Here is a 54,751-nt window from a genome sequence, read left to right on the forward strand (position 1 = left end):
GACGTCGGCATGGCCCCGGCCGTGCACTCGTACCTCTCCGACGTGCTCGTGCACCGCCCCGACGAGCAGGCCGTGCTCGGCGTCGAGGTCCCCACCGCCGGCTGACCGTCCGGGCACCGAGCCGTCCGGGCACCGAGCGGCCCCCGCCGGGCGGTCACTCCACCCAGGAGCCGCCGCGCATCACCCGGACCACGTTCAGGCCGTCGTCGAGCACCACCAGGTCGGCCCGGAGCCCGACCTGGAGCGCACCCAGCCGGTCGCCGAGTCCGATCGCGCGGGCCGGCGTGGTGGCCGCCATCCGCACGGCGTCCGCGATCGGGATGCCGGCCGCCACCGCGTGCCGCAGCGCCTCGTCCATGGTCAGGGTGCTGCCGGCGATCGCGCCGTCGCGGGCCAGCCGGGCCACCCCGCCCGCCACCGTGACGGCCTGGCCGCCCAGCTCGTAGTCGCCGTCGGGCATGCCGGCGGCGGCCATGGCGTCGGTGATCAGGGCGGCCCGCTCCGGGCCCGCCGTCGAGGTGGCGAAGGTCAGCATCCCGTCGTGCAGGTGGACGCCGTCGGCGACCAGCTCGCAGACCACGTTCGGGGCGTCGAGCAGGGCCACCACCGGGCCGGGCTCGCGGTGGTGCACCGGCCGCATCCCGTTGAACAGGTGGGTGCCGACGCTCGCGCCCGCCGCGACGGCGGCGCGGGTCTCGTCGTACGTGGCGTCGGTGTGGCCGACCGCGGCGACCACCCGGTGCGCGACGAGCAGCTTGACCGCCTCCAGCGCGCCGTCCCGCTCGGGGGCGAGGGTGACCATCCGGACGGCGCCGTCGCCCAGCTCGATCAGCTCGGCCAGCTCGTCGGTGGACGGGTCGCGGAGGAACTCGGGGTTCTGCGCGCCGCAGCGGGCCGAGGAGAGGTACGGCCCCTCGAAGTGGATGCCGGCCAGCACCCCCTCGGCGACCAGCGGCGCGAAGGCCGCGGTGGCCGCGCGCATCAGCTCGAACGGCGAGCTGACCAGGCTGGCCAGCAGGGTCGTCGTGCCGTGCCGCAGGTGGAAGTCGGCGGCCTGCCGGGCCTGCTCGGCGTCGCCGGTGGTGAAGGTGTGCCCGCCGCCGCCGTGCGTGTGCATGTCGACGAAGCCAGGCACGATCCAGTGCCCGTCGCGCACGGACGGGTACTCGGCCACCGCCGTGATCCGGCCCCCGTCCAGCTCCACACAGCCCTGCCGGATCACGCCGGTCGGGGTCACCACCTTGCCGTTCACCCGCGTGGCCATCACTTCTCCAGACTGTCGAGGGCGAGCAGGGCGGCGCCGAGGCAGCCGGCCTCGTCGCCGAGGGCCGCCGCGACCAGGCGCGGCTCCCGGTGGAACGTCATCCGCTCGTGCAGCGCGGCCCGCAGCGGTTCGAGCAGCAGCGCGCCGGCCTGCGCCAGGCCGCCGCCGAGCACGACGGTCTCCACGTCGAAGAGAGCCTGGCCGGTGGCGAGGCCGTCGGCGAGCGCCTCGACGGCCTCCCGCCAGACGTCCGCCGCCAGCGGCTCGCCGGCCGCCGCCCGCTCGGCCACGTCGGCGGCGGTCGCCGGGACGCCGGCCAGGGCCGTGTAGCGCCGGCCGATCGCGGCCGCCGACGCCACCGCCTCCAGGCAGCCGGGACGGCCGCAGCCGCAGGTCGGCCCGCCGGCGCGTACCTGGACGTGGCCGATCTCCCCGGCGGCGCCGTGCGCGCCGGTGACGGCCGTGCCGTCGACCACGTGCGCCGCGGCGATCCCGGTGCCGATCGCGACGAAGAGGACGTGCGCGGAGTCGCGGCCGGCGCCGAGCCGCGCCTCGGCCAGGCCACCGGCGCGCACGTCGTGGCCGAGCGCCGTCGGCAGTCCGAGTCGAGCGCGTGCCAGGTCCCGCAGCGGTACGTCCCGGAAGCCCACGTTCGCGGACCAGACCGCGACCCCGCGCGCCTCGTCGATCACGCCGGGCACGGCGACGCCGAGCGCGACCGGGGTGAGCCCGTCGGCGCGGGCCTTGCCGGCCAGCCCCTCGGCGACCGCCAGGATGGTGTCGACCACGGCGTCCGGGCCGCGCCCGGCATCGGTGGGGTGCCGCTCGGCGTGCAGCACGGCGCCGTCCGGCCGGACCAGGGCGCACTTCATCCCGGTGCCGCCGACGTCCAGCGCGACGACGACGTCGCCTGCGCTCATGCGAGAACCACGGACCGGCTCAGGTGCCGGGGCGCGTCGGGGTCGAGGCCCCGGCTGGTGGCGAGCGCGACGGCGAAGCGCTGCGCCAGGATCAGGTCGGCCATCGGGTCGACCGGCGTACGGCCGGCGGACCAGCTGCCGAGCACCGTGCGGCAGCCGTGGGTGCGGCTGTGCACGAACGCGGCGCCGGTCGCCGCCACGTCCTCGGGCAGCCCGTCGGGCAGCTCGCCGAACGCCCAGACCAGCCGGCCGGGAGCGGCGATCGAGATCGGGCCGTGCCGGTAGTCCATGGCCGGGTACGCCTCGGCCCAGAAGGTGGCCGCCTCGCGGCACTTCAGCGCCGCCTCCTGGGCCAGCCCGACCGTCCACCCCCGACCGAGGAAGGTGGCCTGCTCGATCCGGGTCGGCTCGATCGGCAGCGGGGCGCGCACCGCCACCTCCGCGTCGGCGGCGAGCGCGGTGATGTTGTCGCCGAGGTGGGCGCGGAGCAGGGCCAGCGCGGTGGTCGCGAAGCGGGTCTGCACCACGGAGCGCTCGTCGGCGAACGGCATCGGCACCGCCGCGTCGGCCAACGAGGCGGCGGGGGAGGCGGGGTCGCCGACCAGGACGGTCGTCGGCACCCGCCCGCGCAGCGCGGCGAGCAGCTCGGTGACCTCGGTGGTGGTGCCGGAGCGGGTGATCGCGACGAGCCGGTCGTAGCGCCGCCCGGTGGGGAACTCGGAGGCCTGGAAGGCGTCGGTCTCGCCCTGGCCGGCCTGCTCGCGGCGGGCGGCGTACGCCATCGCCATGAACCACGAGGTGCCGCAGCCCACGACGGCGACCCGCTCGCCCTGGCGGGGGAGGTGGTCGGCCGCGGTGGCGGCGACCCGCGCCGCCTCCCGCCAGCAGTCGGGCTGGCTCGCGATCTCCGCGTCGACGTACGACATGAGAACTCCTACGCAGGGGAGCGGTGCGCAATACGGCTCGTTAAAGCCGTCTTTCGCGCGTTATTCTGCGCGAACTCGGCTGGCCGTGGCAACCAGCCCCGTCATCGCGCAGGACATGGTTTTGCGCCCTCGTAGTTTCGCGCACTACTGTGCACGCAATCAATCACCGACCGCGCAGTAACTGGAGGCCTGGGGTGGACCGGTACGCCAGATGGAACGCCCTGCTCGAAATGCTGACCGACAGCGGCCGGGTCAGCGTCGAGGAGGCCGCGGAGCGGCTGGACGTCTCCCAGGCCACCATCCGGCGTGACTTCGATCAGCTCGCCCAGCAGCAGATGATCACCCGGACCCGGGGTGGCGCGGTCGCCAACGGCGTCTCGTACGACCTGCCGCTGCGCTACAAGACCGCCAAGCACTCGGCCGAGAAGCAGCGGATCGGCGCGGCCGCGGCGGCGCTGGTCTCGCCGGGCACCGTGGTGGGCCTCAACGGCGGCACCACCAGCACCGAGGTCGCGCGGGCCCTCGCCGTGCGGCCCGACCTGAACACCAGCGCCGACGGCGCCCAGCTCACCGTGGTCACCAACGCGCTGAACATCGCGAACGAGCTGCTCGTCCGCTCCCGGATGAAGGTCGTGGTGGCCGGCGGCGTGGTCCGCCCCAAGTCGTTCGAGCTGGTCGGCCCGCTGGGCGGGGCGCTGCTGCGCGAGGTCACCCTCGACGTCGCCCTGCTCGGCGTGGACGCGATCGACCCCCAGCTCGGCGCCGCCGCCCACCACGAGGGTGAGGCGGCGATGAACAACCTGATGGTGGCCCGGGCCAAGCGGGTGGTGATCATCGCGGACTCGTCCAAGCTGGGCGGTCACGCCTTCGCCCGGATCTGCCCGGTGGACCGGGTGGAGACGCTGGTCACCGACTCCGGCGCCAACCCGGACGTGGTCGCGGCGTTCCGCGCCGCCGGCGTCACCGTCATCTGCGCCTGAGGGGGTCGGGAAGGGGTGCCTTCCTGACCCCTGTGCACGGAAAGGCCCCTCCTCTTCACCCGATCGGCGTGGCGATGCATACCGGGTATTGCGCACCGCTGCATACCGCGTATGGTGTCGCGTGTCATACGCCCATCGGGGGAGGTGCAGCTTGCCAGCTGTCCTGGAGATCGAAGGTCTCCGCAAGACGTACAAGAGTCGTCGGCGCGGCACCCGCAACGCGCTCGACGGCTTCGACATGCGGGTCGAGGTGGGGCAGGTGCACGGCTTCCTCGGTCCCAACGGGTCGGGCAAGACCACCACGCTGCGTACGCTGCTCGGCCTGATCCGGCCCGACGGCGGCCGGATGGCCATCCTCGGCCACGAGGTGCCCGAGGCGCTGCCCGCCGTCGCGGGCCGGGTCGGCGCGATCGTGGAGAGCCCGCAGTTCTTCCCGCACTTCTCCGCGCGGGACACGCTGTCCCTGCTGGCCGGCGCGGGCGACGTGCCGCCGCAACGGATCGACGAGGTGCTGGAGCTGGTCGGGCTGCGTGACCGCGCCGGCGAGCGGGTCAAGACGTACTCGCTGGGCATGAAGCAGCGGCTCGCCGTCGCCTCGGCCCTGCTGAAGAACCCGAAGCTGTTGATCCTCGACGAGCCGGCCAACGGGCTGGACCCGGGCGGCATCCGGGAGATGCGCACGCTGATGCGCACCCTCGCCGAGTCGGGGATGACCGTGGTGCTGTCCAGCCACATCCTCGGCGAGATCCAGCTGATCTGCGACTCGGTCACCATCATCTCGCTGGGCCGGCGGGTGGCCTTCGGCCCGGTCGAGGAGGTGCTCGCCCAGCACTCGTCCGGCGCCGTCCGGGTGCGGCTGGAGGCGGTCACCGACCTGCCGATCGCCGCCGAGGCGCTGGCCCGCGCCGGGATCCGGGTCGACGGTCAGCCCGACCACCTGATGCTCGCCGGCGTCGACAAGCCGGCCACCGTGACCCGGCTTCTCGCCGAGCAGGGCCTCTACGTCAGCGAGCTCGCACCGGTCGCCGCCGACCTGGAGAGCGTCTTCCTCGACCTGACCGCCACCGCGCCGGTACCCGGCCAGCACCGGCAGGTCGACCAGTCCACGAAGGTCGGCGGGGCGGGGCAACCCGGCGCCGCCGGAGGAGGGTGGGGCGCGTGAGCCTCTACCGTACGGAGCTGCGCCGGCTGGCCAAGCGGCGCTTCACCCGCTGGATGAGCCTGCTGGGCCTGCTGGTGCTCGTGGCCGTGGTGGTCGGGGTCTTCCTCACCAACGAGAAGATCGACGCCGCGGCGCTGGCGAAGGCCGAGCGCGCCGCCGAGCAGCAGTGGCAGCAGGACGTGGTCCGCAACGAGCAGTACCGCGCCGAGTGCGAGCAGGCGAAGGCCGCCGGGACGAGTCAGGCCGGCGGCTTCCCGGATGACTGCGCGATGATCCAGCCGCCGCCCCGGGAGGCGGTCGAGTCGCGGTGGTTCCTGCCCTCCACCTTCGACTTCCGGGAGAACTTCGGCTTCACGCTGCTGCCGCTCGCGGCGATCCTGGCGCTGGTCGGGTTCGTGGTCGGCGCCTCCTTCGTCGGGGCGGAGTGGAACACCGGCGGCATGATGAACCTGCTGCTGTGGCGGCCGAAGCGGCTGACCGTACTGCTGACCAAGCTGGCGGCGCTGCTCACCGGGCTGCTCGCCCTGGCGGTGCCGACCACGGCGCTCTGGTTCGGCAGCTTCTGGCTGGTCGCCACCTTCCGCGGCAGCACGGAGAAGATGACCTCCGGTGTCTGGCAGTCCTTCGCCCTCACCGGGCTGCGTGGGGTGGTGCTCGCCCTGATCACCGCGACGATCGGCTTCGCGCTCGCCTCGCTGGGACGGCACACCGCCATGGCGCTGGGCGGGGCGATCGGCCTGATGGTCGTCGGGCAGTTCGGCCTCGGCATCCTGCTGCAGATGGCCGGGGTGCAGTTCGCCGAGGCGTGGCTGCTGCCCACCTACGCGGCGGCGTGGATGCAGAAGAAGGTGACGCTGGAGGACTGGAACGCCTGCCAGGCCACCTACTTCGGCGAGTGCAAGCCGGAGACCCTGGACATCACCTGGCAGCACTCCTCGGTTCTCCTGGCGGTCGGGTTGACGGTGATCCTCGGCGCGGCGCTCTGGGCGATGCGCCGGAGGGACATCTCCTGATCCCGGCGGTGCGACCGGCGGCTCTCCCCGGCCCCCGGTCGCACCGCCCCGCGCGGGCCGTGACAAGGCGGGCGTCCGGCGACCCCCGCCGCGCCTCCCGACGGGCCATCGATCGACCTGGTGACGATCGGCCCGCCGCCGCTGGCGGTGAACGGTCGACGGTGAGCAGTCCGATCGCGGTGACGGGGAACGTGCGGTGGCCGGCGGACACGGGGCGAACCGGCCCGGTCACGTTGCGGCACTGTCGTCCGATGCGAACCGGGTCGGCCCTGGTTAGGCTGGGGTCCCCCCGGTCGGCGTCGTGGTGTGCCGCCGGCCTGCCCCATGAGGAGCGCCATGCAGCCCGCCGACGCCGCCCCGGCCGCCACCGAGCCGTCCACGGCGGACCGGGCGGACGCGACCGGCGAGGCGCGCGACGCGGGCACCCTCGTCCCCCAGCCCCGGTCGGGCTCCGACCCCGGAGTTCCGGCCGTGCCGCAGCCCCGCACGGCGGCCGGGCCGGGCGCGGGTGCCGCCGGGACGCCGCCCGGCGAGACCGAGGCCCCGGCGGACGACCGGCCGGCCGGCGGGCTCACGGAGCGGGAGCGGGGCATCCTCGCCTTCGAGCAGCAGTGGTGGCGGCACGCCGGCGCCAAGGAACAGGCCATCCGGGACACCTTCGGCCTCTCCGCCACCCGCTACTACCAGTTGCTGAACGCGCTGCTGGACAACCCGGCCGCGCTGGCCGCCGAGCCGGTGCTGGTCGGCCGGCTGCGCCGGCTGCGCTCCTCCCGGGCCCGCAACCGCCGCCGCTGACCCCTGTCCCGCCGCCTGGCCGGTTCCGTCCGGGTCGGGCGTCCGGTCCGGTTTCCCCTCCTGCCCGGACCGGCGGGACGGAATGCCGACGAGCCACGCGGGTAGGCGGCTGACGAACCCGCCGCGTCCCGCGGCTGGTTCACGTTCCGGGTCGTGACCCTGCGGCCCGGGGCCGACGGAGGGAGCGGGCGATGACGGGAATCAACCCGAGCCGGCCACCGGACGGTGCGACCGGCACCGGGCAGCAGGCCCGGCAGCAGGCATCCCGGGTCGGACACCACGCGGCCCAAGCCGGCGGGCAGGTCGCGCACGCCGCCGCGGAACAGGGCGGACAGGTCGTCTCAGAGGCCCGGCGGCAGGCGCGGAACCTGACCGGTGAGGCCGGTACGCAGTTGCGCGACCAGGCCCAGACGCAGCAGCGGCGGGCCGCCGACGGGCTGCGCGGCATCGGGCGTGAACTCGGCTCGATGGCGGAGCGGAGCGAGGACTCCGGGATGGCCGCCCAGATGGTCCGCCGCGCGGCGGACGCCGCCCAGCAGGCGGCCGGCTGGCTCGACGAACGCGAGCCCGGGGCGGTGGTCGACGAGGTGCGGTCGTACGCGCGCCGGCACCCGGGGACCTTCCTGGCCGGCGCGGCCGTGGCCGGGGTGCTCGTCGGGCGGCTCACCCGGAACCTCACCGCCTCCGGCGACGGGGCGCGGGGCGCCGGCCAGCCGTCGACGCCGATGCCGGGCGCCGAGCCCGGGACCGGCGGGCCGCAGCCGTACGAGCGGGCGGTCGAGGCGCCGTACACGGCCGAGGAGGCGTACCCGCGTACCGAGGCGTACCCGCGCGAGGAGGCGTACACCGGGATGGCCCGGGTGCGTAACGCCTCGCCACCCGGCCGGCCGGGGCCGGACATCCCGGGCGGGGTGGCGCCGTGAGCGCCCCGGAGAAGGAGCGGACCCAGGCGTCGGTCGGCGACCTGCTCGGCGACGTGACCCGGGACGTCTCCACGCTGGTCCGCAAGGAGATCGAACTGGCCAAGGCCGAGCTGCGCGAGGAGGCGACCCGGGCGGGCAAGGCCGCCGGGATGTTCGGCGGCGCCGCACTGGCCGGCTTCCTGACGGTGCTGTTCGTGTCGTACGCGCTGTGGTGGGGACTGTCGAACCTGATGGACCAGGGGTGGGCCGCGCTCATCGTGGCCGTCATCTGGGCCGCGGTCGCCGGCGGCCTGCTCGCCAACGCGCGGACGAAGATGGCGCAGCTCCGCGCGGTGCTGCCCAGGACGAGACAGACCGCACGGGAGATGCCGAACGCGGTGCGAGGCCGGTGAACCAGCCGGGAGGGAGCAGATCATGTCCAACGATCCGGACCGGATCCGGTGGGAGATCGAGAACACCCGGAACGAACTGAGCAGCGACGTCGACGCGCTGGCCGACAAGGTCAACCCGCGACGGGTCGCCGGTGATCGCGTCGGGCAGGCCCGTGGCGCGCTCACCCGGGCCAGGGAGAAGGTGATGGGCGTGCAGTCGGACGGACACGGCGCCGGTCAGCGCATGTCGCACGCGACCGAGTCGGCGCGGGCGTTCGGGGAGCAGTCCCGCGAGCAGATGTCGCACGCGGCCATATCGGTGCGGGACGACGCCCGTTCGCTGGGGCAGCAGTCCCGCCAGCAGGCGCAGGGCAACCCCCTCGCCGCCGGCCTGATCGCCTTCGGCGCCGGACTGCTGGTCTCGTCGCTGATTCCGCCCAGCCGGCCCGAACGGCAGTTGGCCGGGCAGGCCAGGGGCAAGGTGACGGAGCACTCCGGGCAGCTGCGCCAGCAGGCGAGCCAGGTCGGCCACCAGATGCGCGACAACCTGCGCGACAACATGCGCGGGCCGGCGCAGCGGGCGGCGCAGTCGGTGGGCTCCACGGCCGTCGGGGGCGTGTCGGCCGTACGGGAGCAGGGTCGGTCGGCCGCCCACCAGGTGCAGGGGCAGGCACATGCGGCCGCCGACGACCTCCGTCGCCGCTGAGGCGACCCGGGTGGTCGGGGCGGCGCGGACGATGCGGGTAAGCTCCGCGTCCGCGCCGCCACCCGGCCGGCCGGTCAACGAGGACCTGGTCTTCCGGTTCGGGCCGCTGGTCGGCGTGCTGGACGGCGCCACCGTGCCGGAGGGCTTCGACACCGGCTGCGTGCACGGGCCGGCCTGGTACGTCCGGCACCTCGCGGCCCGGCTCGGGCTGGCCGAGGCGATCCGCCCGACGGCGACGCTGATGAGCAACCTGGCGGCGGCGATCCTGGCCGTCCGGTCCGACCACGGCGACGAGTGCGACCTGGGCCATCCGGGCACCCCGTCGAGCACGGTCTGCCTGCTGCGCGACGGCGGCGACCACCTCGACTACCTGGTGCTCTGCGACAGCCCGCTGGTGCTGGAGGCCGGCGGCCGGGTGAGCGTGGTCACCGACGACCGGCTGGACGCCGCGATGGCGGAGGTGCGGGCCACGGCGGCGGCGGTGCCGGCCGGCCCGGCCGACCGGGCCACCCGGCTCCGGCAGGCGGTCGCCGTGCAGCGGGAGCGGATGAACCGGACCCACGGCTACTGGGTGGCAGCCGCCGACCCGGACGCGGCGTTCCACGCGGTGACCGGGACGCTGCCGCTGCGCGGGCCGGGTGCCGTACGCCGGGCGGCGCTGCTCAGCGACGGCGCGTCGGCCGTGGTGGAGCAGTTCGGTCTCCTCGACTGGGCGGGACTGCTGGACGTGGTGAGCGCCGACGGCCCGGGCGCGCTGGTGGACCGGGTACGCGCGGCGGAGCGCGACCACCCGGACCGGCTGCGCCGGCACAAGCCGGCCGACGACGCCTCCGTGGTGCTCTGCGAGTTCGACACCGACGCCCCGTGACCCGCGCGGACGGGCGGCCGGGGCGCCCGTGGGCGCCCGCCGACAGCGGAGCGTGAGGCGGAACACGATGCGGTCCGACCGGCCGGTACCTTCCGCCGGACCGCCAGTCGGAGTTCGATGGGGTGGACTTGGGCCGGTGGGGCCGGCAGACTGCGGCACGTGGCGGGAACGGTCCGGTTGGAGCCGGTGGACGAGCGGAACCTGGAGCCGTTGCTCTCCGTAGCGGCTGCCGAGGCGGAGCCCGGCGACGTGATGCCGCCGGTGGAGGCACCGGCGGGCTGGTCGCACGCCCGCCGGGAGGCGTTCCGCGAGTTCCACCGGGCGAGCTTCGCCGGCCTGAGCGGCCCCACCGGGACCCAGATGTACGCGATTTTCGCCGGCGGCGAGGTGGTCGGCATGATCCGGATGAGCTGCCGCGACGAGCCGGGCGCCGTCGAGACCGGGATGTGGCTCGGCCGGTCCGCCCGGGGCCAGGGCATCGGGCCGGCCGCTCTGCGTGAGCTGCTGAACGAGGCGGCGGCGGCCGGAATGCGGCTCGTGGTCGCGGAGACCACCGTCGACAATCACGGGGCGTTGTCGGTGCTCTCCAAGTGCGGGGCGAAATTGCGCGAGAGTGACGGCAAAGTGCACGCCGAGATATGCCTCGATTCGACGCCGCCCGCTTTGTGACGACCATTCGTCAGGTCTTTCCTTTCTGAGGTTCTCGCTGCTCGTAGCGGTCCGGCTGCCCGATTTGCGCGGTTGGCGAGGGCCGTGCCGTGGGCTCCGGAAATGGTTCCGTGAAAAGGCGGAAATGTTTCGCCGATAGGCCATCGGGTACTGCCCGCCGGGTCCGATTGAACGGGACACCTGATTGCGGTCCGGCACGTGCTGATCCCCGGCGGCCATTTTCGACCGCTGCCGTCAGGTGTCTGCCGCTCCGGGGAGCGAAGGAGAACTGATGAACAGCGGAGCACGAATCGGGCTCGCGGTGGGCTTCGGCTATCTGCTCGGCCGCCGGCGCAAGTTGCGTACCGCCCTCACCCTGGCCGCCGCGGTCGCGGCCGGCCGCGCCAGCCGGGAGCCGGGCGGGCTGCTGAAGGCGGGCGGAAACCTGCTGCAGTCGTACCCCCAGCTGACCAACTTCGGCCGCCTCGGCGGCCCGCTCGCCGCCGCCTCCAAGGCGGCCGCGACCGCCGCGGCCGGCAGCGGCATCGACGCGCTCAGCGGCAAGCTGCGTGGCTCGGCCGACGCGCTGCGCCGCAAGGGCGGCGCCGCCGCGCCCGACGACGACCGGCCGGACCGGGACACCGACGCCGACCAGCGGGGGCGGTGACCATGGCGGGCACGACAAATCCCGGCGGCCTCGGCGACAAGGTCCGGGGCCAGCTCGCCGGCGAGGCGCGGAACCTGGCGAGCGCCATCGGCGAACGTGCCGTGCAGGTGGTGACGGAGCGGATCACCGGCGCGACCGGACGCCTCAGCGAGTACGCGAAGCAGGGCGGCGGTCCTGGCCTGATCGCCGCCGCGACGGGTGCGCAGAAGCTCGCCGAGGGCGGGTCGCCGGTGAAGGCGTTGGTCCATGCCGGGCTGGCCGGCGGTAAGGAGAAGGTGATGTCGGCTCTCGGCCGGAGCGGCAAGGGCGGCAAGGGCGGCGGGAAGAAACTCAAGGTCACCAACATCGTGGAGACGATCGAGGTCGGTGTGCCCGTACGGGTCGCGTACGACCAGTGGACCCAGTTCGGCGACTTCCCGAGCTTCATGAAGAAGGTCGAGAACGTCGACACCGAGGCGGACGAGAAGCTGACCTGGAAGGCGCAGGTCTTCTGGTCACACCGCACCTGGGAGTCGACCATCGTCCGGCAGATCCCCGACAAGCTGATCCACTGGCGCTCGAAGGGCGAGAAGGGCTCGGTCGACGGCACGGTCAGCTTCCACGAGCTGTCGCCCGACCTGACCCGGATCCTGGTCGTGCTGGAGTACCACCCGCAGGGGCTCTTCGAGCACACCGGCAACCTGTGGCGCGCGCAGGGCCGCCGCGTCCGGCTGGAGCTGAAGCACTTCGTCCGGCACGTGATGACGCAGACCGTCCTCGACCCGGACTCGGTGCAGGGCTGGCGGGGCGAGATCGAGGACGGGCAGGTGGTCACGGACCACGAGACCGCCCTGCGCGAGGAGCAGGAGGAACGCGACCGGCGGGAGCAGCCCGAGCGGGAGGAACGCGGGCGGCGGCGACCGGAGCGCGAGCGAGGCCGGCGCGAGCCCGAACCGGAGCCGGAGGAGGAGGCCGAGGAGGCCGCGGAGGAGCCGCGCGCGGAGCGCCGGCCCGTCGAGCGTGGCCGTCGTCGGCCGCCGCTGCGGCGCCGCCCGGCCGAGGAGGAGTACGAGGACGAGTACGACGAGGGCGACTACGACGAGTACGAGGAGGAGCCCGAGGCGGAGCAGCCGCCGCCGCGTCGCCGCGCCCCGGAGCGGGCCCGCCGCCCGCAGCCGCCCGAGGAGGCCCGGCCCCGCGAGGAGCCCCGGCCGCGACGCGCCCCGGAGGCGCCCCGCCGGCCCGTGGTCCGCCGTCGACGGGAGGAGCGGGAGTGACGATCGCAACGAGTGAGGATCAGGCCGGCGGCGCGCTGGAGCGCGGCGGAGCGGGTTCCAGCCTGGCCGACGTCGTCGAGACGGTGCTGGACAAGGGCGTGGTGATCGACGCGCAGGTGTCGGTCGCCGTGGTCGGCATCCAGTTGCTGGAGATCAACGCCCGGATCGTCATCGCCAGTGTGGAGACGTACCTGCGCTTCGCCGAGGCGGTCGACCGGTTCGACATCACGCCGAAGGGCCAGAAGGGGCTGCCCGACCTGGTCGAGGGTGCTTCCGGGGCGGTCGGCGCCCGCAAGGCGGCGTCCGGGATCGGCAGGACCGTCGGCGCGATCGGCGGTGCGGTCCGGGACGCCGTCGGCGAACTCGGCTCCGACGACCGGGACCGGGACCGCGAACGCGACCTCGACCTCGACCGACCCCGGCGGCGCCGGGACGAGGAGCGTTGAGATGGCCGAGGAGACCGGACTGTTCATCTACGGCATCGTGCCCTCCGACGTGGAGCCGACCCCGGACGCCCCCGGGATCGGCGACCCGCCCGGGGAGGTGGCCGCGATCCGGCACGGCGAGCTGGCCGCGCTGGTCAGCGAGGTGAGCCCTGACCGAGCCGATCGGCCGGCCGGCGGACCTGACCGCGTACCAGGAACTCGTGGACGGCACGGCGGCCGTGGCCCCGGTGCTGCCGGTGCGTTTCGGCACGGTCGTCACCGGCCCCGACGCGGTGGCCGACCTGCTGGAGGCGCACCACGAACGGTTCGCCGCGGCGCTCGACGAGTTCGAGGGGCGGATCCAGTACGTCGTGCACGGCCGCTACCACGAGCCGGAGCTGATCGCGGAGATCCTGGCGGACAACCCGGCCGCGGCCGAGCTGGCCGACCAGGTGCGCGGGCAACCGGAGGCGGCCACCCGGCCGCAGCGGATCCGGCTCGGCGAGATCATCAGCCAGGCGGTGGAGCTGCGCCGCGAGGCGGAGAACCGGCAGCTCGTCGACGCTCTCGGCCCGCTCGTCGTGGCGAGCGCGCCGCGACCGCCGAGCAACGAGTTGGACGCGGCGAACGCCGCCTTCCTGGTCGAGCGGGACCGGGAGGACGAGTTCGTCGCGGCCGTCGAGGAGTACGCCGAGCAGCGCCGGGAGCTGCTCCGCACGCGCCTGCTCGGCCCGCTCGCCCCGTACGACTTCGTCAGCGCCCACCAGTTGGTGGAGTGACCGGTGGACATTCTCTGGACACTGCTGACCCTGCCGTACGCGCCGGTGCGGGGGGTGACCGCCGTGGTCAAGGTGATCGCCCGGGAGGCGGAGTCGCGGCAGCGCAACCCGGTCGACGTCCGGCGCGAGCTGGAGGCGCTGGACGCGGCGGAAGCCGCCGGGGAGATCAGCGCCGCGGAGCGGGACCGGGGGCAGCAGCAGGTGCTGGAGCGGCTGACCGGCGGCGCCCGCCGGCCCGCTCCGCCCCGGGCCGTCGCCCGGCGGGGGGCCGGCGGGCCCCGCCGGGCGGCCGGTGCGGAACGGGCGCGGCGGGTGCCGCGCGACGGCGGCGAGGGAGGTGAGCGACATGGCGGACCGGATCCGCGGCGGCGGCCGGGCGCGTAGGAACGAGCCGGACGACCGGTACGACGACGACCGGTACGACGACGAGGAGGAGTACCTCGAACCGATCTCGGCCGCCGAGGCCGCCCGCGAGGGGATGCGGCAGATCGTCGAGCTGACCGGCCGGGACCCGGTGGGGACCACCTCGCTGAAGTCGGTGCGGGACGGCTGGCTGGTCGGGGTGGAGGTGATCGAGGACCGCCGGATCCCCGCCTCCACCGACCTGCTCGGCCTCTACGAGGTGGAGCTGGACCTGGAGGGCGGCCTGCTCGGCTACCGGCGGGTGCGGCGCTACCAGCGCGGGAAGGGCGAGGTGGGCTGAGATGACCATGCAACCGCCACCGGTGGTGCAGAACTCCGGCCAGGTCCTGCCGGCCGGGCACGAGCCGGCCAACCTCGGCGACATCCTGGAACGGGTGCTCGACCGGGGCATCGTGATCGCCGGCGACATCCGGGTCAGCCTGCTCGACATCGAGCTGCTGACCCTCAAGCTCCGACTGGTCATCGCCTCCGTCGACACGGCACGGCAGATCGGCATCGACTGGTGGGAACACGACCCGTGGCTCAGCTCGCGGGCGAGGCCGCCGGTCGAGCCCGGCCCGCGGGACCCGGAGCAGGTGGAGGCGGAGCGCCGCCCCCGGGTCGCCCGGCGGGCCGCCCGGAGGGAGGAGTGGGATGAGATCGACGGCTGACCTCGCGTCCGCCGGCCCGACGGCGCACCTGGACGCCGGGGTGTGGCTGCACGGCGTGACGCGGGAGGTGGACCCGGCCCTGCTCGCCGTGACCGCCGGGATGGACGGCGCGCCGGTACGCGTGGTGCCGGCCGCCGGGCTGGTCGCCGTGGTCAGCACCGCGCCGCTGACCGAGTACGGCGAGGAGGCGCTGCGCCGCAACCTGGAGGACCTGGCCTGGCTGGAGCGCGCCGCCCGGGCGCACCACGCGGTGGTGGCCGCGCTGTCCCGGGCCGGCGCGGTGGTGCCCGCCCGGCTGGCCACCGTGCACCACGACGACGCCCGGGTGGCGGGCCAGCTCGCCGCCCGCCGGACCGAGCTGACCGCCCTGCTCGACCGGCTCGCCGGCCGGGACGAGTGGGGCGTCAAGGGCTACGTCGTGCCCGGCGCCACGCCCCGGGCGGCGGAGGAGCCCGGGGGGTCGGGCGGGGCCGGGGCGGCGTACCTGCGGCGGCGCCGGGCCCAGCTCACCGCCCGGGAGGAGGGGCAGCGGATCGCCGCCGACGCCGCCGCCGCCGTGCACGCGGCCCTCGCCGGGCACGCGGTGGCCGCCCGGCGGCACCCGCCGCAGGACCGCCGGCTCTCCGGCGCGCCCACCGCCATGGTGCTCAACGGGGCGTACCTCGTCGGGCAGGAGACGCTCGCCGCTTTCAGCCGGCTGGTCGACACGCTCGCCGGGCGGCACCCGGAGATCCGGTTGGAGCTGACCGGCCCGTGGCCGCCGTACTCCTTCGCCGACGAGCGACCGCCCGAGCCGGCGCTCACCGTGCGGGAGCCGGCGTGCTGACCGCCCGCCGCGCCGGCGCGCAGACCGCCCGGGGGCCGGCGTGGTGACCACCTCGCTCGCGCCGAGCAGCGCCGACGACCCGCTGGCCTACCGGCCGGTGGCGCTGGTGGACCTGCTGGACCGGGTCCTCGCCACCGGCGTGGTGATCAGCGGCGACATCACCATCGCCATCGCCGACGTCGACCTGGTCCGGATCTCCCTGCGCGCCCTGGTCGCCTCCGTCGGCGCGCTCGCCCCGCCCGAGCTGCGGGACGCCGCTGTGGAGGGAACGGCCGGGTCGCCGGGGGCACCGGCATGACGGCCCCGGACGGCGGCCCGAACGCCCCGCGCGGCGCGGGGAACACCCGGGGCGGCGGCATCACCGCCTCAGGTGCCGGGACCCGCCGGGACGAGGCCGCCGAACTGGCCGCCGCGCTCGGCGACACCCGGTGGCAGCCGCCCCGGGTGACCCCGCTGGACCGCCGGCTCGCGGTCGACCGGGACTCGGTCGAGCGGGGGCTGGCCAGCCTCGTGCTCACCGTGATCGAGCTGCTGCGGCAGCTCATGGAGCGGCAGGCGCTGCGCCGCGTCGACCTCGGCGACCTCACCGAGGAGCAGGTCGAGCGGATCGGCACGACGCTGATGGCGCTGGAGGAGCAGATGACGGGCCTGCGCGAGTACTTCGGCCTGGCCCCCGAGGACCTCAACCTCGACCTGGGCCCGCTCGGCCCCCTGCTGCCCGACGACTGACACAGCGCCGCGTTTGTGACCGCCGCCCCGCGACCACGGCGGATGATCGCTATCCTCCTGCGGTGATCCGTACCCTCGCCGCCATTTCTCTGCTGGTGGTTTCTGGCTGCGCGCCCACCGGCACGCCTTCTTCCGCTCCGGCCAGTCCCACCGAGCCATCCGACCGGTACGCCTCTTCCGCGTGCACGTTGGTGGCCCAAGAGGTCGAAGAGCAGGATCTCCGTTTCGGTGCGGGCACGAGGCCCGCCATGCGTGCCGTCGAGTCGACCGATCCGGGCATCCGAGAGGCCGGCCGGCAGTTGCTGGAGGCCGGCTTGAAGGCCGATGAACTTTTCGTGAAGAACGACCCGAACGTCGACCGGGGACCGACCAACGCCCGCCTGGCCGAGGCGCAACGGCAGTTGCTCTCGGCGTGCACCGACTTCTTCGGCCCACAGCCGTGGCCGTTCGTCAAGCAGGCATCGCCGAGGGCCACTAGCTGAACTGGGCTGCAGTCGGCCTCGACGGGCGTTCGAGTATCCGGATGGCGTACCGAGACGGCTGACCGAACCGTTCGTCGGTCAGCTGGCGCGCTTCTCTGCGTACGCCGCGAGCCAGGCGACCTGGGTCGGGTCCAGGGACGGGCGGACCCGGGAGCGGGCCGTCGCCACGTGCGCGGCGGTGACCGTGGAGGCGGTCAGTGACTCCCGCATGGCCGCCAGCGCCGCCTCCCGTACCAGTGCGGCACAGTCCGCCGCCGAGAAGCCGTCCAGCTCCGCGCCCAGCGCCGCCAGGTCCACCTCCGGCGCCAGCGGCACGTTCCGCGACGCGGCGCGCAGGATCTCCGCCCGCGCCGGCCCGTCTGGCGGCGGCACGTAGACCAGTCGTTCCAGCCGCCCGGGTCGCAGCAGCGCCGGGTCCACCAGGTCGGGCCGGTTCGTCGCGCCGACCACCACCACGTTGCGCAGCGCCTCCACCCCGTCCAGCTCGGTGAGCAGCGCGGCGACCACGCGGTCGGTCGTACCGCCGTCGCTGGCCTGGCCGCGCACCGGCGCGAGCGCGTCCACCTCGTCGAGGAAGACCAGCGTGGGCGCGGCCTCGCGGGCCCGGCGGAACAGCTCGCGGACGGCGCGCTCGCTCTCGCCCACCCACTTCGACAGCAGCTCCGCGCCCTTGACCGAGAGCACGTTCGCCCGGCCCGACCCGGCCAGCGCGGTGACCAGGTAGGTCTTGCCGCAGCCCGGGGGGCCGTAGAGGAGCACCCCGCGTGGCGGCTGCACGCCGAGCCGGGCGAAGGTGTCCGGGTAGGTCAGCGGCCAGAGCACCGACTCGGTCAGCGTCTCCTTGACCTCCGTCAGGTCGCCCACGTCGTCGAGGGTCACCGAGGCCAGCTCCAGGGTGGACGCCGCCATGGTGGTCGGCCGGACCACCTCCAGGGCGGCGGTGAAGTCGGCCATCGCCACCGTCGGCGTCTCGGCCGACTTCTGCCGCAGCGCGGCGCGCACCCCGGCCTCGCGCACCAGCGCGGCCAGGTCGGCGGCGACGAAGCCGGGGGTACGCGCGGCGACCTCGTCGAGCCGCACGTCCTCGGCGAGCGGGACCTGCCGGGTCAGCACGGTCAACTGGTCCCGGCGCAGCGCCGGGTCCGGCAGCGGGATGCCGATCCGCAGCGAGAGCAGGTCCGGGGCGCGCAGCGCCGGGTCGACGGCCTCGGGCCGGCCGGTGGTGCAGACCACCGCCGCGCCGGCCCGGACGGTCTCGGCGACCACCTGGCGGAACACGGTGGCGACCGGTCCCGGCCCGTCGGCCGGGGCGAGCGCCTCCACGTCGGTGACCAGCAGCACCGCCGGCCCGCCGGCCTGCGTCTCGGCCGCCGCCGCGCGCAGCCGGTCGGCGGCGGCCTGGTTGGTCAGCGCGGCCAGCTCGGGCGCCCAGAGCGGGCAGACCCGGGCGCCGACCCGGGCGGCCACGGCGCGCACCAGCGCCGCCTTGCCGGAGCCGGCCGGCCCGGCGACCAGTACGCCCAGCGAGACGGTGGTGCCCAGCCGGCCGAGCACCTCGCGGTGGTGGAAGCCGAGGTCGAGCAGCTCGGTCAGCTCCTCGGCCTGGGACCGCAGCCCGGGCAGCTCGTCCACCGACGGCACGGCCTCCTCGTCCGCCTTCGTGGCGCCGTCGTCCGCGCCGGCCCGGCTCGTGACGTCCGCGGTCGCCGGTTCACGCCGGGCGGCGGGGCCGCCGGTGCCCAGGTCGGCCGCGCCGACGTGCGCCGGCCCGCCCCCCGGGGCGCTGCCGGGCCCGGCGGTCCGCCCGCGGCCTGCCGCGCCGGCGGCCTGATCGGCCCCGCCCGCCTGACCGGCCCCGCCCGCCGCGCCGGCGGCCCGGGCGACCGGCGAGCCCGCCGTGCCGGCGGAGCCGTGGGTCGCCGGGCCGTGTTCCCAGCCGACCACGGTGTCCATGGTGACCAGGGAGCCGGTGCCGGGCTCGGCGGCGACCACCGTGAGCAGGGTGCTGGTCCAGGCGTAGCCGACGCTGTTGGAGAGGCTGCGCCGGGCGGCCTCCACCAGGCTGCGTACCGAGGCGTCGGGCAGGACGTCCTGCGGCAGCAGCGACACGTCGTCCCCGGTCGTCACCACCTTGCCGAGCAGGGCCAGCCGGAGCATCTCGGGGGAGACCACGGCGGCGACCGGCGCCGGCCCGGCGAGGACCACACGGCGGGCGGCGGTGACCGGGAGGGGGCTCACCGTCACCTGGTCGCCGTCGCGGACGCCGAGGTTGCCCAGCATCAGGTCGTCGGCGTGGAGCAGGGCGGTGCTCGCGGTCGGATCGGCGGCAACGATCCCGGCGGTCACCCGCCGGCCGGCCAGGCGCACCGGGTCGCCCGGGCGCAGCGCCAGCGCGGTGAGCACCTCCGGGTGCAGCCGGACGATGCCCCGTCGGGCGTCCAGCGCGGCCGGCCGCAGGCTCGCGGTCAGGGTCAGGTCGGGTTCCGCCACCGCCCGACCCTAGCTCCCGATGTCATCCGGCACCCGTCGCGCTCCGCGGCAGGCAGCCCTGCGCCGTGCTCCCGCACGACGCGCTGTCTAACCGCCGGAACCGTCGTCGAGCAGGGACGGGTCGTTGCGGAGCAGTTCGGTCAGCCGCGCCGTCGGGTCGGCGCCCAGCCCCTCCCGGCCGGGCGTCCAGGCCGGCGGCGTCCTGCCCGACGCCGGCCCCGACGCCGGCGGCGGTACGGCGGGCTTCTCCGCGCCGACCGTCACGCCCGTGCCGGTCCAGGCGATCCGCAGCGGGTACGCCTTCCGGTCGTGCTCGACCCGAATGGTGACGGCCATGCCGGGGTGGCCCACCACCACCCGGCGGACGGCGTCGGCGACCTCCGCCACCGGGTCGCGGGGCTCGCCGGCCCGCCGGGCGTCGCCCCAGCCGGGCCCGGCGTTGCGGGCCTCGCCCCGACCCTCGGCGAGCTGCTCCGGGTGCGGCGTGCGGACCCGGGCGCGGGCCCGGGCCACCCCGTCCGGCGCTGCCGGCGGTGCGGCGGCCTCCCCGTCCGCCGCACCGCCCTGGTCGGCGGCCCGCCGGCGCAGCGCCTCCTCGCGCCGGGCCAACCGGGCCAGTGTCTCGTCCAGTCCACCTCTCATCACGACCGCCCCCTTCGGGTGAAACGGGTCGAACCGCCGGCCAACCCAGGTCTTCCTCGCCGGGTGGCCCGGTCGGTGTCGACCGCGGAGTCCCGTGCACCGGACCGGAAATTAACCGACCAGCGAGGGGCGGTCCGGTCGTCGAACGGTCAGCTTTCCGTCAAGAGGCGCCAGGTGACCGTTCGTCCGTCACCGGCCACGCTGGGTGCCGTCCGGGCGAGTGGCATGGATGGATCGGAGGGGATTTCTCGCCGAAGATCGGAATTCACGTGATCCGAATTCGTCTTGCCGGGAGGGTCGGAGACCTGCGGCGGTCGCACCGGTCCGGCCGCCGATCGGACCAACCGGACGGCCGTACGGAGGATCTCAGCCAACGCTCAGGGTTCGGGCCGTACCGTGTGCCGCATGAGATCGCCGTTGTCGGCCGCGTGGATCCGGCGTGCCCTGCCCACCCGCCGGCGCGCGATCGCCGCGGCGGCGGCCGTCGTGCTGCTCGCCGCCGCCGTGACCTGGGCGGTGGTGCCGCGGGAACCGGCCGTGCGCACCGAGGCGGCGATCGTGAACGTCGCCTCCGGGCCGACGGGGGACGAGCACGTCGACCTGGACACCACGCTCTACCTGCCCGAGGACGCCTCGGCGGCCGACAGGGTGCCGGCGGTGCTGCTGGCGCACGGGTTCGGCGGCACCAAGGAGTCCGTACGCGCCGACGCCGAGGAGTTCGCCGGGCGCGGCTACGCGGTGCTCACCTGGACCGCGCGGGGCTTCGGCCGCAGCGGCGGGCAGATCCACCTGGACCACCCGGACTACGAGGTCCGGGACGCCCAGCGCCTGCTGGACTGGCTCGCCGCCCGCCCCGAGATCCGCACCGACGCCGCGGGCGACCCGAAGGTCGGCGTGGTCGGCGGCTCGTACGGCGGCGGCCTGGCGCTCCTGCTCGCGGCACAGGACCAGCGCGTCGACGCGATCGTCCCGATGATCACCTGGAACGACCTGTCCCGTTCCTTCCTGCCGGAGAGCACCGGGAAGCAGCCCACCGAGGGCGTGTTCAAGTCCGGCTGGGCCGGCCTCTTCTTCGGCGGCGGCGGCAACGTCGGCTCCGGGCCGGCCGGGCTCTCCGGGGCCGGCGCCACCCAGCCCGAGGGGGCGCCCGCCTCCGCCGGCCCGCCCAGCCCGGGGCCCGGCGCCGGCCCGGGCACCGGCCCCGGACCCGCCCCGGCCAGGGCCGCCGACCCGGCGTGCGGCCGGTTCGCCGCCGACATCTGCGCCGCGTACCTGCGGATCGCCACCACCGGCCGGGCCGACCAGGCCGCCGTGGACCTGCTGCGCCGGTCCAGCCCGGCCGGCGTGCTGGACCGCATCAAGGCGCCGACCCTGCTGGTGCAGGGCGCGGCCGACACCCTCTTCCCGCTCGGCGAGGCGGACGCCAACGCGCGCGGCATCGCCGCCGCCGGCACGCCCGTCCGGGTGGCCTGGTTCACCGGCGGGCACGACGGCGGCGAGGGCCCGCGGACCGACTCGGACCGGGTGAGGTTCCTGACCGTGCAGTGGCTCGACCACTACGTCAAGGGTGAGGGCGAGGCCCCGGGGGACGACTTCACCTGGTCCCGCATCGCCGGCTTCGACGCCCTCGACCGGGGCCTGGTGGCCACCGGCTACCGCACCGCCGACTACCCGGGCGTCGCCGGCACGGCCCGCCGCGACGTCCCGGTGGCCGGCCCGGCCCAGCCGGTCGCCAATCCGCCGGCCGGCAACCCCGCCGCCATCTCCTCGGTGCCCTTCGCCGGCGAGTTGTCGTCCCTGCTCGGCGGCGTCGCCGGGGACATCCCCGGCCAGCACGCCCGGTTCGAGTCGGAGCCGCTGACCGAGGCGGTGGACGTGGTGGGCGCGCCGACCGTGGAGATCCGGGCGGCGTCGCCGACCGGCGAGGCGGTGCTCTTCGTCAAGCTCTACGACGTCGACCCCAACGGCGCGGCCACCCTGCCCAACGGCCTGGTCGCCCCGGTCCGGCTCACCGGCCTGCCGCGCGAGATCGAGGCGGCGCAGCCGGTCACCGTCACGCTCCCGGCGATCGTCCGTCGCGTCGAGGCGGGACACCGGCTGCGCGTCGTGGTGGCGACCTCCGACCAGGCGTACGCCACCCCGGTCGAGCCCACCGTCCACACCGTCGCGGCCGGCGGCGCGGTCGCCCTGCCGACCGTCGCCGGCGAGCCGATCCCCACCGCCGCCACGGTGTGGCGGTGGGTGCTGGTCGGGCTGGTCGCCGCGATCGTGGTCGGGCTCGTCGCGGTCGTGACCGTGGCCCGCCGCCGGCACCGCCGCCAGGACAGCTCCGTCCACCCGGCGTACGCGGGCGTCCCGCTCGCCGTGCGGCAGCTCCGCAAGGAGTACGCGGACGGCTTCGTCGCCGTCTCCAACGTGGACTTCGAGGTGCATCCCGGCCAGGTCGTCGGCCTGCTCGGCCCCAACGGCGCCGGCAAGACCACCACGCTGCGGGTGCTGATGGGGCTGACCCAGCCCACGGCCGGCGAGATCTACGTCTTCGGGCACCGGCTGGTGCCCGGCTCGCCGGTGCTGTCCCGGATCGGCGCGCTGGTCGAGGGGCCGGGCTTCCTGCCGCACCTGTCCGGCCTGGAGAACCTGAGGGCGTACTGGCGGGCCACCGGGCGGCCGGCCGAGGACGCGCACTTCGACGAGGCCCTGGAGATCGCCGGCCTGGGCGACTCCGTGCATCGCAGGATCAAGAACTACAGCCACGGCATGAAGCAGCGCCTCGCCATCGCGCAGGCGATGCTGGGCCTGCCCGAACTGCTGGTGCTGGACGAGCCGACCGACGGGCTCGACCCGCCGCAGATCGCGGAGATGCGCCGGGTGTTGCAGCGATACGCCACCGACGGCCGGGCGGTGCTGGTCTCCAGCCACCTGCTGGCCGAGGTGGAGCAGACCTGCACGCACGCGGTGGTGGTGAACAAGGGCCGGATCGTCGCCTCGGGCCCGGTCGAGGAGATCGTCGGCGAGTCGCCGAGCGTGCTCTTCGAGGTGACCGACCCGGCGGCCGCCCGGGCGGTGCTGGACGGCCTGCACGGGGTGCGGGTGCTTCCCGACGGCGAGGGCCAGCTCGTGGTGGACACCAACGGGACCGCCCGCAGCGAGGTGGTCGCCGAGCTGGTCCGGGCCGGCATCGGGGTGGACCGGGTGGTGCCGCGGCGCCGCCTGGAGGACGCGTTCCTCGCCCTGGTCGGTGAGAACTCTCGGGGAAGCGGGGACCGATGATGGCGGGGACGTCACCCACGGTGGGCGCGGCGGCGGGTTACCGGCCGTCGGCCACCCTGCCGTTCGGCGCCGAGTTCCGGCGGCAGGCATCCCGGCGGCGTACGCAGCTCGCGCTCGGGTTCATGGTGCTGCTGCCGCTGATCATCCTGATCGCCTTCCAGTTCGACACGGGCGACGACGACGACAACGGGCGCGGGGAGTTCGGCAGCCTGGTCGAGTTCGCCACCTCGGGCGGGCTGAACTTCACCCTGTTCACCATCTTCGTCTCGGCGTCGTTCCTGCTGGTCGTGGTGGTGGCGCTGTTCTTCGGGGACACGGTGGCCAGCGAGGCGAGCTGGGGCAGCCTGCGCTACCTGCTCGCGGTGCCGGTGCCCCGGGCCCGGCTGCTGACGGTGAAGCTGCTGGTCGCGCTCGTCTACTCGGCGTTGGCGCTGGCGCTGCTCGCCGGCACGGCCCTGCTGATCGGCACGTTGCGCTACGGGTGGGAGCCGCTGCGCAGCACCGTCGCCGCCCAGCTCGAACCGGGGGAAGGGCTGCTGCGGCTGCTGGGCGTGCTCGGCTACCTGGCCGTCGTGCTCCTGGTCGTGGCCGGCCTGGCGTTCCTGCTGTCGGTGGTCACGGACGCCGCGCTCGGCGCGGTCGGCGGCGCGGTGCTGCTGTGGATCCTCTCCAGCATCCTCGACCAGATCACCGCGCTCGGCGCGCTGCGCGCGTTCCTGCCGACCCACTACGCCACCGCCTGGCTGGGGCTGCTGTCGACGCCGGTGCAGACCGACGACGTGGTACGCGGCGCCATCTCGGCGATCAGCTACACGACGCTGTTCTGGGGCCTCGCCTTCTGGCGCTTCACCCGCAAGGACGTCACCAGCTGACGTCCGGGCGGCTCAGAGCAGCGGCGGCACCGGGCTGCTCGACTCCGGGCCGCCCGGGTCCGAGGTGTCCGGCAGCGACCGGGTCGGCGTCGGTGCCGGGTCGGTCGCCTTCTTCCAGGCGCTGACTCCGATCCGGCCCGTGTTGCCGAGATCGATCGGCCCGTCCAGGCCGACGAGCTGCGCGGGCCGGCCGGCGGCGGGTGCGATCTCCAGGCGCTCGCCGTCGGTGGCGACGACGGTCGGGTCGGTGACCAGGTTGCGCCAGAGCACGGCGGCGCCAGCCTGCTCGCCGGGGCGCAGGGTCAGCGGCCGGGGCGGGTCGTCGAAGCCCGACGTGATCTCCTTGGCCCCCTCGACCACCCGGACCGGTATCGGATTGCCGTCGCCGTCGAACAGGCGCAGCACCGGGTAACCGTCGAGCGGGTAGGGCTTCGTGCCGCAGTTGACCAGTCGCAGGCCGAGCGCGCGCAGACCCATCGCTGCGCTGCTGCCCGGCGACGTGATCCGTACGCCGGATGCCGGGCACTCGGTCGCCGTCGGCGCCCCTGTCGGCATGGCCCTTGGCGTCGGCGGCGGCGCCGGATCGACCGACGACGGTTCGGTCGCGGGGGAGCAGGCGCCGAGCAGGGCGAGGCCGACGATCGCGACCCCGACCGTGCGTGCCGGACCGGGAACTCCACCGGGCGAACGCGGTGCGCATCGGCGCGCGGGGACTGCCATCGCCTGATCATCGCACCGGCCGGCCCGCCCGAGCTCGGACACCCGCCCGGCGGAGTCCTGTCGCACTGTAAGGGTGTGGCGCCTGTGAGTGAGAATCGGGTATGGCCACTCCGCCCGCCGTGCCGCAGCCCGAGCCGCCAGCCGAGCCGTCGTCCACGTCCGCGCCCGCACCGCCAGCCGAGCCGTCGCCCGTGTCTCCGCCCGTGTCGCCGGCCGAGCCGTCGTCCACGTCCCCGCCCGCACCGCCACCGGAGCAGTCGGCTGGGCAGTCGTCCAGGCCGGGAGCCTGGGCCGTGCTGGCGGATCAGCGGCTGCCCGGGTTTCGCGGGCTTCCGCCGAAGCAGCGTGCGGTGTACGCGACCGCCGCCGCCGTCATCGTCGTGGTCGGCATGCTGTTCGCCTACCAGGCCAACTTCCTCCTGGACCGGTCGACGGCCACCGAGCGGGCCCGCTCGGACAGGCAGGCGCAGAAGGCGGTGGACCGTGAGCAACCCGCGTTCGTGTCCACCGTCACTCCGCTCGACTACGACCGGGACCTGCCCGAGGCCTTCACCGTGCTGCTCGACCGGTCGCTGACCGAAGGCGAACAGGCCACCCTCACCGCCCTGAACGGCGACGCGTCAGAGGTGTGGGAGTTCATGAAGCCGCTCGGCGGCCGGATGGTCGAGCACGCGTCCTATGTGGCGCCGCTCGAGGACGGCAACGAGAACCGCGGCGTTGCCCAGACGTTCGACCTGAACCTGAACAGCGATCGCGCCGCCGGACTCACGATCAACAACATGACCGCCGTCAAGGACTCGTGCCGCGTACCCACGGCGAAGGCCGTCGTCACCGTTCCCCCGGCGGGTGCGGAGTCCCGGCAGGGCCTGCTGTGGGACCTGACCGGTGGGCCGACGGACAAGCCGCACGGCCCGTACGTCCTGGACGACGGCGAGCCGCAGGAGGGTCAGCTGTACTTCCGCCGCAACGTCGTCGAGCTGGGCAACGGTCAGTCGAACATGGCCTTCCGTATCCAGCCCGAGGTGTCCACCCACACCTGCGAGTGGCACATCGTCGCCTCCTACACCGACACGACCGGTTCCCATGAGCAACGCATCCCGAGCGGCACCGGCACGCTCACCACCGAGGCCATCCCCTCGCAGCCCGTCCAGTACTTCGAGCGCGTCCCGACCTCGGGGTGGGGCTGCCTCGGCGAGGTGAGTCAGCAGGGTTGCCGGGCCACCGGATCCGTACGGCTACCGAGGCCACCGGCCCACCGACCGGTCCCACGCTGAGCCGGATGCTCGTCACGGCCGGAGCCCGCGCCGGCGGATCGGCCGGCTCGGGCTCGGGCTCGGTACGACCACCGGCGGGACGTCAGCGGGAACGGGGCCTGCGCTTGCGGGTGTCGGGGGAGTCCGGCGCGGTGCCGGAGTCGGCGGTGTCCCCGCCGTCGGACGCGTCGGAAACCCGGGCGTCGGTGTGGCTCAGCTCGGCCAGCGTCGTTCCCCTGAGCTGGTAGACGGCGGTACGCCGGATGCTCAGCTCGGCCATCGGGCCGTCCGCGGGCCGGGTCAGGTAGACCACTGTCGCCCTGCCGTCGCGCACGCTGACGCTCTCCACCGGCGTACGGTCGCCGAGGTCGACCTGGGCCTGGTAGTCCGGCTCGCCCTTGACGTTGCGCCAGGCGGCGAGGGTGAAGAAGCGGCCGGTGCCACCGCCGTCGAGCATGACCACGCCGATCGCGTCGCCCGCGCCGTCGCCGTCGAGGTCGCCGATGGCGCACGGCCGCTGCAACTCCACCGTCGTGCCGTCCCGGTCGGACCAGCGGCCGGCGGCGAGGCGGATCGGGGCGGCGTACCCGCGGTAGCGGACCCGGCTGCTGCCGATCCGGGTGTTGCGCAGTTCGGGGCAGGTGAGCTGGTCGCCGGCGTGGCGGGGGGCCGGGGTCGTCCGGGCGGCGTCGACGTCGTCCCGCTTCGCGCCGGTGCCGGCGGGCCGGTCGGCGGACCGGTCCCGCTTCTTCCGGTTGCCCGTGGAGCAGGCGGTGGTCAGCGCCAGCAGGCAGGCCATGGAGAGCGCCACCACCGGGACGAGCTTGCGACGCATTCGCGCGTTCCTTTCCGTCGATGTGCCTGCACCGTAACGGGAGCGCGCCAGGGGCGCGCCGTCGCTTCGTGGGAGCCCGGACGCGTTGCTCCCGCTGCGCGACGGCGGCGAGTTGGCAGGGTGGATCCGTACCGTCGAGGAGCGGCCGCCCCTGCGGCTCGGCGGCGACTGCGGGATCGCTCACATCCTGGGATCTGTCGTCGATCCGGGCGGCGTCGGTGCTTAAACTCGCAGGCACAACTGCATACCTCATCCAGAGGGGCTGAGGGATACGGCCCGACGACGCCCCGGCAACCACCCCGCGCGCTCACCGCAGAGCGACCGGCGGGGCAGGTGCCAATTCCGTCCCCGCCGCAGAGTGCGATGCGGGGAAAGATGAGAGGACTCTCGACATGACGTCGGCGTTCGCCGTCTCCGGCATCGACACCACCGCCAGCCCCGCCCGCGCCCTGGTCTGCCGCGCCTGTTCGGCCCGCTACCCGCTCGCCGCCCAGCACGCCTGCTACGAGTGTTTCGGCCCGCTGGAGGTCGACTACGACGTCGCCGCGCTGGCGGCGGTCACCCGGGAGCAGATCGAGGCCGGCCCGCAGAACATCTGGCGGTACGCCGCGCTGCTGCCCGCCGGCCAGGACCCGGCGACCAGGGTGACCCTCGACCCGGGCTTCACCCCGCTGGTCGCCGCCCCGCACCTCGCGGCCGAGCTGGGCATCACCGCTCCGCTCTGGGTCAAGGACGACAGCGGCAACCCGACCCACTCGTTCAAGGACCGGGTGGTCTCGGTCGCGCTGACCGCCGCCCGGGCGCTCGGCTTCAGCCGCTACGCCTGCGCCTCCACCGGCAACCTGGCCAACTCGGTCGCCGCGCACGCCGCCCGGGCCGGGGCGCCGTCGGTGGTCTTCATCCCCGGCGACCTGGAGCAGGGCAAGGTCGTCACGACCGCCGTCTACGGCGGCGAGCTGGTCGCCGTCGACGGCTCGTACGACGACGTGAACCGGCTCTGCGGCGAGCTGGTGGAGACGGACGAGTTCGAGGACACCGCGTTCGTCAACGTCAACGTCCGCCCCTACTACGCGGAGGGGTCGAAGACGCTCGGCTACGAGGTGGCCGAGCAGCTCGGCTGGCGGATCCCGGCCCAGGTGGTCATCCCGATGGCCTCCGGGGAGCTGCTCACCAAGATCGACAAGGCGTTCGCCGAGCTGGTCGAGATCGGGCTGGTCGAGGCGCCGGCCGGCGGCTGGAAGGTCTTCGGCGCCCAGTCGGCCGGCTGCAACCCGATCGCCGCCGCCCTGCACGCCGACACCGACACGATCACCCCGGTCAAGCCGACGGGCATCGCCAAGTCGCTGAACATCGGCGACCCGGCCGCCGGCCTCTACGCGTTGGAGGCGGTGCGCCGCACCGGGGGCTGGATGGAGTACGTCGACGACGACGAGATCCGCGCCGGCATCCGGCTGCTGGCCCGCACCACCGGCGTGTTCGCCGAGACCGCCGGCGGGGTGACGGTGGCGGTGCTGCGCAAGCTGGTCGAGTCCGGCCGGCTCGACCCGACCGCGGAGACCGTCGTCTTCAACACCGGTGAGGGGCTCAAGACCCTCGACGCGATCGCCGCCCAGGCCGGCCCCACCCACCGGATCAGGCCCTCGCTGCGCGCCGCCCGCGACGCCGGCCTCCTCGGCTGAGCTCCGAGGCCGGTGACCGCTCGCGGCTCAGCCGCCGGCCCGGCCCGCCCCGGCGCCGGTCGCGCGCCTCGCCTCGACGTCGGCCACCCGGTCCGGTCTGCCACCGGCCGGCGTGGATACGCCGTGCAGGCGGCGTGCGACCGTCGCCGCGACCTGACGGAAGGCGAGCACGGCGGCACGGCGGTCGTGCCGTCGGGCAGCCGCGACGAAGGGCACCGGGGCGACCTCGGACAGCTCCACGAAGCGCAGCTCCGCGAGGGGCGAGAGCCCGCGTGCCGTGCGGGGGCCCACGGCCACCACCGACGGGTCCTGGAGGATCAGGTACGCCATCTCCGCCGGCGAGGTGACCGTCACCCCGCGCTGCTGCGGCGGGCAGCCGTCGCGGTAGTCGTTGAGCAGCCAGTAGTCGCGGATCGTCGGCACGTCCTCGATGCGGGGCATGGCCAGCGTGAGCACGTCCGCCAGCGACACCGCCGCCCCGGCGTCGGCCAGGGGATTCCGGGCGCTCAGCGCGAGGACGCGGGGCTCGGCGAACAGCACCGTCCAGTCGTGCCGTTCGGGGTCCAGCGGCAGCCGGGTGAGCGCCACGTCGATCTGGTCCTCCAGCAGGGCGGTGTACAGCCCGCCCACGGTCAGTTCGCGCAGGACCAGCCGTACCTCGGGGGCGGCCCGCTGCCAGGCGGGCAGGATCGACGCGATGAGGTCGCCCGCCCCGCCGGCGCTGAAGCCGACGCGTAGCGTGCCGTCGCCGGTGCCGACGGTGTCCCGGGCCGCCCGTACGCCGTCGGCGACCTCGACCACGGCCCGCCGGGCCGGTTCGAGCAGCGCGGATCCGGCCTCGGTGAGTCGGACGCCCGCCGGCTCCCGGTGGAACAGCGGCGCGCGCACCGCCCGCTCCAGGGCGCGGATCTGCTGGCTCAGCGTCGGCTGACTGACGTGCAGCAGCGCGGCGGCGCGGGTGAAGGACCGCTCCTCGGCGACGGCGAGGAAGTACCGGAGTTGACGTAGTTCCACCATGACGATCCCCCTTGCCCGACCCCCGCGGGCATCGACGATCAGAAGATCTACCAGCACTCATAGGTCCGTCCTATGGCCCATCGTTGTCGCGTCTTGGACAGCCCTCCCGACCCGGCCGAAGAATCTGCAGGTGGCGGTACCCGGAACCTCCCGGGGTCCACCGCCGCCTGTCACATAGGCGACGAATTGCGATCGGCCGCGACCACCCGGCCGGCACGAGAGGGGTTCCCATGAACGCAGCACCGGCCCGCGTCACCCGGGCGGCCGTGACCGCCTTCACCATGCTGGCCGCTTCCCTCGGTGTGGTGGCCCTCGGCGCCACGCCGGCGGCGGCCGGGACGCTGGACAAGTACACCGTCAGCAAGTCGTCGAGCAGCTTCGACGGCGGCTGCGTGGCGGAGTCGACCGTGAGCTACTGGCCCGGCACCGACACCGCGACGTTCACCACCACGGTCCGCAACCCGTACCTGTTCGCGGCGTGCCGGGTGAACACCCGCCTGTACGTGCAGGGCGCCACCACCCAGTGGACCAGCGCCACGCACTACACGATGGCGTGTGGGATCACCGACACGACGTGCGCGTCCACCCAGACCACGACCGGCACCTACTATGCCGCCACGCCGAGCCTGACGGCGTACGTGGACAGCGTCAACGACGCGCTGGAGGCGATGGGCCTGGAGCGGTCGATGACCCGCAAGAAGGCGGTCGAGTCGATCTCGATCGAGTTCAGCAAGGCGGGCTGACGCGGCGAACGGGGCGGCCGGCAACCCACGGGGCGCCGGCCGCCCCGTTGCCGTCACGGGACGGCCCCCGGTGACGTGTCCGACGGCCACCGTGGGCGCCGCCCGGTCCATCCGGAGTTCCGGGCAGGTCAGGGGTGCGAAGCGCAAGATCGCGTGGGGCGGCCGGGAGGAACGGGGGAGGGGCGACTCACCCGGACGGGGGATCGGGTCGATCCGCCGGGTAACTGGCTTTTCGCTGTGAGTGCGGAAAACGCGCCGACAAGGACTTGACGGCAGGAACCGGGCGGCGCAAGATGCTTCGTGCGGGAGGGCGTCTCGCCGGAGACTTTGAGTTCTTGCGACCCAACGCCGGAGGCGTTGTGCGAGTGTCCCTCCCGACCAACGTCCGATCGGGCCAGCGGTTAAATCGCTGGCCCGATCGTCGTTTCCGGGCCACCCTCGGGGCATGAGCATCACGATCGCGCCGATCGACGCCGCCGATCAGGCCGCGATCGATGCGGCCTACCGGATCGGGGCGGCGGCCAACGACGCCGACCTGCCGGACTTCCCGCCCTTCTGCCGGCGGCGCTTCGAGGCCGCGATCCGGCACCCGATGCCCGGCAACGCCGCGATCTGGGCGCTGGCCCGGCTCGACGGCGTGCCGGCCGGCTACCTCGCGCTGGACCTGCCGCAGCTCGACAACACCGAGAACGCCACCGCCGACCTGATCGTGGACCCGGCCCACCGGCGTCGCGGGGTGGGCCGGGCGCTGCACGAGCACGCCGTACGGCTGCTGCGCGAGCGGGGCCGCAAGCGGGTGCTGGGGATGGCGGTCGCCGCGCTGCCCGGCGGCCCGCCCCGGCCCGAGGCCGGCGCCGCCTTCGCCGCGTCGACCGGCGCGCAGCCGGCGCTGGCCGAGATCCGCAGCCGGCTCGACACCACCCGGCTCGACCACGACGGGCTGGACGCCGCGCTGGCCGACGCCCGCACCCGGGCCGACGGCTACCGCGTCCTCCGCTGGCAGGGGAGCACCCCCGACGAGCACGTCGCCGACATCGCCTACCTCGACGGCCGGCTGATGGCCGACGCGCCCCTCGGCGACGTGGAGTGGGAGCCCGAGCGGATCGACGTCGAACGGGTCCGCGGCATCGAGCGGGCGCTGGAGGCGCGGGGGCGGCGGCGCTACCACACGGCGGTGCGCCACGAGGCGTCCGGCCGGGTGGCCGCCTGGACCCTGCTCGACGTGGGCCCCTCCGCCGACTGGCACGCGTTCCAGCAGATCACCATCGTCGACCCCGCTCACCGGGGGCACCGGCTCGGCCTGCTCGTCAAGATCGAGAACCTGCGGCACCTGCTCGCCCACGAGCCGGCGGTGCGCGCGATCGACACCTTCAACGCGGCCGAGAACAGCTACATGATCACGATCAACGAGCAGCTCGGCTTCCGCCGGGTCGACGGCTGGACCGACTGGCAGCTCACGATCTGAGTTGTGACACGGCCCTACTGATCCTGGGGCTTCCTGTTGCATGATGGCGGGCATGACGGAGACCCCGCACCCCCTGTACGACAGGCACGCCGACACCCTGACCCGTGCGCTGACCGCGATCACGGAGCGCGGGTACTGGTCCGCCTACCCCGAGTCGCCCAGCCCACGGGTCTACGGCGAGACCTCCGCCGCCGACGGCAAGGCCGCCTTCGAGGCGTACCTCGGCGGCGACTTCCCCCTCGACCAGCCGGGCGCCGGCGACCGGGTCGCCACCGAGACCAGCCCGTTCGGCGTCGAGCTGGGCGTCCGCTACCCGCACGCCGGGGCCGACGAGCTGGTCGCCGCCGCCTCCGCCGCCCTGCCGAGCTGGCGTGACGCCGGCCCGCAGACCCGGGTGGGCGTCTGCCTGGAGATCCTCGACCGGCTGCACAAGCACATCTTCGAGCTGGCCAACGCGGTGCAGTTCACCAGCGGCCAGGCGTTCGTGATGGCCTTCCAGGCCGGCGGCGCGCACGCGCTGGACCGCGCGCTGGAGGCGGTCGCCTACGCGTACGCGGAGATGACCCGGCACCCGGGGACGGCGGGCTGGGAGAAGGCCGCCGGCAAGGGCGACCCGCTGCGGATGACCAAGACCTTCCACGTGGTGCCCCGCGGCGTGGCGCTGGTGATCGGCTGCAACACCTTCCCGACCTGGAACTCGTACCCGGGGCTGTTCGCCTCGCTGGTCACCGGCAACCCGGTGGTCGTCAAGCCGCACCCGCGCGCGGTGCTGCCGCTGGCCATCACCGTCCGGTACGCCCGGGAGGTGCTCGCCGAGGCCGGCTTCGACCCGAACCTGGTGCTGCTCGCCCCCGAGGCCCCCGGCGAGAAGCTCGCCTCCACGCTGGCCCTGCACCCGGCTGTGAAGATCGTCGACTTCACGGGTTCCACCGAGTACGGCGACTGGCTGGAGGCCAACGCCCGGCAGGCGGCGGTCTACACCGAGAAGGCCGGCCTGAACACGGTGGTGGTCGACTCCACCGACGACTTCGCCGGGATGTGCCGCAACCTCGGCTTCACGCTGACCCTCTACAGCGGCCAGATGTGCACCACCTCGCAGAACGTCCTCATCCCCGCCGGGGGGATCGCCACCGACCAGGGGCACAAGAGCTTCGACGAGGTGGCCGGCGGGATCGCCGCCGCGATCGGCAAGCTCACCGCCGACCCGGCGCGCGGGGTGGAGCTCACCGGCGCGATCGTCAACGACGGGGTGCTGGAGCGCCTCGACGAGGTCACCAAGGTCGGCGAGACGGTGCTGGAGTCGCGTACGGTCGAGCACCCGGCCTTCCCCGGCGCGGTGGTCCGCACCCCGACGCTGGTCAAGCTGGCGGCCGACGACACGGCGACCTACTCGAAGGAGTGGTTCGGGCCGATCTCGTTCGCCATCGCGACCGACTCGACGGCGCACAGCCTGGAGATCCTGCGGTCGACGGTCGGCGAGAAGGGCGCGCTCACCGCGGCGGTCTACTCCACCGACGAGGCGGTCCTCGACGCGGCCGAGGCGGCGGCGATCGAGGTCGGGGTGCACCTGTCCTGCAACCTGACCGGCGGGGTCTTCGTGAACCAGTCGGCGGCCTTCTCCGACTTCCACGGCAGCGGCGCGAACGCGGCGGCCAACTCCGCGCTCACCGACGGCGCCTACGTGGCCAACCGGTTCCGCATCGTGCAGTCCCGCCGGCACGCCTGAGTCGCGGTTGGGTTTCCGGGGCGGCCCGCCCCGGAAACCCAGCCGTGTCAGGCGGCGCGGCGCATCTGGAGTTCGGTGAGCGCCGGCACGGTGGGGTGCGGCACGCGCACGCCGGTGTCGACGAAGCCCAGCCGCCGGTAGGCGCGGTAGGCCCGGTCGTTGCCGACCACCACCTCCAGCATCAGCTCGGGCCGGCCGCACTTCCGGGACCAGGCGGCCACCGCCTCGACCAGCTCGCCGAGCAGGCCGGTGCCGCGCCAGGACGGGGTGACGTAGACGGCGTAGACGACGGTCAGCCCGGGCTCCTCCGGGGTCACCGTGCCCCCGGCGTGCCCGACCAGCCGGCCGCCCGGGTCCGCGACGAACTGCGCGGTGTCCGCGCCGGCCGACACGTACGCGATCCGGGCCGCGTAGTCGGCGTGCGGCCGGGCCGCCGCGTTGGCGAGGGTCTCCAGGAAGGCCAGCGGCGCGTCGGCGAGCATCTCCAGCCGCAGCGCCCGCATCCGGGCGGCGTCCTCGGGCCGGACCCGCCGGATCTCCGCGCGCCGGGTGCCCGCCGACCCCCGCCCCGGCCCGTCCGGCGTCCTCGTCATGCCGAATGCCTACCACAGCGACGGATGACGATGCCCCTCGATCGGAATATGCCCGATTTGGGGTCGTGCGCCGTCGTCACGCCTCGTGTAGCGTGCGATTTCGGTCACCGATTTCAGCGGCCTCCCCGACCGCGGTTCGGTGGTCCTCCGGTGCCGGTCCGCCGGTCTCCGGGTTGTGGAACGCCGTGCAGAGTGAGGAAGTGGACCGTGGCACAGGGCACCGTTAAGTGGTTCAACGCCGAAAAGGGCTACGGCTTCATCGCCGTCGACGGCGGGCAGGACGTCTTCGTCCACTTCTCCGCGATCGAGATGGACGGCTACAAGGCGCTGGACGACGGCCAGCGGGTGGAGTTCGAGATCGCCCAGGGCCAGAAGGGGCCCCAGGCCGAGCGCGTACGCGTCATCGCCTGACCCCGTCCGCCACGGACCGGGCCCTTCCGCCGCCGACCGCCCCGCGCGGCGGCTCCAACGACATACGTCGATCTGCGTGGGTCGCCTCGGTGCGCCTGCGGGCCGCTCCGGCGGGTGAGCCGGTCGGGTGACCCGCTTCGACACCTGGGTTCGGCGGGCGGGATGGTGGCGTGTGGTGGGCGCTGTCGAGCTGCCCCGCTTGTAGGACCACCCCGTCTCTGTAGGAGCATGCCTCGCATCCGGCTCGGCCGCCTGCGAGGCATGGCGTGCCCCATCTGTGAGGGCAGCTCGACAGGGGCCGGGCAGCGGCACCGGTGGGGCCGGGTTCCGGGGTGTGACCCGCGGCATCGTTGGGCGGAACCCTGGCCGGGGCGGGCCGTGGTCGTGGTTCGTGGTCGTGGTTCGTGGTTCGTGGCGTGGCACCCCGGACTGCGGTTACGGGCGCCAGGCAGGGAGGATCGTGAGCCGGTTCAGCCGTCGCTGAGGAGGGTTCATGTCCGACCAGCCACCCCAGGCCACGCCACCGTCGGGGGATCCGGACCCCGCCACGGCCGGCGATGCGAGCGCGCCGCAGCCGCAGGGGTGGGTCTTCCCGCCCACCGGCGGGTTCCCGGCCGGCTCCGGCCCGTACGGCGGGCAGCCGTGGTATCCGGGCGCGCCGGTCGTGTACCCGGGGCAGCCGGTCCACGGGTGGTACCCGCCCGGCCACGGCCTCGACCCGGCCGACCCGCTGGTCACCCCGCCGGGCGGAGGCGTGAGCGGCTGGTTCGACCGGTGCGTCGGCGCGGTGCGCCGGGGCTGGAAGCCGCTGCTGCCGATCCTGCTGCTCACCCAGGTGCTGCCGGCCGTGGTGCTGTCGGTGCTCGCGCTGCTGGTCGACCCGTCGGCCCGGTGGAACGAGTCGATGGCCGACGACCCGGCCGCGCTGCCCGACACCTTCCTGGCCGACCTGGGCACCATGATGGCCGTGCTGATCGGCGGCGCCCTGGTCTTCGGCCTGGTGCAGAGCCTCGGCTGGGCCGCCGGCACCTGGGTGGTCGCCCGGCAGGCGGCCGGCCAGCCGGTGACCGTCGGCGCCGCGCTGGGCTACGGCCTGCGCCGGGCGCCGGGCCTCTGGGGTTGGACCCTGCTGATGAGCGTGATCATTGGGCTCGGGGTGTGCTTCTGCGTCATCCCCGGCATCTACTTCGCCTTCGCGCTGAGCATGGCCGGCCCGGTCTACCTCTTCGAGCGGCAGCACCCGATCGGCCGCTCGTACCGGATGTTCCACGACCGGCTGGGCCTGCTGCTCGGCCGGGTGGCGCTCGTCGCGGCGGCGGTGATCGTCGGGGGCGGGGCGGCCGGCCTGGTGGAGGGCATCGGCTCGCTGCCGTTCGGCGTCACCCCGCTGGAGTCGCCGGGCACGGCGGTGGGCGCGATCGCGGTGGCGGTGCTCGGCGGCGTGCTGGGCCTGCCCGCCCACCTCGCCCAGCTGGTCGGCCTGGTCGCCACGTACGCCGAGCAGCGCGCCCACGAGGGGCCGGTGGACAGCGCGCGGCTGGCCGGTGAACTCGGCTGAGCGGGGCGGGTGTGCTTGCACTCGGCAGGGGAGAGTGCTAAACAAGTCATTGGCACTCGCATACCGTGAGTGCCAATGGTCGGGGCGGTAGGGCCACGGCCGCACGGGCGTCCACACGCCGGTGCGGCACATGGCCGGTCGTCGCGGGCTATCCGGCCCGGCCGAGGAGACGTCGTCGTCGCCAGGTGGCGACGTCCCCAAGGTGCGTACACCAGGCGGCCCATCCGGGACACAACCTCCGGGTGGCCCGTGAGTGTCCAGGAGGACAACGCCGTATGGCCAAGATGATCGCGTTCGACGAAGAGGCGCGCCGGGGCCTCGAGCGGGGCATGAACCAGCTCGCCGACGCCGTGAAGGTGACCCTCGGCCCCAAGGGCCGCAACGTCGTGCTCGAGAAGAAGTGGGGTGCCCCCACCATCACCAACGATGGTGTGAGCATCGCCAAGGAGATCGAGCTCGAGGACCCCTACGAGAAGATCGGCGCCGAGCTGGTCAAGGAGGTCGCCAAGAAGACCGACGACGTGGCCGGTGACGGCACGACGACGGCGACCGTCCTGGCCCAGGCCCTCGTCCGCGAGGGTCTGCGCAACGTGGCCGCCGGTGCCAACCCGATGGCCCTGAAGCGGGGCATCGAGGCTGCCGTGGCCAGCGTCTCGGAGGAGCTGTCCAAGCTCGCCAAGGACGTCGAGACCAAGGAGCAGATCGCCTCCACCGCCTCCATCTCCGCCGGTGACAGCACCGTCGGCGAGATCATCGCCGAGGCGATGGACAAGGTCGGCAAGGAAGGCGTCATCACCGTCGAGGAGAGCAACACCTTCGGCCTGGAGCTGGAGCTCACCGAGGGTATGCGCTTCGACAAGGGCTACATCTCGGCCTACTTCATGACCGACCCGGAGCGCATGGAGGCCGTCTTCGACGACCCCTACCTCCTGATCGTCAACAGCAAGATCTCGTCGGTCAAGGACCTGCTCCCGATCCTCGAGAAGGTCATGCAGTCGGGCAAGCCGCTGCTGATCATCGCCGAGGACATCGAGGGCGAGGCCCTGGCCACCCTGGTCGTCAACAAGGTCCGGGGCACCTTCAAGTCGGTCGCCGTCAAGGCGCCGGGCTTCGGTGACCGCCGCAAGGCCATGCTGGCCGACATCGCCATCCTCACCGGTGGCCAGGTCATCAGCGAGGAGGTCGGCCTCAAGCTGGACGCCGTCGGCCTCGACATGCTGGGCCGCGCCCGCAAGGTCGTGGTGACCAAGGACGAGACCACCATCGTCGACGGTGCCGGCGACGCCGAGCAGATCCAGGGCCGGGTCAACCAGATCCGGGCCGAGATCGACAAGAGCGACTCCGACTACGACCGCGAGAAGCTGCAGGAGCGGCTGGCCAAGCTGGCCGGCGGCGTCGCGGTGATCAAGGTCGGCGCGGCCACCGAGGTCGAGCTGAAGGAGCGCAAGCACCGCATCGAGGACGCCGTCCGCAACGCGAAGGCCGCCGTCGAGGAGGGCATCGTCCCGGGTGGTGGCGTCGCGCTGGTGCAGGCCGGCAAGACCGCCTTCGACAAGCTGGACCTGACCGGCGACGAGGCGACCGGCGCGCAGATCGTCAAGATCGCGCTGGACGCCCCGCTGCGGCAGATCGCCGTCAACGCCGGCCTCGAGGGCGGCGTGGTCGTCGAGCACGTCCGCAACATCGAGCCGGGTCACGGCCTCAACGCCGCCAACGGCGAGTACGTCGACCTGCTGGCCGCGGGCATCATCGACCCGGCCAAGGTGACCCGTTCGGCGCTGCAGAACGCCTCGTCGATCGCGGCGCTCTTCCTCACCACCGAGGCCGTCGTGGCGGACAAGCCGGAGAAGGCCCCGGCCGCCCCGGCTGGTCCGGGTGGCGGGGACATGGACTTCTGAGTCCAGTTCCACGTACGCCGGAAGGGGCGGGCCGCGTCAGCGGTCCGCCCCTTCCGCCGTCAGGTCGGCAGTGGCCGTTGGTTGCGTCTCTTCTGCGCCCGGCCGTACGGCTGCGGGATCTGGACCGGCTCGTCGACCAGCGTCACCGGCTCGTCGGTCGGCTCGTCGGCGCCGCTCATCTCCGCCTGCTGCTCGGCGTCGCCGTAGTCGAGCCGGTCGAACGGCAACGGGCCGGGGCGTTCGTCGTCCGTGGTCATGGCTGCCTCCTCTACCGAAACGGTAGGGGGCGTCGATCAAAGATGGGGGCGAATGGGGTTATCGATGTCTATATCCCCTTCGCCCCCTTCTGTCACTCCCCGAGCGTCCTGCGGTACAGGAAGAAGACCCGCTCGATCCGGGCGCCCGCGCTGCCCGAGTAGAACGGCACCGGCCCCACCCAGCCGATCTGCGCCGCCGTCACGCCCGCCGCCCGCTGGTCGCGCAGGCAGCGGCGCAGCAGCACCCCGCCGATCCCCGAGCCCTCCGCCGCCGGGGCGGTGCCCATCGGCCCGAACCAGCTCGGCCGGGACGACCCGTACGCGGCGAAGCCGAGCACCTCGCCGTCGCGCTCGGCCAGGTGGCAGCCCGCCCCCTCCCGGCCCACCGAGCCGGCCAGCTCCGCGTCCCAGGCGCCGCCGAACGTGGCGCGGGCGAACTCCGCCAGCGCCGGCAGGTCGGCCGGCTCGGCGCGGCGGACCGAGACGCCCCGGCCGGCCAGCCGTGCCTCCGCCGCCTCCGTGGAGCGCAACGCGGGGGAGTCGTCGTACGACAGGTCGGCGGTCATGTTCCACGCCGTCCGGTCCTGCCGGTAGCCGAGCGCCAGCGCGGCGCAGACCGCCGGGGTGTAGCGCACGTCGATCCCGGGCCAGGCGTAGTACGGCGGGTTGCCCGCCAGCAGCACCTCGGCCGCGCCGAGACCGGCCAGGGTCCGCTCGGCGGACGACAGCAGCGCCCGCCCGACGCCACGGCGCCGGTGGTCGGGGTGCACCGCCACGAGGTCCACGTGCCCGAGCCCGGCGTCCCGCCCCGACAGGGAGCAGACCAGCGCCCCGACCAGCTCCGCCCCCCGGTACGCGCCCAGCGCGACGACCGGCCGGTCGGTGGCCGCTCGGGCCCAGAGCGCGGCCACGAGGGCCGGCGCCTCGGCGGCGTCCTCGGGCAGGTCCAGCGCCCGGCGGCACAGCTCCACCACGGCGGGCGCCCGCTCGGCGGTCAGCTCGACGATCTCCGCATCCATGGTCGCCGACCCTAGAGCACGGGGTGCGGGGGAGGGCAAGGGCCGCTCACCCGCGGGCCGCCCGCACCGCCGCGTACGCGTCGACCAGGCCGGCGCCGGTGATGTTCGCGTCGCCGCCGCAGGTCTCCGTCCGGGAGGCGTACGTCGCCGGGGTCGCCGTGTCCCGCAGGATCTGCCGGGTGCGGGGAAGGTCGCCCACCAGCGCCGGGTTGGCCGACCACATCAGCGCGACGACGCCGGCCACCTGCGGGGTCGCCATCGAGGTGCCGCTCATGGGGGCGTACCCGCCGCCGGGCATCGCCGACAGCACCTCGTCGCCGGGGGCGACCAGGTCCGGCTTCGCCGCCCCCGGCACCGGCCCGCGGGACGAGAAGCTGGTGACCCGGCGCCGCTGGTCCACCGCGCCGACGGTCAGCACGTCCGCGTACGGCGCGGGCGGGTCGTCGATCGAGCCGCAGTACGGGCCGGTGTTGCCGGCGGCGGCGACGACCAGGATGCCGGCGGCCTCCAGGGCGGCGGTGGCCGGCCGGAGTGCGCGCGGGTCGCAGCCCTCGATCGGCGGGCAGCCCCACGAGTTGGTGAGGATCTCCGGGGCGCGCGCCGGGCGCCCGTCCGTGAACGGGTTCCCGCCGGGCGGGAAGGGCGCCAGCATGAACTGGAGGCAGTCCAGGTAGTACCCGGGGCTGCCCAGGTTGCGGTCCAGGTTGACGCAGCCCACCCACTGCGCGCCCGGGGCCACCCCGATCCCCCCTCGGCCCACCGCGCTGCCCACGGTGTGCGTGCCGTGCCCGCCCTGGTCGGTCGGGGAGCGGGTGCCGTCCCACGGGTCGTACCAGGAGTCGTCGCCGCCCCGGAAGCCGGCGGCCAGCGCCGGGTGCCCGCCGTCCACCCCGGAGTCGGAGCTGCCCACCACGATCCCGGAGCCGTCCACCCCGAGCTGCGACCAGACGCGGTCCGCGCCGAGCATCCGGACGTTCCACTCCGGGCCGGCCGGCGCGGGCGCGGTGCCCCGACTGCGGCCGGCCGGCGCGGGCAGCGGCCGCACCCGCTGGCTGACCAGCACCCGGGCCACCTCCGGCCGGCGGGACAGCCAGGCCCGCACCGCCGGCCCGCCGTCCACCTCTACCGCGTTGACCAGGTAGTAGGGGGTGTGGTCCAGCCGCAGCCGGCGCAGGTCCCGGCGCAGGTCGGCCTGGGTCCGCTCGGCGGTGTCGACCAGCCGCCGGTAGACCTCGCCGGCCCGCGCGTCCCGGCCGGCCCGCCCGGCTGTCGCCGGCACCCCGTCCAGGTCGGCCTGTTCGCGCAGCACCACGAACAGCCGCTCGCCGTGCAGGCCGGGCTGGCCCGCGCCGACGGCCACCGCGCCGACCGCGACCAGCAGGGCCGCGGCGGTCACCCCGGCCACCCGCCGGCTCGGCCGCCGGCTGCGGGGCCGGGCCAGCAGCACGCCGTACGCCACGGCGAGCACGGCCGCGACGGCGAGCCCGGCGCCGGCGGCGGCCGCCACCCAGAACGGCACGTCGCGGGTGTTGGCCAGGACGAGGGTGATCTCCTCGGGATCGGTGAAGGCCAGCGGGCCGAGAACGGCGAGCCCGACCAGCCAGCGGGTGGCGGCGCGGACCCCGGCCCGCCCGCCCGGCGCACTTCCGCCCGGCTCACCTCCGGCGGTGTCCGACGGGCCGGCCGGGGCGGTGCCCGGCGGGCCGGCCGGCACCGTGCCCGGCGGCACGGCCGGGGTGGCGGCGGCCGGGCGGCGGGCCGCCGCGTGCAGGGCGGCCAGCGCGAAGCCGGCCGGCGGCAGGGTCAGCAGCAGGGGCAGTTGGGCCCCGGACTGCCCGACCCCGGCGGCGAGGACGAGCAGCGCGACCCCGGCGACCAGCCCGCCGACCAGCACCAGCCGGGCCGGCCGGGGCGGCTCGCCGACGGCGAAGCGGGACCAGAAGGCGTCGCCCAGCAGCGCCCCGGCCAGCGCGCCCAGGGCGGCGGCGGCGAGCCCGGCGAGCACCGTCTCCAGCAGCCCGCCGAGCGCCCCCAGCCAGACCCACGGCAACAGCAGCGCCAGTCCGCCGGCCACCCCGAGCAGGGTGGCGGTCGGGGCGGAGGGCCGGTGCGGGGCGGCGGCGCGCCGGGCGAGCGCCCGCAGGACGAGGGCGGCCGGGGCGGCCGTGGCGGCGAGCGCCGCGAGGTACGCCTCGTGGTGCACCGGCGGGAGCGCCCGGAGCAGCCCCAGCGCGCCGAGCACGAGTGCCGCGGCCAGCCAGGCCCGGCCGGTGGCGCGGACCGCCGCCGAGCGGGGCAGCAGGGCGAGCGGAAGCGCGGGCGCGCCGACCAGCAGCACGGTCAACAGCACCGTCGCCGGCCAGAGCCACACCACGCGGTGCAGCCCGGAGGCCAGCACGATCTGGTCGGCCAGCCACCCGCCGAACTGGCTGACCACCACGAACCCGACCGTCCAGCAACCGGCGACCACCGCCGCCACCACGGGCCACGGACTCGACCGGGCGGGCGCGGCCGGCGGGAGCGGGGCGGGCTGACCAGCGGGGAACGGGGGGCCGATCTCCATTCCTCAGACAGTACGGCGCGGACGGTGTGTGCCGCCGGTGTGGCCGTGACGGTTACCGTGGACGGGTGCGCGACCCCAACGTGTCCCGAACCGAGGCCAGCCAGCTCTCCCCGGAGCGCCGGGCCACCGACCTGCGCCGCCTGCGGGCCGAACGCTTCGACGTGCTGGTCATCGGCGGTGGGGTGACCGGGGCGGGCGCCGCCCTCGACGCGGCCTCGCGCGGGCTGAAGGTGGCCCTGGTGGAGGCGCGCGACTACGCCGCCGGCACCTCCAGCCGTTCCAGCAAGCTGATCCACGGCGGCCTGCGCTACCTGGAGCAGTTGGAGTTCCACCTGGTGCACGAGGCGCTCACCGAGCGCGGCCTGCTCGCCACCCGGCTCGCCCCGCACCTGGTGCGGCCGGTGCCCATCCTGGTCCCGCTGCCCGGCGGGCGCGGCGCGCGCGACCTGCCCGGCCGGCTGTTCCGCCGCTCCTACTACGGCGCCGGAGTGGCGGCGTACGACGCCTTCGCCGGGATCTTCGGCGGCGGCCGGGGCATGCCGCTGCACCGCCACCTGACCCGCGAGGGTGCCCGCCGGGTCTTCCCCAGCCTGCGGCCCGACGCGCTGGCCGGCGCGATCCGCTACTACGACGGGCAGGTCGACGACGCCCGGCTGGTGGTGACCCTGGCCCGCACCGCGGCCAGCCTCGGCGCGACCGTGGTGCCCAGCGCCCGGGCGGTCGGGCTGATCCGGCAGGCCCGCGAGGTCACCGGCGTCCGGGTCCGCGACCTGGAGGCGCCGGCCGGCTCCCCGGACGCCGAGTTCGAGGTGCGCGCCCGCACCGTCATCGCCGCCACCGGCGTGTGGAGCGACGACATGTCCCGGATGCTGAACGACGTCGGGCTGCGCCCCGGCATCCGCGTCCGGGCCTCCAAGGGCGTGCACCTGGTGGTGCCCCGCTCGGCGATCACCGGCGAGGCGGGGCTGATCCTGCGTACGGCGACCAGCGTGCTCTTCGTCATCCCGTGGGGCGGGCACTGGATCATCGGCACCACCGACACCGACTGGCGGCTCGACCGGTCCCACCCGGCCGCCTCCGCCCGGGACATCGAATACCTGCTGGAGCAGGTCAACACCGTGCTGGACCGGCCGCTCACCACGGCCGACATCGAGGGCGTCTACGCCGGGCTGCGGCCGCTGCTGGCCGGCGAGGCCGACTCCACCTCGAAACTGTCCCGCGAGCACGCCGTCTTCGAGCCGATGCTCGGGCTGCTGCTGGTCGCCGGCGGCAAGTACACGACGTACCGGGTGATGGCCTCGGACGTGGTCGACCGGGCCGCCCACCGGCTCGGCGCCGTACGCCCCTCGCGTACCGCCGACCTGCCGCTGCTGGGCGCGGACGGCTACCCGGCGATGTGGCGGGGCCGGGCGGACCTGGCCCGCCGGCACGGGATGCCGGTCGGGGTGGTCGAGCACCTGCTGGAGCGCTACGGCACCCTCACCCTGGACCTGCTCGCGCTGGTCGACGCCGACCCGCTGCTCGCCTCCCCGCTGGCCGGTGCCCCGGAATACCTCGCGGCCGAGGTGACGTACGCGGCCCGGGCGGAGGGGGCGCTGCACCTGGAGGACGTGCTCACCCGGCGGACCCGGATCTCCTTCGAGACCGCGCACCGCGGCCTGGAGTCGGCCGGGCACGCCGCCGAACTGATGGGCGCGGTGCTCGGTTGGGACGAGGCCACCCGGGCCCGCGAGGTGGAGCACTACCGGGCCAGGGTGGAGGCGGAACGCCAGTCCCAGCTGATGCCCGACGACGCCACGGCGGACGCCGCCCGGCTCGGCGCGCCCGACGTCCGGGGCTTCGCGGCCGACCGTGGCTCGGACGACGATCCCGTCGAACTACCGTCGTCGTCCCGCTGACCGATCCCCCACCCCTACCGTCGACGGCCGACCGCCGACTGACCCCGCGCCGCCCCGCTCCGCCGCGCCTGCGGTGTCCCGCCGCCCCGCGCGGCGCCCGCCACCCCTGCGGCTTTCGCCGCGCGTCGCCCCGTCGGCGCCCCCGGCCGGGGCCGGTCAGAGGACCTTGCCGGGGTTGAGCAGGCCGGTCGGGTCGAGCGCGGCCTTGATCGCCTGATGCACGGCGACGCCCACCGGGCCGATCTCGCGGGCCAGCCAGTCCCGCTTGAGCAGGCCCACGCCGTGCTCGCCGGTGCAGGTGCCGCCCAGCTCCAGGCCGAGTCGCATGATCTCGTCGAAGGCGCGCCGGCCGCGTTCCAGGCTCGCCGGGTCGGCCCGGTCCACCACGATGTTCGGGTGCATGTTGCCGTCGCCGGCATGACCGACGACGCCGATCGGCACGTCGCACTCCGCCGCGATCCGGGCCACCCCGTCCAGCAGCGCCGCCAGCGCGCCCCGGGGCACCGCCACGTCGTCGATGACCAGGCCGCCGTTGCCGCCCGGGTAGGCGTCCGCGGCGAACTTCTCCATGGCCGGGTGCGCGAGCCGGCGGGCCTGCAACAGGGCGGCCGCCTCCACGGCGTCGGTGGCCGCGTAGACCTCGTCGGCGCCGGCCGCCTCGCAGACCGCGGCCAGCCCGGCCAGGTCGTCGGCCGCCCGGGAGCCGGTGTCGGCGGCGGCCAGCAGCAGCGCCTGCGCGTCCGTCCGCAGACCCATCGGCCGGTACGCCTCGATCGCCCGCAGGTGGGTCTGGTCCAGCAGCTCCAGCAGGCTGGGGGAGAGGCCCCGGGCGGCGATCTCGGCGACGGCCGCGCCGGCCGCGGCGGTGGACGGGAAGACCGCCACCATGGTCAACGACTCCGCCGGGGCGGGACGCAGCGCGACGGTCACCTCGGTGATCACGCCCAGGGTGCCCTCGGAGCCGACGAAGAGCCGGGTGAGGTCGTACCCGGCGACGCCCTTGGCCGTGCGCCGGCCGGTGCGCAGCACCTCGCCGGAGGCGAGCACCACCTCCAGGCCGAGGACGTACTCGGTGGTGACGCCGTACTTGACGCAGCACATGCCGCCCGCGTTGGTGGCGACGTTGCCGCCGATGGTGGAGGACTCCCACGAGCCGGGGTCGGGCGGGTACCACAGCCCCTGCTTCGCCACCGCGGCGGCGAGCGTCGCGTTGACCACGCCGGGCTGCACCACGGCGATCCGGCTCACCGGGTCGATCTCCAGGATGGCGTCCATCGCGACCGTGCTGAGCACCACCGCGCCGTCGACCGCGTTGGCCGCGCCGGCCAGCCCGGTCCGCGCCCCCTGCGGCACCACCGGCACGCCGTGCCGGGCGGCCTCCCGCAGCACGGCGGAGACCTGGGCGGTGTCGCGGGGACGGACGACCACCAGGGGCGTGCCGGCGGCGCAGAGGTCCGCCTCGTCCCGTTCGTGCATCCGGAGCAGGTCCGGGTCGGTCAGCACGGCGTCGTCGTCGAGCGCCGCCCGCAGGTCGTCGAGGAGAGGGGGTCCGGCCATGCCGCCGAGGCTACGGTCGGCCGCGCGCGACCGACAACCGGCCCTCGCACCGGGTACCTTGGCCGGCATGCTCTACCTGGACCGGCCCGCCTGGCCGTCGCGGGGGCGGCTCTGGTCCCACCTGATCAGCGACGTCTCCCATGCCGAGGTGCACGCCTTCGCCGAGGCGCTGGGGGTGCCCCGCCGGGGTTTCGACCGGGACCACTACGACATTCCCGCCGAGCGGTTCGCCGCAGCGGTCTGGCTGGGCGCCCGGGTGGTGCCGAGCCGGGAACTCGTGCGCCTGCTCCGGCAGGCCGGCCTGCGCCGACCGAAGCACCTGGCCCGCCCCCGCACCCCCGCCGCCCGCCCCTCCGGCGATCTTGCCGTTCCGGCCCTCCCCACGCGGTGACTCACGGCTTCCGCCAGGGCCGAACCGGCAAGATCGCGGAAGCCGGGGCGGGGGGCGGGAGTCAGTGGAGGGTGGCCAGTTCGCGGGTGAGGTTGGCGCGGGCCCGGGCTTCCCAGCGGGTGGCCAGCGGCGGCAGCCGGAACAGGGCCGGCAGGGCGAGCAGCCCGGCGAGCACCCGGGCGCGGCCGGCCGCGAAGGCCGGGTCGGGCACGTGCGCGTACTCCCGGCGGATCGCGGCGGCGTAGTGGTCGTACGCCTCGGGCGGCGCGGCCAGGACGGCGAGGTCGGCGTCGCAGAGCAGCGCGCCGTCGGCGTCGCCCGGGTCGACGGCGTGCCCGGCGGTGAGCAGGACCAGCCGGCGGACCTCGGCCACGGCGTCGGCCGGCAGCCCCGACCGGGTGAGCAGGGCGTCGGCGAGCGCCGCGCTGTCCCGCTCGTTGGCGTCGCCCTCGGCGCGCGGGTCGTAGACCGCGTCGTGGCACCAGGCCGCGAGGCGCACCAGGTCCGGCCGCACGGCGGACGACGCGTGCGCGTCGACCACGTCGAGGACGACGGTCAGATGGGCGACCGTGTGGTGGTGCCGGTGCGGTTCCCGCCAGCGCCCCAGCAGCTCCGCCCCGGCGCGGTCCCGCTGCGCCGGGTCGGTCGCCCCGGCGCCCCGGGCCGCCGCCCGCCACCGGTCGAGAAGGTCGGCCATGTGGCCGAGTCTGCCGCACCGCCGCCGACCCGGAGGATTCACCCGCCCCGGTACGGGTAGTCCCCGCCATGGCCGTGGCCCGGGACCGTCGACTCTCGCTGGTGCGGCGCGCCATCCGCCGCGACGGCGGAACGGACATCGACGCGGCCCGCATCGCCGACGCGATGGAGAAGCTGCGGCACCACGGCAGGGCGACCCTGCACGACCGGCTGCACCGGGTGCGGATGGCGTGGGGCCTGGCCGTGCAGGCCGGCCTCGCCGCCGGCCTGTCCTGGTGGGCGGCGCACAATCTGCTGGGCAACCCGGAGCCGGTGTTCGCGCCGATCTCCGCGGTCGGCACCCTCGCCGCCTCGGTCGGGCAGCGGCTCCGCCGCACGGTGGAGCTGATCGTAGGGGTGGCGATCGGGGTCGCCGTGGGCGACTTCCTCATCTACCTGGTCGGCACCGGGGCGTGGCAGCTCGGCCTCGTGGTGACCGGGTCGATCGTGCTGACCATCTTCGCCGGCGCCAGCGTGTCCATCGTCATCCAGGCGGCGGCCACGGCCGTGCTGATCGTCACGCTGAGCCCGAAGACCGCGAACCTGGAGATCCCCCGGTTCGTCGACGCGTTCGTCGGCGGCGGGATCGCGTTGCTGGTCACCTCGGTCCTGCTGCCGCTCAATCCGCTCCGGGTGATCAACCGGGCCGCCCGGCCGGCGCTCGACCTGCTCGCCGCCCAGCTCGACGGCACCGCCGACGCCCTCCGCCAACGGGACCGGGACAAGGCCCAACAAGCCCTGGACCGGCTGCGCAACAACCAGGAGGAACTGTCCACCTTCACCGAGGCGATCGAGGGGGCGAAGGAGACCGCCGTCCTCTCGCCGGCCCGGTGGCACCGGCGGGACGAACTCACCCACTACGCCGAGGCCGCCGACCCGATCGACCGGGCGATGCGCAACGCCGGCACGCTGATCCGGCGCGCGGTCACCCTGATCGAGGACGAGGAGCCCGTGCCGGAGCCGATGCCGGATGCGGCGGCCCACCTCGCCGAGTCGGTACGCCTGCTCAAGCACGAGTTCGCCGTCGGCGAGGAACCGGAGAAGGCACGGGAGCGGGCGCTGCGCGCGGTCAGCGAGGCCGGCCGGGCGTACGCCGCCGGGGTGGGCTTCTCCGGCAGCGTGGTGATCGCGCAGGTGCGCACCACGGCCAGCGACCTGCTGGTGGCCTCCGGAATCAGCCAGGAGGAGGCGAACCGCCTGGTCCGGGAGTCCTTCGGCGACCAGGAGACCCCGAGCGGCCAGGCCGAGCCGGCCGCCGCCCCGAAGCCGCCCACCGCCCCGCCGGTCGGCTGACCCGCCGGCCCGCGGGTCAGCCGTGCGGCGGCGGTCGTTCAGGCCGCCGCGGCGAGGGCGGCGAGCAGCCGGTCCACGTGTTCCGCCGTGCTGCCCAGGCCGACGCTCGCGCGCAGGGCGGTCGGCGGCAGGTCCCGCCGGCCGCTGCGCGCCGCCGCCTCGGCGAGCAGTCGCCGGGCCAGCGGGTGGGCGCAGAAGAGGCCGTCGCGCACCCCGATGTCGTGGTTGCCGGCCAGGTCCGCCGCCACGTCCGCCGAGTCCCGGCCGGCCACCACGAACGACACGATGCCCACCCGCGGTGCGTCCGGCCCGAAGGTGCGCAGCTCCACCACGTGCGGCAGGGCCGCCAGGCCGCGGCGCAGCCGGGCCAGCAGGGCCTGCTCGGCGTCGTGCAGCGCCGCCCGGTCGGCCCCGGCCAGGGCGTCGCAGACCGCCGCGAGGGCGACCGCGCCGAGCAGATTCGGCGTGCCCGCCTCGTGCCGGGCCGGTCCGGTCGCCCACCGTACGTCGTGGGTGGCCGCGCCGACGTGGCCGGTGGCGCCCCCGCCGGCCAGGTACGGCGGCGCGGCGTCCAGCCAGTCCGCCCGCCCGACGAGCACCCCCGCGCCGAACGGCGCGTACAGCTTGTGGCCGGAGACCGCGAGGTAGTCGACGTCGAGGGCGGCGACGTCCACCGGCGCGTGCGGCGCGAGCTGCGCGGCGTCCACGGCGATCCGGGCTCCGTGTCGCCGGGCCACCCGGGCCAGCTCCGCCACCGGCCAGCGCTCGCCGGTCACGTTGCTCGCCCCGGTCACCGCGACGAGCACGGGCAGGCGGTGGTCGGCGCCGGGGCCGCCCCCCGCGCCCGGCCGACGCAGCTCGGCGAGGGCGGCGTCCAGCGCCCGGACCGCCTCGGCCGGCTCCCGCGGCACCGGCAGCCGGACCGATCCGCGCGGCCAGGGCAGCAGGTTCGCGTGGTGCTCCCCGCCGAAGGTCACCACCGTGGTGCCGGCGGGCAGCACCCGGGCCAGCAGGTTCAGCGCGTCCGTGGTGTTGCGGGTGAAGAGCACGTGGTCGTCGGCGCGGGCGCCGAAGAAGTCGCCGACGGTCTGCCGGGCGCGCTCGTAGGCGAGGGTGCAGCGCCGTGACAGCGCCCCCGCGCCGCGGTGCACGCTGGCGTACCAGGGGAGCAGTTCGGCCACCGCGTCGGCGGCGGCCCGCGCGCACGGCGCGGTGGCCGCGTAGTCCAGGTTGACCTGGCCCGGCACGCCGAGCACGTCGAGCGGCCCGGCGGCCGCGGGCGGCGGCGCGGTCCGCGTCGGGTGCGGCGCGGGCGGGGGTACGAGGGTGACGGTCATCGGCCGACCTCCGGGTCCGGGGACCCCGGGTGGGCACACCGGGCGGGGTCCGCGCTTGCCCGGCACGCGGATCGGGCCGGGCCCGGTCATCACCCGGGGCACCCCACCGCGAACCTCGACGAGGGTTGCCGGCCAGCAAGCCGGGGCTTGACGCTGGCGCTCGTGACCTGCCGGCAGCATAGCGCGCGGATGCGCCCGGTCCAGCCGGCCGGGGGTGACTACGCTGACCGCATGGCCGACACCCCGCCCGGCGCACCCCTGCCGCCGTCGCCGACCGTGCCCGCCGTCCCGCCGTCGGGCGCGGCCGCTCCCCGGATGCCGCTGCGCCGGCTGGGCTGGCGGCGGGCCCTGGTGCTGGCCGGGGTCGTCCTGCTGATCGCCGCCTGCGCGGTGTTCATGGTCTTCACGCTCGGCGAGAGCCTCGGCGTGCAGGCGCTGCTGATCGGCCTGGTCGCGGCGATCCTTCCGGTCCCGGTGCTGGTGGGCTGTTTCCTCTGGCTCGACCGGTACGAACCGGAACCGCTGAAATACCTGATCTTCTGCTTCGCCTGGGGCGCGTTCGTCTCGACGGCCGCCTCGCTGACCGTCAACGAGTTCTCGTCCGGGCTGTTCGACGACTGGGGGCTGCCGACCGCGCTGACGGCGGTGCTGGTCGCGCCGTTCATCGAGGAGCTCACCAAGGCGCTCGGGCCGATCCTGCTGCTGATCTTCCGCCGACGGGAGATCTCCGGGATCACCGACGCCCTGGTCTACTGCGGGCTCTCCGCGATCGGGTTCGCCATGGTGGAGAACATCCTCTACCTGGGCGGCTACGGCTACGCCACCGGCGTCGAGCGGTACGGCCCGGCGACCGGCACGCAGCAGGTCATCGCGATCTTCATCGTCCGGATCCTGCTCTTCGGCTTCGCCCACCCGCTGTTCACCTCGATGACCGGGGTGGGGCTGGGCATCGCCGCCCGCACCGCCGACCGGCGCGTCCGGGTGCTCGCCCCGATCGCCGGCCTGCTGCTGGCGATGATGCTGCACGGCCTGTGGAACCTGCTGCCCACGCTCACCCAGGCCACCGGTGAGGCGCTGATCATGCTGTACGGCTTCATCGGCGTGATGGTGCCGATCTTTTTCGGCATGGTCGGGCTGGCCCTGTGGCTGCGGGCCTGGGAGGGGCGGCTCACCGAGCGCACCCTGCCGGACTACGTCCGGGCCGGCTGGCTGACCCCGCCGGAGGTGGCGGCGCTGAGCAGCCTGGGGCGACGCCACGCGGCCCGGGTGTGGGCCAAGCGGGTGGCCGGGGACGCCGGCGTGCGGGCCATGCGCGGCTACCAGTTCGCGGCGACCCGGCTGGCGCTGCTGCGCGACGGCGCGCTGCGCGGCCTGGACCGCAGGCCGGCGGACCGGGAACGGACGGCGCGGGAGGAACGGGAGCTGCTGGAGGCGATCGCCGCGTACCGGTCGTTCTTCGTGGGGAGGGATCCGCAGGCGCCGGCCGGGATCTGGGACGGGCACCGCTACCACCTGCGGTTCCCGGACGGCTCGCAGCGGACGGTCGAGGCGCCGGACGAGCCGGTGGTGCCGATCCCGGTGGTGCTCGCCCCGCCGCCCCCGGCCTTCCCCGCCGGCTACGGGGCCCCCGGCTACGGCCCGCCCGGCTGGCCCGGCGCGCGACCCGCGGGTCCCTGGCCGCCCGGCCACCACTGACCCGGTCCCCGGCCGGCGGTCACCGCTGGGGCGGCGCCCCGGGTCGCTTCCTGGTGGTCCGGGTCGTCAGGTCATCAGGCTGGTGAGGAAGTCGCCGAGGCCCTGCGCCATCGCCATCAGCCCCGCCCCGATCGCCTTGAACATCTCGGCCGCGCCCTCGGGCCGGAACGCCATGAAGTAGATCAGGAACGCGACGCTTCCCCAGAGCAGCAGCTTCTTCACGAATACCGGCATCGTCCCTCCCCAGGGCCGGTGGTGCGGCTGGCTTCCCGGCCGGGAGCGCCGCAAACGACACCGGCGCCCGCAGCCGCGCGCGGCGGGGCGGGCGGGGAGGGCTCAGAGGTAGAGGCCGGTGGAGTTGTCCTCCACGCGCTCGGCGGCCACGGCGTGCACGTCGCGTTCGCGCAGCAGCACGTACCCGCGGCCGTGCAGCTCGACCTCCGAGCGGTCGTCCGGGTCGAACAGGACCCGGTCGCCCGAGACGATGGCGCGGACGTTCGGCCCCACCCCGACAGCGGTGGCCCAGGCGAGCCGCTTGCCCACGGCGGCGGTCGCCGGGATCACGATGCCGGCGGTGGAGCGGCGCTCACCCTCGCTCCCCTCCATCCGCACCAGCACGCGGTCGTGCAGCAGGCGGATCGGCAGGCCGGAGTCGAGATTCTTGTCGGCGGTCACGCCGGAAACGCTACCGTGTCCCGGTCGGGCGGCCGTGAGCGGTTACGCGCCGGGGGCGGGGGGCACTGGGTGGCGGAACTGCCCTACGGTGGCGTGGTCGGACGTATCCTGTCCGCCCATCGGGCGGGCACGGCCAGGTTCTGAAGCCAGGAGGTGCGCTTGAGCCGCTTCGAGCGGGTACGCGGACGGCTCCGTCGCGCGTACGAGTCGGGCCGGGAATCGGTGCGCCCCCGTCGTACGGACCCGGTCGACGCTTCCGAGCCGGCCGGGGTGGCCTCGCCGGCGTCCCCCGGGCCGGCGGCGCCGCCGTCGGCGGCCGTGGTCGGGGCGGATGCGCCGGCGGCGGTGCACACCTCCACGTCCAGCCGGGACGACGCCGACGTGCCGCACGGGCTGCGGATCGCCGCCGCCTGGTCCTGGCGGCTGATCGTGATCGGCGGCGTCGCCTGGGCGCTGATGAAGATCGTCGGCACCGTCAAGATCGTGGTCATCCCGCTGGCGGTCGCGCTGCTGCTCTCGGCGTTGCTCGCGCCGGCCGTCGGCTGGCTGCTGCGGGCCCGTTTCCCCCGCTCGCTGGCGACGGCGGTGGTGCTGGTCGGCGGCCTCGCCGCGGTGATCGGCACGCTGACCCTGGTGGTGAACGAGTTCATCCAGGGCGTGCCGGAGCTGAGCAAGAAGTCGTCGGAGGGCGTCCGGCAGATCCAGGACTGGCTCAAGACGGGCCCGCTGCACCTCTCCGACGGCCAGCTCGACCGCTACATCGAAGAGGGCCAGAAGTGGGTCAACGACAACACCGAGAAGCTCACGAGCGGTGCCCTCTCCACGGCCGCGACACTGGCCGAGGTGCTGACCGGCACGCTGCTGGTGCTCTTCGCCACCTTCTTCTTCCTGCGTGACGGCAACAAGATCTGGCGCTTCCTGGTCCGGCTGCTGCCGGTGGCCGCCCGCTGGAAGGTCGACGACGCCGGCCGGGCCTCCTGGTCGACCCTGGTCGCCTACGTACGCGCGACCGTGCTGGTCGCCTTCATCGACGCGGTCGGCATCGGCATCTTCCTGGTCGTCTTCGACATCCCGTTCGCCTTCCCGCTCGCCGCGCTGGTCTTCCTCGGGGCGTTCATCCCGATCGTCGGGGCGACCCTGTCGGGCGTCGTCGCGGTCCTGGTCGCGCTGGTCGACAGCGGCCTGGTGACCGCGTTGATCATCCTCGGTGTGGTGATCGGGGTGCAGCAGGTGGAGGGGCACCTCCTCCAGCCGCTGATCATGGGGCGCGCGGTGGCCATCCACCCGCTCGCGGTGATCATCGGGATCGCGGCCGGCGTGGTCCTCGCCGGGATCACCGGCGCGCTCGTCTCGGTGCCGCTGATCGCCGTGCTGAACACGGCCGTCCGCCGGCTCGCCGCCCGCACCGTTCCGGACACCCCGCCCGACGCCGTCGTCGTCGCCGCCAAGGCCCCCTGACCCGCCTGGGCGGGTCAGACCTTGGCGAGGCGTTCGAGGGCGCCGCGGGCGACCTCCGGCCGGGTGGTGTACCAGAACGGCGGCAGCGAGCGGCGCAGGAAGGCTCCGTAGCCCCGCGCGGTCTCCAGCCGCGAATCGAGCACCGCGACCACGCCCTTGTCGCCGGTCGACCGGATCAGCCGCCCCACCCCCTGCGCCAGCCGGACCGCGGCGATCGGCACGCTCACCGCGGCGAAACCGGACCCGCCGTTGGCGTCGACCGCGGCGGCCCGGGCCGCCGCGAGCGGCTCGTCCGGCCGGGGGAAGGGCAGCCGGTCGATGACCACCAACTGGCAGGAGTCGCCGGGCACGTCGACGCCCTGCCACAGCGACATCACCCCGAACAGGCAGCTCGCCTTCTCCTCCCGGAACCGGCGCACCAGCAGCGGCAGCGCCTCCTCACCCTGGAGCAGGACGGGCAGGTCGGTCCGCGCGCGCAGCAGCTCCGCCGCCTGCTGCGCGGCCCGTCGCGAGGAGAAGAGGCCGAGCGTACGCCCGCCGAGCGCGGTGACCAGCGCGAGCAGTTCCTCGCCGGCCGCGTCGGGCAGCCCGGAGACGCTGGGCCGGGGCAGGTGCGCGGCGACGTAGAGGATGCCCTGCCGCGCGTAGTCGAACGGCGAGCCGACGTCGAGCGAGCGCCACCCGGGCCCCGACGTCGCCGGCAGCCCCGGCGTGCCGGTCGCCTCGCCGCCACCCGTGGCCCCGACCGGGCCGGCCCCGGCGGCCGACGTGACCCCGGCGCGCCCCGCCGCGTCGGTGCGGCCGGCGGCGCGGGCGGCCAGGGCCGCGGCGGCCGGTGACGGCGGGTCGGCCGGGGGCGCCTCCAGCCCGAGCGCCCGGGCCACCGTGTCGAACCGGCCGCCGAGCGTCAGGGTCGCCGAGGTGGCGACGACCGTGCGCTCGTCGTACAGGTGGGTGGCGAGGGTGCCGGCGACCGACAGCGGCGCGACCACCAGCGCCCGGCGGCCGGTGTTGTCGTTCTTCTCCACCCAGGCCACGTCGTGGTCGGCCTTTTCCAGCAGCCGCTGGGCGGTGGCGGAGAGCTCGTCGAGCACCGCCTTGGCCTGCTGCTTGCGCACGGGATCGGGGTCGTCGGCCTTGATCTCGCCGATGCCGTCGAGCGCCGCCCGGGTGGCCGCGTCGAGCAGGGTGCACGCCTCGCGCAGCGCGGCCGGCAACCCGGAGGTGATCCGCCCGGCCGGCGCCTCCGCCAGCCCGACCGCCAGGGCGTCGCCGGCCGCGGTGAGCGACTCGGCGGTCTCCGGGCGCAGCAGTGGGCGGGCCCGCTTCGCGGAGCGGTCGATCAGCTCCGGCACCAGCTCGGCCTGGGCGGCCGAGGAGACGCGGTCGGCCAGCTCGTGCGCCTCGTCCACGATGAGCAGCTTGTGCGGCGGCACGATGTGCCGGCCGGCGAGCATGTCCACGGCCAGCAGGCTGTGGTTGGTGACGACGATGTCGGCCTCGCGGGCCCGGGCGCGGGAGGCCTCGGCGAAGCACTCCGCGCCGAACGGGCAGCGGGCCGCGCCGACGCACTCCCGGGCCGGCATGGAGACCAGCCGCCACGCCTGGTCGTCGACGCCCGGGTCCAGCTCGTCCCGGTCGCCGGTGTCGGTCTTCTCCGCCCAGTCGCGCAGCCGCTGGATCTGCTTGCCGAGCCGCCCCGCCTCGCCGAGCCACTTCGTGCCGCCGCCGGGGCGCGCCGCCGGGGCGTCGAAGAGCGTGTCCTCCGGCTCGTCCTCGGTGGAGTTGTCCAGCCGGGCCAGGCAGAGGTAGTGGTGCCGCCCCTTGAGCACGGCGAAGGTGGGCCGGCGGCCGAGCACCGGCTCCACGGCGTCGGCGAGCCGGGGCA

General features: G+C 75.0%; 54 protein-coding genes, 1 pseudogene and 2 riboswitches (2 of these 57 only partly in view). Of the genes and pseudogenes, 37 read left to right on the plus strand and 18 right to left on the minus strand.

What is annotated here, in order from left to right:
* Positions 1-105: the 3' end of a DUF4032 domain-containing protein gene (locus ACZ6O2_RS08235; RefSeq protein WP_350706813.1), read on the plus strand. The gene continues 1,107 nt to the left of window position 1, outside the view; the window shows 105 of its 1,212 coding nt (coding positions 1,108-1,212); its start codon lies off the left edge, out of view; its stop codon occupies positions 103-105.
* Between the two features lie 49 nt (positions 106-154).
* Here ACZ6O2_RS08235 and nagA read toward each other — a convergent pair whose 3' ends face one another.
* Genes nagA through ACZ6O2_RS08250 form a run of 3 tightly spaced genes read right to left on the minus strand, consistent with a single transcriptional unit; the run spans position 155 to position 3,110 of the window.
* The gene (gene nagA / locus ACZ6O2_RS08240; protein ID WP_466022414.1) at positions 155-1,264 is read right to left on the minus strand and encodes an N-acetylglucosamine-6-phosphate deacetylase; all 1,110 of its coding nucleotides are present in this window, start codon (positions 1,262-1,264) and stop codon (positions 155-157) included.
* Positions 1,264-2,184, minus strand: a complete 921-nt coding sequence (locus ACZ6O2_RS08245) for an ROK family protein (RefSeq protein ID WP_350706817.1) — start codon at positions 2,182-2,184, stop codon at positions 1,264-1,266. The genes nagA and ACZ6O2_RS08245 overlap by 1 nt, the downstream gene beginning before the upstream one ends.
* Complete coding sequence (locus ACZ6O2_RS08250; RefSeq protein ID WP_466022415.1) at positions 2,181-3,110, minus strand: SIS domain-containing protein; 930 nt, start codon at positions 3,108-3,110, stop codon at positions 2,181-2,183. The genes ACZ6O2_RS08245 and ACZ6O2_RS08250 overlap by 4 nt, the downstream gene beginning before the upstream one ends.
* Positions 3,111-3,304: 194 nt before the next feature.
* On the opposite strand from ACZ6O2_RS08250, the gene ACZ6O2_RS08255 reads away from it, so the two are divergent.
* The 21 genes and pseudogenes from ACZ6O2_RS08255 (at position 3,305) to ACZ6O2_RS08355 (ending at position 16,813) form a co-directional block, all read left to right on the plus strand.
* The gene (locus ACZ6O2_RS08255) at positions 3,305-4,090 is read left to right on the plus strand and encodes a DeoR/GlpR family DNA-binding transcription regulator (protein WP_350706821.1); all 786 of its coding nucleotides are present in this window, start codon (positions 3,305-3,307) and stop codon (positions 4,088-4,090) included.
* Between the two features lie 151 nt (positions 4,091-4,241).
* On the plus strand, positions 4,242-5,252 hold the full coding sequence (locus ACZ6O2_RS08260; protein WP_466022416.1) for an ABC transporter ATP-binding protein: 1,011 nt from the start codon (positions 4,242-4,244) through the stop codon (positions 5,250-5,252).
* Positions 5,249-6,265 (plus strand): ABC transporter permease subunit, encoded by a 1,017-nt coding sequence (locus ACZ6O2_RS08265; protein ID WP_350706824.1) that lies wholly within the window; start codon positions 5,249-5,251, stop codon positions 6,263-6,265. The genes ACZ6O2_RS08260 and ACZ6O2_RS08265 overlap by 4 nt, the downstream gene beginning before the upstream one ends.
* A 336-nt stretch (positions 6,266-6,601) precedes the next feature.
* Complete coding sequence (locus tag ACZ6O2_RS08270) at positions 6,602-7,060, plus strand: DUF3263 domain-containing protein (RefSeq protein WP_466022417.1); 459 nt, start codon at positions 6,602-6,604, stop codon at positions 7,058-7,060.
* 191 nt (positions 7,061-7,251) lie between these two features.
* The gene (locus ACZ6O2_RS08275; RefSeq protein ID WP_466022418.1) at positions 7,252-7,983 is read left to right on the plus strand and encodes a hypothetical protein; all 732 of its coding nucleotides are present in this window, start codon (positions 7,252-7,254) and stop codon (positions 7,981-7,983) included.
* On the plus strand, positions 7,980-8,375 hold the full coding sequence (locus ACZ6O2_RS08280) for a phage holin family protein (RefSeq protein ID WP_466022419.1): 396 nt from the start codon (positions 7,980-7,982) through the stop codon (positions 8,373-8,375). Before ACZ6O2_RS08275 ends, ACZ6O2_RS08280 begins: the two co-directional genes overlap by 4 nt.
* A gap of 22 nt (positions 8,376-8,397) precedes the next feature.
* Positions 8,398-9,060 (plus strand): DUF3618 domain-containing protein, encoded by a 663-nt coding sequence (locus ACZ6O2_RS08285; RefSeq protein ID WP_350706832.1) that lies wholly within the window; start codon positions 8,398-8,400, stop codon positions 9,058-9,060.
* Complete coding sequence (locus ACZ6O2_RS08290) at positions 9,029-9,928, plus strand: hypothetical protein (RefSeq protein ID WP_466022420.1); 900 nt, start codon at positions 9,029-9,031, stop codon at positions 9,926-9,928. Before ACZ6O2_RS08285 ends, ACZ6O2_RS08290 begins: the two co-directional genes overlap by 32 nt.
* Before the next feature lie 159 nt (positions 9,929-10,087).
* Positions 10,088-10,597, plus strand: a complete 510-nt coding sequence (locus ACZ6O2_RS08295) for a GNAT family N-acetyltransferase (RefSeq protein ID WP_350706836.1) — start codon at positions 10,088-10,090, stop codon at positions 10,595-10,597.
* A 271-nt stretch (positions 10,598-10,868) separates the two neighbouring features.
* On the plus strand, positions 10,869-11,243 hold the full coding sequence (locus ACZ6O2_RS08300; RefSeq protein ID WP_466022421.1) for a hypothetical protein: 375 nt from the start codon (positions 10,869-10,871) through the stop codon (positions 11,241-11,243).
* Between the two features lie 2 nt (positions 11,244-11,245).
* A complete protein-coding gene (locus ACZ6O2_RS08305) occupies positions 11,246-12,499 on the plus strand; it encodes an SRPBCC family protein (RefSeq protein WP_466022422.1) in 1,254 nt (417 codons plus the stop codon).
* Positions 12,496-12,945 (plus strand): gas vesicle protein GvpJ, encoded by a 450-nt coding sequence (gvpJ, locus tag ACZ6O2_RS08310; protein ID WP_466022423.1) that lies wholly within the window; start codon positions 12,496-12,498, stop codon positions 12,943-12,945. The genes ACZ6O2_RS08305 and gvpJ (ACZ6O2_RS08310) overlap by 4 nt, the downstream gene beginning before the upstream one ends.
* A gap of 1 nt (position 12,946) precedes the next feature.
* Positions 12,947-13,093: pseudogene (locus tag ACZ6O2_RS08315) on the plus strand (GvpL/GvpF family gas vesicle protein); the annotation flags it as partial.
* A 31-nt stretch (positions 13,094-13,124) separates the two neighbouring features.
* Positions 13,125-13,703, plus strand: a complete 579-nt coding sequence (locus tag ACZ6O2_RS08320) for a GvpL/GvpF family gas vesicle protein (RefSeq protein ID WP_466022507.1) — start codon at positions 13,125-13,127, stop codon at positions 13,701-13,703.
* Positions 13,704-13,706: 3 nt separating this feature from the next.
* Positions 13,707-14,087, plus strand: a complete 381-nt coding sequence (locus tag ACZ6O2_RS08325) for a gas vesicle protein GvpG (RefSeq protein WP_350706844.1) — start codon at positions 13,707-13,709, stop codon at positions 14,085-14,087.
* Positions 14,050-14,406, plus strand: a complete 357-nt coding sequence (locus ACZ6O2_RS08330) for a gas vesicle protein GvpO (protein ID WP_350706846.1) — start codon at positions 14,050-14,052, stop codon at positions 14,404-14,406. Before ACZ6O2_RS08325 ends, ACZ6O2_RS08330 begins: the two co-directional genes overlap by 38 nt.
* 1 nt (position 14,407) lies before the next feature.
* Positions 14,408-14,776 (plus strand): gas vesicle protein GvpJ, encoded by a 369-nt coding sequence (gene gvpJ / locus ACZ6O2_RS08335; protein ID WP_466022424.1) that lies wholly within the window; start codon positions 14,408-14,410, stop codon positions 14,774-14,776.
* Complete coding sequence (locus ACZ6O2_RS08340) at positions 14,760-15,602, plus strand: GvpL/GvpF family gas vesicle protein (protein WP_466022425.1); 843 nt, start codon at positions 14,760-14,762, stop codon at positions 15,600-15,602. The genes gvpJ (ACZ6O2_RS08335) and ACZ6O2_RS08340 overlap by 17 nt, the downstream gene beginning before the upstream one ends.
* Positions 15,603-15,645: 43 nt before the next feature.
* Entirely contained in the window at positions 15,646-15,900 is a 255-nt protein-coding gene (locus ACZ6O2_RS08345; protein WP_466022426.1) for a gas vesicle protein, read from the plus strand.
* Positions 15,897-16,331, plus strand: a complete 435-nt coding sequence (locus tag ACZ6O2_RS08350; protein WP_350706853.1) for a gas vesicle protein K — start codon at positions 15,897-15,899, stop codon at positions 16,329-16,331. Before ACZ6O2_RS08345 ends, ACZ6O2_RS08350 begins: the two co-directional genes overlap by 4 nt.
* A gap of 62 nt (positions 16,332-16,393) precedes the next feature.
* Positions 16,394-16,813 (plus strand): hypothetical protein, encoded by a 420-nt coding sequence (locus ACZ6O2_RS08355; RefSeq protein WP_466022427.1) that lies wholly within the window; start codon positions 16,394-16,396, stop codon positions 16,811-16,813.
* Between the two features lie 78 nt (positions 16,814-16,891).
* Here ACZ6O2_RS08355 and ACZ6O2_RS08360 read toward each other — a convergent pair whose 3' ends face one another.
* Together ACZ6O2_RS08360 and ACZ6O2_RS08365 are read right to left on the minus strand one after the other, a co-directional pair.
* Positions 16,892-19,303 (minus strand): AAA family ATPase, encoded by a 2,412-nt coding sequence (locus ACZ6O2_RS08360; RefSeq protein WP_466022428.1) that lies wholly within the window; start codon positions 19,301-19,303, stop codon positions 16,892-16,894.
* Positions 19,304-19,390: 87 nt separating this feature from the next.
* Positions 19,391-19,945, minus strand: coding sequence for a hypothetical protein (locus ACZ6O2_RS08365; protein ID WP_466022508.1), 555 nt, complete (start codon positions 19,943-19,945; stop codon positions 19,391-19,393).
* Positions 19,946-20,350: 405 nt separating this feature from the next.
* Between ACZ6O2_RS08365 and ACZ6O2_RS08370 the strand changes: the two genes are divergently transcribed.
* Together ACZ6O2_RS08370 and ACZ6O2_RS08375 are read left to right on the plus strand one after the other, a co-directional pair.
* On the plus strand, positions 20,351-23,215 hold the full coding sequence (locus ACZ6O2_RS08370) for an alpha/beta fold hydrolase (RefSeq protein ID WP_466022429.1): 2,865 nt from the start codon (positions 20,351-20,353) through the stop codon (positions 23,213-23,215).
* Positions 23,212-24,087 carry an ABC transporter permease gene (locus ACZ6O2_RS08375; RefSeq protein ID WP_350706860.1) on the plus strand — a complete coding sequence of 292 codons (876 nt, stop codon included), beginning with the start codon at positions 23,212-23,214 and terminating at the stop codon, positions 24,085-24,087. Before ACZ6O2_RS08370 ends, ACZ6O2_RS08375 begins: the two co-directional genes overlap by 4 nt.
* 12 nt (positions 24,088-24,099) lie before the next feature.
* On the opposite strand, the gene ACZ6O2_RS08380 is transcribed toward ACZ6O2_RS08375, so the two are convergent.
* The gene (locus ACZ6O2_RS08380; RefSeq protein WP_466022430.1) at positions 24,100-24,807 is read right to left on the minus strand and encodes a DUF4232 domain-containing protein; all 708 of its coding nucleotides are present in this window, start codon (positions 24,805-24,807) and stop codon (positions 24,100-24,102) included.
* A gap of 350 nt (positions 24,808-25,157) precedes the next feature.
* On the opposite strand from ACZ6O2_RS08380, the gene ACZ6O2_RS08385 reads away from it, so the two are divergent.
* On the plus strand, positions 25,158-26,081 hold the full coding sequence (locus tag ACZ6O2_RS08385; RefSeq protein ID WP_466022431.1) for a hypothetical protein: 924 nt from the start codon (positions 25,158-25,160) through the stop codon (positions 26,079-26,081).
* An 82-nt stretch (positions 26,082-26,163) separates the two neighbouring features.
* Here ACZ6O2_RS08385 and ACZ6O2_RS08390 read toward each other — a convergent pair whose 3' ends face one another.
* Complete coding sequence (locus tag ACZ6O2_RS08390; RefSeq protein ID WP_350706866.1) at positions 26,164-26,895, minus strand: hypothetical protein; 732 nt, start codon at positions 26,893-26,895, stop codon at positions 26,164-26,166.
* Between the two features lie 246 nt (positions 26,896-27,141).
* A riboswitch (SAM riboswitch) is annotated at positions 27,142-27,277 on the plus strand.
* 10 nt (positions 27,278-27,287) lie between these two features.
* Between ACZ6O2_RS08390 and thrC the strand changes: the two genes are divergently transcribed.
* Positions 27,288-28,574: a threonine synthase gene (gene thrC / locus ACZ6O2_RS08395; protein WP_466022432.1), complete on the plus strand. Its 1,287-nt coding sequence runs from the start codon at positions 27,288-27,290 to the stop codon at positions 28,572-28,574.
* Positions 28,575-28,601: 27 nt separating this feature from the next.
* Here the strand turns inward: thrC and ACZ6O2_RS08400 are convergent, their stop codons facing one another.
* Entirely contained in the window at positions 28,602-29,591 is a 990-nt protein-coding gene (locus tag ACZ6O2_RS08400) for a LysR family transcriptional regulator (RefSeq protein WP_466022433.1), read from the minus strand.
* Between the two features lie 230 nt (positions 29,592-29,821).
* On the opposite strand from ACZ6O2_RS08400, the gene ACZ6O2_RS08405 reads away from it, so the two are divergent.
* The 3 genes from ACZ6O2_RS08405 (at position 29,822) to paaN (ending at position 33,525) form a co-directional block, all read left to right on the plus strand.
* Positions 29,822-30,334: a hypothetical protein gene (locus tag ACZ6O2_RS08405; RefSeq protein ID WP_350706872.1), complete on the plus strand. Its 513-nt coding sequence runs from the start codon at positions 29,822-29,824 to the stop codon at positions 30,332-30,334.
* Positions 30,335-30,779: 445 nt separating this feature from the next.
* Entirely contained in the window at positions 30,780-31,799 is a 1,020-nt protein-coding gene (locus tag ACZ6O2_RS08410; protein ID WP_466022434.1) for a GNAT family N-acetyltransferase, read from the plus strand.
* 52 nt (positions 31,800-31,851) lie between these two features.
* On the plus strand, positions 31,852-33,525 hold the full coding sequence (gene paaN, locus ACZ6O2_RS08415; RefSeq protein WP_466022435.1) for a phenylacetic acid degradation protein PaaN: 1,674 nt from the start codon (positions 31,852-31,854) through the stop codon (positions 33,523-33,525).
* A gap of 47 nt (positions 33,526-33,572) precedes the next feature.
* On the opposite strand, the gene ACZ6O2_RS08420 is transcribed toward paaN, so the two are convergent.
* Complete coding sequence (locus ACZ6O2_RS08420; protein ID WP_350706878.1) at positions 33,573-34,118, minus strand: GNAT family N-acetyltransferase; 546 nt, start codon at positions 34,116-34,118, stop codon at positions 33,573-33,575.
* Positions 34,119-34,325: 207 nt separating this feature from the next.
* Here ACZ6O2_RS08420 and ACZ6O2_RS08425 point away from each other — a divergent pair, with 207 nt between their 5' ends.
* From ACZ6O2_RS08425 to groL, 3 genes are all read left to right on the plus strand, one after another.
* Entirely contained in the window at positions 34,326-34,529 is a 204-nt protein-coding gene (locus ACZ6O2_RS08425; RefSeq protein ID WP_013288855.1) for a cold-shock protein, read from the plus strand.
* Between the two features lie 493 nt (positions 34,530-35,022).
* A complete protein-coding gene (locus tag ACZ6O2_RS08430; RefSeq protein ID WP_466022436.1) occupies positions 35,023-36,087 on the plus strand; it encodes a hypothetical protein in 1,065 nt (354 codons plus the stop codon).
* 275 nt (positions 36,088-36,362) lie between these two features.
* Entirely contained in the window at positions 36,363-37,985 is a 1,623-nt protein-coding gene (gene groL, locus ACZ6O2_RS08435; RefSeq protein ID WP_350706882.1) for a chaperonin GroEL, read from the plus strand.
* Positions 37,986-38,044: 59 nt separating this feature from the next.
* Here the strand turns inward: groL and ACZ6O2_RS08440 are convergent, their stop codons facing one another.
* The 3 genes from ACZ6O2_RS08440 to ACZ6O2_RS08450 form a co-directional block, all read right to left on the minus strand.
* Positions 38,045-38,242, minus strand: a complete 198-nt coding sequence (locus ACZ6O2_RS08440) for a hypothetical protein (RefSeq protein WP_350706884.1) — start codon at positions 38,240-38,242, stop codon at positions 38,045-38,047.
* A 92-nt stretch (positions 38,243-38,334) separates the two neighbouring features.
* Positions 38,335-39,261: a GNAT family N-acetyltransferase gene (locus tag ACZ6O2_RS08445; protein ID WP_466022437.1), complete on the minus strand. Its 927-nt coding sequence runs from the start codon at positions 39,259-39,261 to the stop codon at positions 38,335-38,337.
* A 46-nt stretch (positions 39,262-39,307) separates the two neighbouring features.
* Complete coding sequence (locus ACZ6O2_RS08450) at positions 39,308-41,824, minus strand: S8 family serine peptidase (RefSeq protein WP_466022438.1); 2,517 nt, start codon at positions 41,822-41,824, stop codon at positions 39,308-39,310.
* A gap of 80 nt (positions 41,825-41,904) precedes the next feature.
* Here ACZ6O2_RS08450 and ACZ6O2_RS08455 point away from each other — a divergent pair, with 80 nt between their 5' ends.
* Positions 41,905-43,722, plus strand: coding sequence for a glycerol-3-phosphate dehydrogenase/oxidase (locus tag ACZ6O2_RS08455; protein ID WP_363700919.1), 1,818 nt, complete (start codon positions 41,905-41,907; stop codon positions 43,720-43,722).
* Positions 43,723-43,878: 156 nt separating this feature from the next.
* On the opposite strand, the gene ACZ6O2_RS08460 is transcribed toward ACZ6O2_RS08455, so the two are convergent.
* Entirely contained in the window at positions 43,879-45,279 is a 1,401-nt protein-coding gene (locus ACZ6O2_RS08460) for an FAD-binding oxidoreductase (protein ID WP_466022439.1), read from the minus strand.
* A 67-nt stretch (positions 45,280-45,346) separates the two neighbouring features.
* On the opposite strand from ACZ6O2_RS08460, the gene ACZ6O2_RS08465 reads away from it, so the two are divergent.
* On the plus strand, positions 45,347-45,670 hold the full coding sequence (locus ACZ6O2_RS08465; protein WP_350706894.1) for a DUF4031 domain-containing protein: 324 nt from the start codon (positions 45,347-45,349) through the stop codon (positions 45,668-45,670).
* Between the two features lie 61 nt (positions 45,671-45,731).
* On the opposite strand, the gene ACZ6O2_RS08470 is transcribed toward ACZ6O2_RS08465, so the two are convergent.
* The gene (locus ACZ6O2_RS08470; RefSeq protein WP_466022440.1) at positions 45,732-46,367 is read right to left on the minus strand and encodes an HD domain-containing protein; all 636 of its coding nucleotides are present in this window, start codon (positions 46,365-46,367) and stop codon (positions 45,732-45,734) included.
* A gap of 74 nt (positions 46,368-46,441) precedes the next feature.
* Between ACZ6O2_RS08470 and ACZ6O2_RS08475 the strand changes: the two genes are divergently transcribed.
* A complete protein-coding gene (locus tag ACZ6O2_RS08475; RefSeq protein WP_466022509.1) occupies positions 46,442-47,698 on the plus strand; it encodes an FUSC family protein in 1,257 nt (418 codons plus the stop codon).
* 38 nt (positions 47,699-47,736) lie between these two features.
* Here the strand turns inward: ACZ6O2_RS08475 and ACZ6O2_RS08480 are convergent, their stop codons facing one another.
* Positions 47,737-49,035, minus strand: coding sequence for an aminotransferase class V-fold PLP-dependent enzyme (locus ACZ6O2_RS08480; protein ID WP_466022441.1), 1,299 nt, complete (start codon positions 49,033-49,035; stop codon positions 47,737-47,739).
* A gap of 46 nt (positions 49,036-49,081) precedes the next feature.
* Positions 49,082-49,203, minus strand: a riboswitch (SAM riboswitch).
* A gap of 63 nt (positions 49,204-49,266) precedes the next feature.
* Here ACZ6O2_RS08480 and ACZ6O2_RS08485 point away from each other — a divergent pair.
* Positions 49,267-50,730, plus strand: a complete 1,464-nt coding sequence (locus ACZ6O2_RS08485; protein ID WP_350706899.1) for a PrsW family intramembrane metalloprotease — start codon at positions 49,267-49,269, stop codon at positions 50,728-50,730.
* Positions 50,731-50,796: 66 nt separating this feature from the next.
* Here ACZ6O2_RS08485 and ACZ6O2_RS08490 read toward each other — a convergent pair whose 3' ends face one another.
* The gene (locus ACZ6O2_RS08490; protein WP_350706900.1) at positions 50,797-50,964 is read right to left on the minus strand and encodes a hypothetical protein; all 168 of its coding nucleotides are present in this window, start codon (positions 50,962-50,964) and stop codon (positions 50,797-50,799) included.
* A 102-nt stretch (positions 50,965-51,066) separates the two neighbouring features.
* Positions 51,067-51,405, minus strand: a complete 339-nt coding sequence (locus tag ACZ6O2_RS08495; protein WP_350706902.1) for a GroES family chaperonin — start codon at positions 51,403-51,405, stop codon at positions 51,067-51,069.
* 153 nt (positions 51,406-51,558) lie between these two features.
* On the opposite strand from ACZ6O2_RS08495, the gene ACZ6O2_RS08500 reads away from it, so the two are divergent.
* Positions 51,559-52,863: an AI-2E family transporter gene (locus ACZ6O2_RS08500; protein ID WP_350706904.1), complete on the plus strand. Its 1,305-nt coding sequence runs from the start codon at positions 51,559-51,561 to the stop codon at positions 52,861-52,863.
* Positions 52,864-52,877: 14 nt separating this feature from the next.
* Here ACZ6O2_RS08500 and ACZ6O2_RS08505 read toward each other — a convergent pair whose 3' ends face one another.
* Positions 52,878-54,751: the 3' portion of an ATP-dependent DNA helicase gene (locus ACZ6O2_RS08505; RefSeq protein WP_466022442.1), read on the minus strand. It continues 319 nt past the right edge of the window; 1,874 of the gene's 2,193 nt are visible here — the last part of the coding sequence; the start codon falls outside the window, past its right edge; the stop codon is at positions 52,878-52,880.

It is taken from the genome of Micromonospora sp. NPDC048040 (genome assembly GCF_055587185.1).

Coding starts and splice junctions, on each gene's coding strand:
- nagA (WP_466022414.1), bottom strand. CDS start 1,264: ATGGCCACGCGGGTGAACGGCAAGGTGGTGACCCCGACCGGCGTGATC.
- ACZ6O2_RS08245 (WP_350706817.1), bottom strand. CDS start 2,184: ATGAGCGCAGGCGACGTCGTCGTCGCGCTGGACGTCGGCGGCACCGGG.
- ACZ6O2_RS08250 (WP_466022415.1), bottom strand. CDS start 3,110: ATGTCGTACGTCGACGCGGAGATCGCGAGCCAGCCCGACTGCTGGCGG.
- ACZ6O2_RS08270 (WP_466022417.1), top strand. CDS start 6,602: ATGCAGCCCGCCGACGCCGCCCCGGCCGCCACCGAGCCGTCCACGGCG.
- ACZ6O2_RS08275 (WP_466022418.1), top strand. CDS start 7,252: ATGACGGGAATCAACCCGAGCCGGCCACCGGACGGTGCGACCGGCACC.
- ACZ6O2_RS08285 (WP_350706832.1), top strand. CDS start 8,398: ATGTCCAACGATCCGGACCGGATCCGGTGGGAGATCGAGAACACCCGG.
- ACZ6O2_RS08290 (WP_466022420.1), top strand. CDS start 9,029: ATGCGGCCGCCGACGACCTCCGTCGCCGCTGAGGCGACCCGGGTGGTC.
- ACZ6O2_RS08300 (WP_466022421.1), top strand. CDS start 10,869: ATGAACAGCGGAGCACGAATCGGGCTCGCGGTGGGCTTCGGCTATCTG.
- ACZ6O2_RS08305 (WP_466022422.1), top strand. CDS start 11,246: ATGGCGGGCACGACAAATCCCGGCGGCCTCGGCGACAAGGTCCGGGGC.
- ACZ6O2_RS08330 (WP_350706846.1), top strand. CDS start 14,050: ATGGCGGACCGGATCCGCGGCGGCGGCCGGGCGCGTAGGAACGAGCCG.
- gvpJ (WP_466022424.1), top strand. CDS start 14,408: ATGACCATGCAACCGCCACCGGTGGTGCAGAACTCCGGCCAGGTCCTG.
- ACZ6O2_RS08340 (WP_466022425.1), top strand. CDS start 14,760: ATGAGATCGACGGCTGACCTCGCGTCCGCCGGCCCGACGGCGCACCTG.
- ACZ6O2_RS08350 (WP_350706853.1), top strand. CDS start 15,897: ATGACGGCCCCGGACGGCGGCCCGAACGCCCCGCGCGGCGCGGGGAAC.
- ACZ6O2_RS08365 (WP_466022508.1), bottom strand. CDS start 19,945: ATGAGAGGTGGACTGGACGAGACACTGGCCCGGTTGGCCCGGCGCGAG.
- ACZ6O2_RS08370 (WP_466022429.1), top strand. CDS start 20,351: ATGAGATCGCCGTTGTCGGCCGCGTGGATCCGGCGTGCCCTGCCCACC.
- ACZ6O2_RS08375 (WP_350706860.1), top strand. CDS start 23,212: ATGATGGCGGGGACGTCACCCACGGTGGGCGCGGCGGCGGGTTACCGG.
- ACZ6O2_RS08380 (WP_466022430.1), bottom strand. CDS start 24,807: ATGGCAGTCCCCGCGCGCCGATGCGCACCGCGTTCGCCCGGTGGAGTT.
- ACZ6O2_RS08390 (WP_350706866.1), bottom strand. CDS start 26,895: ATGCGTCGCAAGCTCGTCCCGGTGGTGGCGCTCTCCATGGCCTGCCTG.
- thrC (WP_466022432.1), top strand. CDS start 27,288: ATGACGTCGGCGTTCGCCGTCTCCGGCATCGACACCACCGCCAGCCCC.
- ACZ6O2_RS08400 (WP_466022433.1), bottom strand. CDS start 29,591: ATGGTGGAACTACGTCAACTCCGGTACTTCCTCGCCGTCGCCGAGGAG.
- ACZ6O2_RS08405 (WP_350706872.1), top strand. CDS start 29,822: ATGAACGCAGCACCGGCCCGCGTCACCCGGGCGGCCGTGACCGCCTTC.
- ACZ6O2_RS08410 (WP_466022434.1), top strand. CDS start 30,780: ATGAGCATCACGATCGCGCCGATCGACGCCGCCGATCAGGCCGCGATC.
- paaN (WP_466022435.1), top strand. CDS start 31,852: ATGACGGAGACCCCGCACCCCCTGTACGACAGGCACGCCGACACCCTG.
- ACZ6O2_RS08420 (WP_350706878.1), bottom strand. CDS start 34,118: ATGACGAGGACGCCGGACGGGCCGGGGCGGGGGTCGGCGGGCACCCGG.
- ACZ6O2_RS08430 (WP_466022436.1), top strand. CDS start 35,023: ATGTCCGACCAGCCACCCCAGGCCACGCCACCGTCGGGGGATCCGGAC.
- groL (WP_350706882.1), top strand. CDS start 36,363: ATGGCCAAGATGATCGCGTTCGACGAAGAGGCGCGCCGGGGCCTCGAG.
- ACZ6O2_RS08440 (WP_350706884.1), bottom strand. CDS start 38,242: ATGACCACGGACGACGAACGCCCCGGCCCGTTGCCGTTCGACCGGCTC.
- ACZ6O2_RS08445 (WP_466022437.1), bottom strand. CDS start 39,261: ATGGATGCGGAGATCGTCGAGCTGACCGCCGAGCGGGCGCCCGCCGTG.
- ACZ6O2_RS08450 (WP_466022438.1), bottom strand. CDS start 41,824: ATGGAGATCGGCCCCCCGTTCCCCGCTGGTCAGCCCGCCCCGCTCCCG.
- ACZ6O2_RS08460 (WP_466022439.1), bottom strand. CDS start 45,279: ATGGCCGGACCCCCTCTCCTCGACGACCTGCGGGCGGCGCTCGACGAC.
- ACZ6O2_RS08465 (WP_350706894.1), top strand. CDS start 45,347: ATGCTCTACCTGGACCGGCCCGCCTGGCCGTCGCGGGGGCGGCTCTGG.
- ACZ6O2_RS08470 (WP_466022440.1), bottom strand. CDS start 46,367: ATGGCCGACCTTCTCGACCGGTGGCGGGCGGCGGCCCGGGGCGCCGGG.
- ACZ6O2_RS08480 (WP_466022441.1), bottom strand. CDS start 49,035: ATGACCGTCACCCTCGTACCCCCGCCCGCGCCGCACCCGACGCGGACC.
- ACZ6O2_RS08485 (WP_350706899.1), top strand. CDS start 49,267: ATGGCCGACACCCCGCCCGGCGCACCCCTGCCGCCGTCGCCGACCGTG.
- ACZ6O2_RS08490 (WP_350706900.1), bottom strand. CDS start 50,964: ATGCCGGTATTCGTGAAGAAGCTGCTGCTCTGGGGAAGCGTCGCGTTC.